The organism is Streptomyces sp. NPDC006296 (genome assembly GCF_040613235.1).
GTDB lineage: Bacteria > Actinomycetota > Actinomycetes > Streptomycetales > Streptomycetaceae > Streptomyces.
Genome location: NZ_JBEXRT010000004.1, coordinates 1 through 57,671, shown reverse-complemented (window position 1 = coordinate 57,671; position 57,671 = coordinate 1). Strand labels below are relative to the sequence as shown.

Annotated in this window: 44 protein-coding genes and 1 pseudogene; 20 read left to right on the top strand and 25 right to left on the bottom strand. The window is 72.0% G+C overall.

All coding sequences use genetic code 11. The annotated features are described in order from the left end of the window. Positions 1-61 precede the first annotated feature (61 nt). Together ABZ172_RS03970 and ABZ172_RS03965 are read left to right on the top strand one after the other, a co-directional pair. The gene (locus tag ABZ172_RS03970; protein WP_356879919.1) at positions 62-907 is read left to right on the top strand and encodes a tryptophan 2,3-dioxygenase family protein; all 846 of its coding nucleotides are present in this window, start codon (positions 62-64) and stop codon (positions 905-907) included. Continuing rightward, positions 897-1,733, top strand: a complete 837-nt coding sequence (locus ABZ172_RS03965) for an alpha/beta fold hydrolase (protein ID WP_356879917.1) — start codon at positions 897-899, stop codon at positions 1,731-1,733. The genes ABZ172_RS03970 and ABZ172_RS03965 overlap by 11 nt, the downstream gene beginning before the upstream one ends. Positions 1,734-2,406: 673 nt before the next feature. Here the strand turns inward: ABZ172_RS03965 and ABZ172_RS03960 are convergent. Continuing rightward, the gene (locus ABZ172_RS03960; protein ID WP_356879915.1) at positions 2,407-4,077 is read right to left on the bottom strand and encodes a DUF262 domain-containing protein; all 1,671 of its coding nucleotides are present in this window, start codon (positions 4,075-4,077) and stop codon (positions 2,407-2,409) included. Positions 4,078-4,364: 287 nt separating this feature from the next. Here ABZ172_RS03960 and ABZ172_RS03955 point away from each other — a divergent pair, with 287 nt between their 5' ends. Beyond that, complete coding sequence (locus ABZ172_RS03955) at positions 4,365-4,577, top strand: hypothetical protein (RefSeq protein ID WP_356879913.1); 213 nt, start codon at positions 4,365-4,367, stop codon at positions 4,575-4,577. A 251-nt stretch (positions 4,578-4,828) separates the two neighbouring features. On the opposite strand, the gene ABZ172_RS03950 is transcribed toward ABZ172_RS03955, so the two are convergent. Further along, positions 4,829-5,098 (bottom strand): hypothetical protein, encoded by a 270-nt coding sequence (locus tag ABZ172_RS03950; protein WP_319173773.1) that lies wholly within the window; start codon positions 5,096-5,098, stop codon positions 4,829-4,831. 820 nt (positions 5,099-5,918) lie between these two features. On the opposite strand from ABZ172_RS03950, the gene ABZ172_RS03945 reads away from it, so the two are divergent. Further along, positions 5,919-6,098, top strand: coding sequence for a hypothetical protein (locus ABZ172_RS03945; protein WP_356879911.1), 180 nt, complete (start codon positions 5,919-5,921; stop codon positions 6,096-6,098). An 80-nt stretch (positions 6,099-6,178) separates the two neighbouring features. Here the strand turns inward: ABZ172_RS03945 and ABZ172_RS03940 are convergent, their stop codons facing one another. Continuing rightward, positions 6,179-6,988 (bottom strand): SAM-dependent methyltransferase, encoded by an 810-nt coding sequence (locus ABZ172_RS03940; RefSeq protein ID WP_356879909.1) that lies wholly within the window; start codon positions 6,986-6,988, stop codon positions 6,179-6,181. Between the two features lie 89 nt (positions 6,989-7,077). Beyond that, the gene (locus tag ABZ172_RS03935) at positions 7,078-8,727 is read right to left on the bottom strand and encodes a SpoIIE family protein phosphatase (protein WP_356879907.1); all 1,650 of its coding nucleotides are present in this window, start codon (positions 8,725-8,727) and stop codon (positions 7,078-7,080) included. A gap of 627 nt (positions 8,728-9,354) precedes the next feature. Here ABZ172_RS03935 and ABZ172_RS03930 point away from each other — a divergent pair. Continuing rightward, a pseudogene (locus ABZ172_RS03930) lies at positions 9,355-9,787 on the top strand (PIN domain-containing protein); the annotation flags it as partial. 243 nt (positions 9,788-10,030) lie between these two features. Here ABZ172_RS03930 and ABZ172_RS03925 read toward each other — a convergent pair. The 3 genes from ABZ172_RS03925 to ABZ172_RS03915 form a co-directional block, all read right to left on the bottom strand. Beyond that, the gene (locus ABZ172_RS03925) at positions 10,031-10,825 is read right to left on the bottom strand and encodes an alpha/beta hydrolase (RefSeq protein ID WP_356879905.1); all 795 of its coding nucleotides are present in this window, start codon (positions 10,823-10,825) and stop codon (positions 10,031-10,033) included. A gap of 269 nt (positions 10,826-11,094) precedes the next feature. After that, positions 11,095-11,844 carry a glucose 1-dehydrogenase gene (locus ABZ172_RS03920; RefSeq protein ID WP_356879903.1) on the bottom strand — a complete coding sequence of 250 codons (750 nt, stop codon included), beginning with the start codon at positions 11,842-11,844 and terminating at the stop codon, positions 11,095-11,097. Between the two features lie 410 nt (positions 11,845-12,254). Beyond that, positions 12,255-13,163, bottom strand: coding sequence for a LysR family transcriptional regulator (locus tag ABZ172_RS03915; protein ID WP_356879901.1), 909 nt, complete (start codon positions 13,161-13,163; stop codon positions 12,255-12,257). A 434-nt stretch (positions 13,164-13,597) separates the two neighbouring features. On the opposite strand from ABZ172_RS03915, the gene ABZ172_RS03910 reads away from it, so the two are divergent. Together ABZ172_RS03910 and ABZ172_RS03905 are read left to right on the top strand one after the other, a co-directional pair. Continuing rightward, positions 13,598-15,076 carry an ATP-binding protein gene (locus ABZ172_RS03910; RefSeq protein ID WP_356879899.1) on the top strand — a complete coding sequence of 493 codons (1,479 nt, stop codon included), beginning with the start codon at positions 13,598-13,600 and terminating at the stop codon, positions 15,074-15,076. A 260-nt stretch (positions 15,077-15,336) separates the two neighbouring features. Continuing rightward, positions 15,337-15,798: an Hsp20/alpha crystallin family protein gene (locus ABZ172_RS03905; RefSeq protein ID WP_356879897.1), complete on the top strand. Its 462-nt coding sequence runs from the start codon at positions 15,337-15,339 to the stop codon at positions 15,796-15,798. Positions 15,799-16,040: 242 nt separating this feature from the next. Here ABZ172_RS03905 and ABZ172_RS03900 read toward each other — a convergent pair whose 3' ends face one another. Continuing rightward, a complete protein-coding gene (locus ABZ172_RS03900) occupies positions 16,041-18,365 on the bottom strand; it encodes a heavy metal translocating P-type ATPase (protein WP_356879895.1) in 2,325 nt (774 codons plus the stop codon). A gap of 501 nt (positions 18,366-18,866) precedes the next feature. On the opposite strand from ABZ172_RS03900, the gene ABZ172_RS03895 reads away from it, so the two are divergent. Next, the gene (locus ABZ172_RS03895) at positions 18,867-20,444 is read left to right on the top strand and encodes a hypothetical protein (RefSeq protein WP_356879893.1); all 1,578 of its coding nucleotides are present in this window, start codon (positions 18,867-18,869) and stop codon (positions 20,442-20,444) included. A 128-nt stretch (positions 20,445-20,572) separates the two neighbouring features. On the opposite strand, the gene ABZ172_RS03890 is transcribed toward ABZ172_RS03895, so the two are convergent. Then, positions 20,573-21,634 (bottom strand): hypothetical protein, encoded by a 1,062-nt coding sequence (locus ABZ172_RS03890; RefSeq protein ID WP_356879891.1) that lies wholly within the window; start codon positions 21,632-21,634, stop codon positions 20,573-20,575. Between the two features lie 202 nt (positions 21,635-21,836). On the opposite strand from ABZ172_RS03890, the gene ABZ172_RS03885 reads away from it, so the two are divergent. After that, positions 21,837-22,628: an enoyl-CoA hydratase/isomerase family protein gene (locus ABZ172_RS03885; RefSeq protein ID WP_356879889.1), complete on the top strand. Its 792-nt coding sequence runs from the start codon at positions 21,837-21,839 to the stop codon at positions 22,626-22,628. 28 nt (positions 22,629-22,656) lie between these two features. Here ABZ172_RS03885 and ABZ172_RS03880 read toward each other — a convergent pair whose 3' ends face one another. After that, the gene (locus ABZ172_RS03880) at positions 22,657-23,673 is read right to left on the bottom strand and encodes a GNAT family N-acetyltransferase (protein ID WP_356879887.1); all 1,017 of its coding nucleotides are present in this window, start codon (positions 23,671-23,673) and stop codon (positions 22,657-22,659) included. Beyond that, positions 23,670-24,443: a phytanoyl-CoA dioxygenase family protein gene (locus tag ABZ172_RS03875; RefSeq protein ID WP_356879885.1), complete on the bottom strand. Its 774-nt coding sequence runs from the start codon at positions 24,441-24,443 to the stop codon at positions 23,670-23,672. The genes ABZ172_RS03880 and ABZ172_RS03875 overlap by 4 nt, the downstream gene beginning before the upstream one ends. Before the next feature lie 297 nt (positions 24,444-24,740). Between ABZ172_RS03875 and ABZ172_RS03870 the strand changes: the two genes are divergently transcribed. Continuing rightward, the gene (locus ABZ172_RS03870) at positions 24,741-25,430 is read left to right on the top strand and encodes an HAD family phosphatase (RefSeq protein ID WP_356879883.1); all 690 of its coding nucleotides are present in this window, start codon (positions 24,741-24,743) and stop codon (positions 25,428-25,430) included. On the opposite strand, the gene ABZ172_RS03865 is transcribed toward ABZ172_RS03870, so the two are convergent. The 8 genes from ABZ172_RS03865 to ABZ172_RS03830 form a co-directional block, all read right to left on the bottom strand. After that, positions 25,405-26,799 carry a LysR family transcriptional regulator gene (locus ABZ172_RS03865; RefSeq protein ID WP_356879881.1) on the bottom strand — a complete coding sequence of 465 codons (1,395 nt, stop codon included), beginning with the start codon at positions 26,797-26,799 and terminating at the stop codon, positions 25,405-25,407. The two genes, ABZ172_RS03870 and ABZ172_RS03865, sit on opposite strands and share 26 nt — an antisense overlap. Before the next feature lie 119 nt (positions 26,800-26,918). Beyond that, entirely contained in the window at positions 26,919-28,382 is a 1,464-nt protein-coding gene (locus tag ABZ172_RS03860) for an MFS transporter (RefSeq protein ID WP_356879879.1), read from the bottom strand. After that, on the bottom strand, positions 28,379-30,421 hold the full coding sequence (locus ABZ172_RS03855; RefSeq protein ID WP_356879877.1) for a cobalamin-dependent protein: 2,043 nt from the start codon (positions 30,419-30,421) through the stop codon (positions 28,379-28,381). The genes ABZ172_RS03860 and ABZ172_RS03855 overlap by 4 nt, the downstream gene beginning before the upstream one ends. Before the next feature lie 86 nt (positions 30,422-30,507). Continuing rightward, a complete protein-coding gene (locus ABZ172_RS03850; RefSeq protein ID WP_356879875.1) occupies positions 30,508-31,911 on the bottom strand; it encodes a radical SAM protein in 1,404 nt (467 codons plus the stop codon). Next, on the bottom strand, positions 31,908-33,287 hold the full coding sequence (locus tag ABZ172_RS03845; RefSeq protein WP_356879873.1) for an asparagine synthase C-terminal domain-containing protein: 1,380 nt from the start codon (positions 33,285-33,287) through the stop codon (positions 31,908-31,910). The genes ABZ172_RS03850 and ABZ172_RS03845 overlap by 4 nt, the downstream gene beginning before the upstream one ends. Before the next feature lies 1 nt (position 33,288). Next, positions 33,289-34,398, bottom strand: a complete 1,110-nt coding sequence (locus ABZ172_RS03840; RefSeq protein WP_356880217.1) for an AMP-binding protein — start codon at positions 34,396-34,398, stop codon at positions 33,289-33,291. Positions 34,399-34,433: 35 nt separating this feature from the next. Beyond that, the gene (locus tag ABZ172_RS03835; RefSeq protein WP_356879871.1) at positions 34,434-35,837 is read right to left on the bottom strand and encodes an oxidoreductase; all 1,404 of its coding nucleotides are present in this window, start codon (positions 35,835-35,837) and stop codon (positions 34,434-34,436) included. Next, complete coding sequence (locus ABZ172_RS03830) at positions 35,834-37,282, bottom strand: radical SAM protein (RefSeq protein ID WP_356879869.1); 1,449 nt, start codon at positions 37,280-37,282, stop codon at positions 35,834-35,836. Before ABZ172_RS03830 ends, ABZ172_RS03835 begins: the two co-directional genes overlap by 4 nt. 428 nt (positions 37,283-37,710) lie before the next feature. Here ABZ172_RS03830 and ABZ172_RS03825 point away from each other — a divergent pair, with 428 nt between their 5' ends. Together ABZ172_RS03825 and ABZ172_RS03820 are read left to right on the top strand one after the other, a co-directional pair. Continuing rightward, entirely contained in the window at positions 37,711-38,493 is a 783-nt protein-coding gene (locus tag ABZ172_RS03825; protein ID WP_356879867.1) for a phytanoyl-CoA dioxygenase family protein, read from the top strand. Then, positions 38,490-39,374, top strand: coding sequence for an enoyl-CoA hydratase/isomerase family protein (locus ABZ172_RS03820; protein ID WP_356879865.1), 885 nt, complete (start codon positions 38,490-38,492; stop codon positions 39,372-39,374). The genes ABZ172_RS03825 and ABZ172_RS03820 overlap by 4 nt, the downstream gene beginning before the upstream one ends. Before the next feature lie 72 nt (positions 39,375-39,446). Here the strand turns inward: ABZ172_RS03820 and ABZ172_RS03815 are convergent, their stop codons facing one another. Beyond that, positions 39,447-40,127 carry a CoA pyrophosphatase gene (locus ABZ172_RS03815; protein ID WP_356879863.1) on the bottom strand — a complete coding sequence of 227 codons (681 nt, stop codon included), beginning with the start codon at positions 40,125-40,127 and terminating at the stop codon, positions 39,447-39,449. Between the two features lie 144 nt (positions 40,128-40,271). Between ABZ172_RS03815 and ABZ172_RS03810 the strand changes: the two genes are divergently transcribed. Next, positions 40,272-41,456 (top strand): P1 family peptidase, encoded by a 1,185-nt coding sequence (locus tag ABZ172_RS03810; protein WP_356879861.1) that lies wholly within the window; start codon positions 40,272-40,274, stop codon positions 41,454-41,456. On the opposite strand, the gene ABZ172_RS03805 is transcribed toward ABZ172_RS03810, so the two are convergent. Further along, on the bottom strand, positions 41,449-42,450 hold the full coding sequence (locus ABZ172_RS03805) for an MBL fold metallo-hydrolase (RefSeq protein WP_356879859.1): 1,002 nt from the start codon (positions 42,448-42,450) through the stop codon (positions 41,449-41,451). The genes ABZ172_RS03810 and ABZ172_RS03805 overlap by 8 nt on opposite strands. A gap of 283 nt (positions 42,451-42,733) precedes the next feature. Between ABZ172_RS03805 and ABZ172_RS03800 the strand changes: the two genes are divergently transcribed. From ABZ172_RS03800 to ABZ172_RS03785, 4 genes are all read left to right on the top strand, one after another. Continuing rightward, on the top strand, positions 42,734-43,654 hold the full coding sequence (locus ABZ172_RS03800; RefSeq protein WP_356879857.1) for an arginase family protein: 921 nt from the start codon (positions 42,734-42,736) through the stop codon (positions 43,652-43,654). Positions 43,655-43,878: 224 nt separating this feature from the next. Beyond that, the gene (locus ABZ172_RS03795) at positions 43,879-46,134 is read left to right on the top strand and encodes a serine/threonine-protein kinase (RefSeq protein ID WP_356879855.1); all 2,256 of its coding nucleotides are present in this window, start codon (positions 43,879-43,881) and stop codon (positions 46,132-46,134) included. Positions 46,135-46,279: 145 nt separating this feature from the next. Further along, positions 46,280-47,443 carry a TetR/AcrR family transcriptional regulator gene (locus ABZ172_RS03790; RefSeq protein WP_356879853.1) on the top strand — a complete coding sequence of 388 codons (1,164 nt, stop codon included), beginning with the start codon at positions 46,280-46,282 and terminating at the stop codon, positions 47,441-47,443. Positions 47,444-47,895: 452 nt separating this feature from the next. Next, positions 47,896-49,857 (top strand): acyl-CoA dehydrogenase family protein, encoded by a 1,962-nt coding sequence (locus ABZ172_RS03785; protein WP_356879851.1) that lies wholly within the window; start codon positions 47,896-47,898, stop codon positions 49,855-49,857. Positions 49,858-49,958: 101 nt separating this feature from the next. Here the strand turns inward: ABZ172_RS03785 and ABZ172_RS03780 are convergent, their stop codons facing one another. From ABZ172_RS03780 to ABZ172_RS03765, 4 genes are all read right to left on the bottom strand, one after another. Then, positions 49,959-50,840, bottom strand: coding sequence for a geranyl diphosphate 2-C-methyltransferase (locus ABZ172_RS03780; RefSeq protein WP_356879849.1), 882 nt, complete (start codon positions 50,838-50,840; stop codon positions 49,959-49,961). A 15-nt stretch (positions 50,841-50,855) separates the two neighbouring features. Further along, entirely contained in the window at positions 50,856-52,157 is a 1,302-nt protein-coding gene (locus tag ABZ172_RS03775) for a family 2 encapsulin nanocompartment cargo protein terpene cyclase (RefSeq protein WP_356879847.1), read from the bottom strand. Positions 52,158-52,261: 104 nt separating this feature from the next. Then, the gene (locus tag ABZ172_RS03770; protein WP_356879845.1) at positions 52,262-53,674 is read right to left on the bottom strand and encodes a family 2B encapsulin nanocompartment shell protein; all 1,413 of its coding nucleotides are present in this window, start codon (positions 53,672-53,674) and stop codon (positions 52,262-52,264) included. A 631-nt stretch (positions 53,675-54,305) separates the two neighbouring features. Continuing rightward, positions 54,306-55,130, bottom strand: coding sequence for a helix-turn-helix transcriptional regulator (locus ABZ172_RS03765; protein ID WP_356879843.1), 825 nt, complete (start codon positions 55,128-55,130; stop codon positions 54,306-54,308). A 219-nt stretch (positions 55,131-55,349) separates the two neighbouring features. On the opposite strand from ABZ172_RS03765, the gene ABZ172_RS03760 reads away from it, so the two are divergent. The 3 genes from ABZ172_RS03760 to ABZ172_RS03750 all read left to right on the top strand — a co-directional run. Further along, a complete protein-coding gene (locus ABZ172_RS03760) occupies positions 55,350-56,087 on the top strand; it encodes an SDR family oxidoreductase (protein ID WP_356879841.1) in 738 nt (245 codons plus the stop codon). Positions 56,088-56,868: 781 nt separating this feature from the next. Beyond that, positions 56,869-57,414, top strand: coding sequence for a diaminobutyrate acetyltransferase (gene ectA / locus ABZ172_RS03755; protein WP_356879839.1), 546 nt, complete (start codon positions 56,869-56,871; stop codon positions 57,412-57,414). Continuing rightward, the coding region (locus ABZ172_RS03750; protein WP_356879837.1) for an aminotransferase class III-fold pyridoxal phosphate-dependent enzyme at positions 57,411-57,671 on the top strand (261 nt) is incomplete at its 3' end. The genes ectA and ABZ172_RS03750, both read left to right, overlap by 4 nt.

The window sequence follows — 57,671 nt, the reverse complement described above, 5'->3', positions numbered from 1 at the left end:
CACCCACGCACCGCTGCTCAGCCGCACCGCCGCACCGCCGCACCGCCGTATAAGGAGTGCCATGACCGACAGCACGTCCGCCGTCGCCGAGCCGGCCGCGGACTCGACCTTGACCCGGCCCTTTCAGGGTCCGAGCCCCTACGACGAATACGTGCACGCGTCCGTGCTGAACGCGCTCCAACAGCCGCTGACGGAGGCGGCGGATGAGATGGGATTCCTGGTCACCACGCAGGTGATGGAACTGTGGTTCACGCTCGTGGTGCACGAGTGGCAGGCGGCCCGGGAAGCGTTCGCCAAGGACAACCTCGACGCCGCGACGGACGCAATCATCCGCAGCGGCCGCGCCCTGACCGCACTCAACGCCTCCTGGAAGCCCATCGCCGCGCTGACCCCCACGCAGTTCAACTCATTCCGTGAGGCGTTCGGCAGGGCATCGGGTTTCCAGTCGGCCATGTACCGGCACATGGAGTTTCTCCTCGGTCAGAAGAACGCAGGCCTCCTGAACAACCACCGTGGCGACTCCTCCGTCCACGAGGCGCTGACTGAGACGTATCGCGCGACGTCCCTCTACGACGAGGTACTGCGCTTTCTGCGCCGGCGAGGACTGCCCGTCCCGGAAAAGGCCGTGGAGCGGGACCTGACCGCCCCGTATGCTGCGGATCCGGGGGTGGTCGAGGCGTGGCGCGAGATCTACGCCACACCCCGCCACGAGCTGCAGGCCTTGGGTGAGCAACTCACCGACATAGCCGAACTGGTGGAGCGCTGGCGCTTCGACCACGTCATGGTCGTACGCCGTGCCATGGGAGCCAAACCCGGCAGCGCCGGCTCAGCCGGCCTGGCCTGGCTGGAGCGGCGCGCGTCTCGCCCGGTCTTCCCTGAACTATGGACGGTGCGCAGTGAACTCTGAGACGGCGAGGACCGAGAGGACGATCTCCGCATTCGCGGCCGAGGAGGAGCGACGGGTCCTGAGCCTGAAACCGGTTCTGGCACCGTCGCACGGCCGATACGGGGATCACCCCCATCAGGTCTACGACGCGTGGCCGTCCGACGATCCCGACGCCCCGCTGGTGATCCTCCTGCACGGCGGGTACTGGCGCTACGACCGGATGCACCTCACCCCGTTCGCGGCCTACCTCTCCCAGCAGGGCTTCGACGTCTTGCTCCCCGGATTCCGCAGGTCAGGTGGCGCGGGTGGCTACCCGGAGACGTTCGACGACGTCGCGCGGATCGTGGACACCCTGCCTCAAGGACGCCCATACGTCCTCGCCGGCCACTGCTCCGGCGGCCACCTCGCCCTGTGGTGCGCGGCTCGGGGGCTGCTACCCGCCGACTCGCGTTGGCACACCACCCTCGACCTGCCGACGAGCGTCCTGGCGCTCGCCCCGCTGACCGACTTGGCCGCGACCCGGCACGACGACCTGAGCAACGGCGCCGCCGTGCAGCTCCTCGGCGGGGAAGCCTTGTTCACGGAGCGAATGAACGCGGTCGACCCACTCACGCTGCTGCGCGAGGCGGGCACGACCGGAGTGCCCACCGTGCTCCTGCACGGCGCCGCTGACGAGGAAGTGCCGCTCACCCAGTTCAGCGACTACGCGGCCGTGCACCACGACCTGCGAACGATCGCACTAGCGGGCACCGGTCACTACACGCTCATCGAGCCGGGAGCGCCCGGCGCCCGCACGGTCGCCGACATCCTCCGGGAGATGCCGGCGGCCCACAGGAAGGAGGTGTGACCGAGACGACCCTTGCCGCAACGATCGGCGACGAGGCTGCGAGGGGAGTGGAGGACACCGACCTGCCTCTGCCAAGGACCTGATGAAGACAATCGATCAATGCGACACTCCGCAGTTTCACATGCGGCTTCCAGCACCATCGTTCCGAGCCGTAGCAGGGGCATCGGTGCCGCGGTCCGCGCGCGTCTCGCGGTCGACGGCCGTGACATCGGCACGGGATTTCGCTCGCATGAGGCGGCCGCCGAAGAGGTCGCCACTGCTGTCATCGTCGCCGGGCACAGATGTCTGACCGTTCGTGTTGACACCGTCGGCGAGAACGATGTCGACAGACGTTCGACGTGGCAGGGCAGAACAGCCTGGGGTTGTCTTAACGGAGTTTGGTGGAGTCGAGTCAGCGACTTAGGCAACTGCGGCGCATGCGCCGAGCGCCTAATGGCACGCCGGTTCGGTGTCGTGTCGTACGCGCGAGGCTCCCCACAGGCGGTCGCTTCTCAGAAGGCGGTTCACGAGCCTTTGAGTGGATCTGCTACCGCCTGATGAACGTCCAGCCCCTGCTGGACGCCCTGGACCTGCAGGGAAACGCCGCCCGGGCCCTGGCGGACGGCCTCCGTGCACAGAGATCGGCCGTTGTGCCGGCCGGTCGAGCCCCCGCCCCAACGACGCGCTTCGTGACTTACAGGCGCCACTCCTCCGCCAGCAGCCCGAGGAGTTCCGACTGGCGCTTCTCCAGGTGCTCCGGTGTCCATGTCTCCTGCCCCAGAACCTGCGTGGTGAGGGGGAAGGTGACGACGCCCCGCTTGAGGTAGCGCTCCTTCTTGGCGGTGAAGTCGAGGTTCTGCACCTGTGAGTTCTTCGCACGGCTGAGCAGCACCAGGTTGGCCAGCCGGTGTGTCCACAGGGTGCGTTGGTCTGCGGTGAAGTCCGCGCGCCACTGCGATTCCGGACCGGGGTTCTGGGGAAGCACGTGCTCGACCGTGATACGCGGGGCGTCGTAGGTGGCCACGATGTCGTCCTCGGCGACTAGCTCGTCGAGCCGAAGCAGGATGAACCGGCGTGTTCGCAACTCGTGGTAGACCTCGCCGTCGAGCCGGCGCAGTGTCTCGGCCCGCTCGGTCTCCGTCAGCTGGAGGGCCGGCGCTTCGAGGCCTTTGCCGGTGTTCAGTTCCGTGAGGAGATCGGCAAATCGGAATACGCGTGGAGTGGTGTAGACGCGTCGGACGAACATGCTCGCAGCGAGACGCTCCAGCAGCCGGAGGAAGGCCCCCAGCCACAACGGATCGTCTCCGTGGGACCGGAGCGCCCAGAGCGCGGCGGGCCACCAGTCGTTGTTGTCGAGCTGCAGCAGTCTGCGGAACCACAGGTTGACCTGGTCCGAACCGCTTCCGGCCGCGTACGCTCTGTCCCGGATCACCGCGGACGCCTCGGCGTAGGGAACGAGTACCTGGTTCACGAACTCCTCTGCCCGTCCGCCCTTGTAGTGGACCAGCACCTGGCTCTGGAACTCCTTGAGGAGTTCCTGCCGCGCCCGTTCGCCGGAGAAGATCATGCGGATGTGGAGGAAGAGGTCGGAGAAGTCCTCGCGGCCAAGGCTCTCCTCCGCGTCCTCCCACCGCCTGGCGTAGATCTCCGATACCTCCTCGTCGATCTCTCCGATGATCTGAGCCTTGAAGATGTCGGCAGGTGACAGGTCCAGCCCCCGGGAGTTCATGACGCTGAAGATCCGGTGAGCACTGTCCAGATCGGGAGTGCTCACCGCGACGAGGAAGGTCTGGACTCCCATCAGCTTGCACAACGAGAGGCGCTGCTCGTCGCTCCAGGAGGCCAGAGTGGTATGCAGCGCCCGCGCGTTCGCCTGAACAGCCCTCTGCGCGTCCGTCTTGAGGTTGTGCGGGTTCAGGTCCAGAAGCGTCTCGATGGAACCGGCGGTCTGGATGTGCTGGTGGAAGAAGTCGGCGTCTCTGGGGCGCAGAGTGAGCCGGGGTTTGGCCTTCAACCCAAGAACCGTGTTGCCCGGCTCGGAGATCATGGCGATCAGATTGGTCACCACGTCGGCCTGCTGAGCCAGATCACGCAGAACAGCCAGCAGGGTGGTCAAGGTGGTCAGACGCTGCTGACCGTCGATGACGTCTGCCCCGGCGGTGCGACTGTCCTTGACGAGCACCAGTGAGCCGAGAAAATAGGGTTCTCCGTCGCCCCTCAGGAGGGCTTCCTCAAGGTCCGCGAGGAGTTGCTGAGCCTGCTCGGGCTGCCATGCGTACGGACGTTGGTAGTCCGGGATCCTGAAGTCGTAGTCACTGCAGAAGACTTTGTGCAGCGGTACTTCGCGCGCTTCGAGCTGAGCCATGATCACCATCATTCCGCACCGTGGGCATGCTCCGCAGCGAAGTGCAAGAAGACGGGGGCCCGGCGCTGCGCCCGCCCGTGTGCCTCGTCATGTGGGCGCGGCGATCGGGGGCGTGGCCGAGTCCGGGCAGAAGTGCGGCCGGACGATGCATGTCATCGGCACAGGCGGCATCGGCGGAATGGGCCGCACTGGCCGTCGGCGCAGGTGAGAACCGCGCCACCGGCGGGGAAGGACCCGGCGCTGGGCCCCAGCTCCACGGTCACGTCTCCCGCGCCCACCGAATCGGCTTGAAGGAGTTCCGCGAGGACGTCGTGCGGGTCGCGCGCAACCGTGAGCGCGGCGTCACGCTGGAACAGATCGCCGCCGGCTTCGGCGTCCACCCGATCATGCTGTCGACGTGGCTGCGCCGACACCGACGAGGGCGCCAGAGACGCCTGGACCGTCTGAGCCCCGTTGAGTTCGAGATCATCGTGACCCCACCACCAGCTTCGGCTGCGTGAACTCCGCTGTCACCATCCTGCGGCAGCCCCGAGCTTGGACAACATCCTTTTGCCGGAAGTCGCCCCTCGGGTACCTGATGCACCGCAACAGGCCTGTCCTTTCCGGGGGGACTTCGTGCGTCTCCGGAAGGGGTTGTGGGACCGAGCCACACCCGGGGCGCTCACGAGGTCCCGTATTGCCCTTTTACGGAGCTCGCGAAGGCGACAGTCGTGGAGCCTGCTACGTCGGTCCTCCAGTTGCACGTCCAGAATCAGCCGAGACCAGACGAGACCAGCAGCACGAACAGGGCAATGGGTGAGAGCAACATCGTCGACACGTGCGCGAGCAGAGCTTTTGGCATGCGCAGCACGGCGAAAGACGTCGCGCCTACCACCAGCCAGCCGAAGTACAGCTTCCCGGCGGACTGCCAAGCAGCTGTCTCCTCCGCTCGGGTGGTTGGCTCCGTACCGACGACCCCTATGGACGCAAGGAGCAGCACGGCACACACAAGCAGGTCACCGAGAACGACGAACGCAGCCACCGGCCCGCCCGTGAGCTTGGCTTGGCCCCAGGGTCGTATAGCACTCATAAGATCCGGAGCCTACCCGTGCCGGCCTGACCGGTGGAACCGCGGCTTCGGTCGTCCAGACCGGTGTGATCACGTACACATCCCCACCGGCAAACAACTCATCGAGGATGGTGTTGTACCGCCCCAGGACAATGGCGTACTCGGTTTCGTCCTCTGCGTATCGCTTTGACTCCGGCAGGCTGTGGAAGCGCACGCAGACACCCCGGTAGGGGCCGCGGAGCTTGTACGCAACCGGCGGGCAGTCGGGCCAACGCCGCTGCCACCGGTCCGTCAAGACCGTCCCTACGCCTCCAAACACCTGCCTCACGCGTCCTCTCGGGCATGAGCTCCTGTCGACGACCATGATGCCCGGCGCCTCCACACCAAGAGAAACGACCTTTAAGTGACGCATGATCAGAACGAGCGTCATTTCAGCGTCAGGATATCGCCCGTAACACCCACACCACACATCAAGCGCACACGCGAAACTGCAGATCAGGATCCCTTCGCGGCCGGTTCGAGGATGGCGACACACTCCACATAGTGCGTCATCGGAACGACGTGACCGATAGTCGATGTGAGAGAAAATGCAAGTCAGACAGGATTTGCCTGCTCTGCAGGCGGGCTTTCAGGGCGCGGGCGTCAAACGAGCGTCACAACGGCGTGTCGTGGAGCCCCGTCCGCGGCGGTGCTCGCACACCAGCGACCGGACCGGGTCCCCCGCACGCACCACGGCATGCGGTCGGGACGCTGGCGTGACCGGAAGAACAGGTCGCTTGAGCAGGCTCTGGGTGTGATCCTCGCGGAGATCGAAGAGCGTGCGGTGGAAGACGTGAAGCACAACAAACGACGGGAGTGTGAGTCCCGCTGGCGGGCAGCCGTGGAGGAGGCGAAGAAACTCGCGCTTCGAGAACAACTCGCCATGGGGCTCCGCGATGAGGCCGCAAGGCGCTCTCCTCGTCGGCGGCGGTGATGCCGAGTGCGACGTGCCCGGGCTCGCTGACGTGGCGGGCTGCGATGACGGAATGCATACCCGGTCGACGTCGCGGCTGCTCAGGGTTTTTTGGCGATTGCCCCGTACATGGCGATGTCGCTGCCGTTGATGCCGTTCTGTTCAGGGCCGGGGCGCCAGGAGTGCACCTGGGTGACCCCCGGCTCCTGCAGTTCCAGGCCGTCGAAGAGCGAGGTGGCGGTGGCGAGTTCGCGCAGTACGAAGGGCATGCCTTGCTGGCGGTACTCCTGGGCGACTTGGTTGACCTCCTCGGGTGCGAAGTCTGCGGTGCCGATGGTCATGGCCAGGTAGCTGCCGGACGGCAGTGGATCCAGCAGCTTGGCGATCAGACGCCGGTCGTCGGGCGGCAGGATGAAGTGCATGATGCCGATCACCATGAGGCCGACGGGCCGGCTCAGGTCGATCAGCTCCCGGAACTCGGGGCTGTCCAGGATGGCGTCGGGGTCGTGCATGTTCGCGTCCACGTAGGCGGTTGCGCCCTCGGGTGAACTCTGCAGGAGGGCGCGGGCGTGAGCGAGGACGATGGGGTCGTTGTCGACGTAGACCACGTGGGATTCCGGAGCCACTTCCTGCACGATCTCGTGCAGGTTCGGCGACGTCGGCAGGCCGGTTCCGATGTCGAGGAACTGGCGGATGCCCCGTTCCTCTGCCAGGAAGCGGGCGGCTCGGTGCATGAACCGGCGGTTTTCCAGCATGTGCACGGGCAGGGCGGGCCAATGCCGGGCCATGGCGTCGCCCGCTTCCGCATCCACGGGGTAGTGGTCTTTGCCGCCCAGGATGTAGTCGTACACCCGGGCGGAGTGGGCACGTGTGGTTGCCAGTCCGTCCTGACGGTCGTTCGGCGTGTTCATACAGAGCCTCTTTCGTCTGGGGACGGGCCTTCTCGACGGTATAGAGGCACTGTTCCGGGTGCAAACGATGAGGTGCTCGGTCAGGGTCGTCACGAGTCCGGGCGGGCTTGCAGGGCGATGATGGCGATGTCGTCTCGGCGGTGGTGAAGAGGTGGGAGAAGGCCGCGGATCAGGGAGCGCAGCGGAGGGCTTCGGCGGGCCAGCGCGTCGGTGCGTTCACGCAGCCTTCGGAGGTTGTCGCCGATGTCCGTGTCCGGCGTCTCCACCAGCCCGTCGGTGTAGAACACCAGGGTGTCGCCCTCGAGCAGGTCTGCGTAGAGGGTGGCGCGGGTGAGGCTGTCGGTGACGCACAGGGGCGGGTCCGGGGCTGTGAGGTCGTGCAGATACCGCGACGGCGCGTCCGCCGGGATCAGCAGGGGCGGCGGGTGCCCGGCGTTGGACAGGGCGATGTACCAGCCGCCGTGTGTCCGGCGGCGCAGGACCGCGTGTACCGCCGTGACCATCGCCGGGCTGTCGAGCGCCTGCACGATGCGGTCGAGACGGCTCAGGGTGACCGCAGGGCTGGCGGCCGGGCCGCTGTCGTACGCGAGTCCCCGCAGGATGCTGTTGACCCGTGCCATCGCCATGGCCGCGTCGAGGTCGTGCCCCGCGATATCGCCGATGGACAGGGCGAGGGCGTCGGCGGAGAGCCGGACGGCGTCGTACCAGTCCCCGCCGACCTCCGCCGCCGAGTCCGCCGGATGGTAGAGCGCGGTGATCGTGAGACCGTCGATGGAGGGCGGGGCCGCCAGGAACGACTGCTGCAGCGCAAGCGCCCTGCCACGGATGCTCTGCAACTCCATCGTCCGGCGCAGCGGCCCGCTCATCTGCTGAAAGAGGTCCCGCAGCAGCGAGAGGTCGGCCTCGTCCGGAGGCGGGTTGCCCCGACAGGTCGCGATCGTCGCCAGCGCGACGGTCCGGCCGTCCACCACCACGGGCACCAACGCCACGCCGGTCGCCCCGGCCTCCCGCAGCCACCGCACGGAAACGTCCGAGAGCCCGTCCCCGGAAGGCCCGTCAGGGGGGAAGGCCAGCAGGCTGGCCTCCTGGCTCTCGATCGCCCGCTGGGCGACCGGACCTAGCACAAAGTCGGCGTCGAGCGGGGGCAGGGAAGGCAGCCCGGGGGCGATCCCCACACGCTCCGGCGACGTTGCGGCCGGTGCGTCGGCGGGCCGCACACCGGCCTCGACGCCGTCCACGAGACGGAAGATGGCCACCGCGTCAGCGAGCTCGGGCACAACGGCTGCGGCCGTCGTCAGAAACGCCTCCGAAAGATCGCGGGCCGCGGGCACCGCCGCCATACGAGCCAGCAACTTCTCCCGCATACGGCCGCGCCAGTGGTCCTCCGCGTCGGTGGCCGTTCCAACAAACTCCACCTCACCGTCCTCGTCGACGACGGGCGCAGCGATGATTTTGACGTGGCGGAAGCGGTCGACGGCACCGTCGAGCCGCACCCTGACGATCGTATCGAGAGGGGACCGCTGCTGCGTGGCCCTGCGCCACGCCCGCTGGAACCAGTCCCGGTCCTTGGGATGCACGGCATCCATCCACGAGGTATCAGTGCCGGGAGCCCACAGCTTCTCGGCGATCCCGCCTCCGGACAACACGGTGACGACACCGCCGGGCGACATCACCCACACCGACTGCGGCACGGCTCCCATGAGCGCCTGGTACCGCCTGAGGAGACGCTCCTCGTTCACGGCCGTCCCCTCCGCCGCCGGGCCGACGAGCCCGAGGACCGGGCCGGCGGCACGGCACCGCCTGCGGCCTGCCCTGAGCGCCTCCGCCCGTCCCGCTCTCCGGACGGCGCCAGTGGATCATCACCACGCATGCTCCGATAGTCCCTCGCATCCCCCACATCAGCACACCCAGGCGCTCCGCGCGACCACCGAGCCTTGCGGCGGCCGACGGCGCCGCGGTACGTACCGTCGGCCGCAGAGTGCACTCGCACGAGGAGCCAGCCGGCCTCTGGAGTGGGCGGAATGGAGCCTGCGGAGGAAACTGGGGTCGTGCCAGCTTCGTCTGGCCCGCGTGGGCGGGATGAGCTGTCGACCGTGACGCTCGTCTGATGCTCCGGACGCACTCACGCTGTGCGGGGGAGCTGGAGAGGTGGCTCTGACCTGGCCTTTTCCATGACGTGCTCAGGTTGACATCTTTTCGATGACACATCACGTGGAGCCAGCGATCGGGTAGCGTGGAGGTTGCCTCGACGGAGGTTGATGGATACGAACATCGACAACGCGGACCGGCAGGTGCGACTGAGCTTCCTGGGGTGAGGTGCGTGACGCTGTGGCGGATGCCGTGCGCCGTGAGACCGGTGCCGGCGCGTGATCATCGTCATCGCGGACACGTCCGGACTGCTTGCGGCCCTCGACTCCACCCACCACGAGCATCAGGTATTCAGCGGAGCGATCGTGATGGCCGGCCTGCTCGTGATGTCGCCGCTGCTGCTCGCGGAGATCGATCACGTGGCCGCTCGGGGACTCGGTCGTGAAGCCGCGCTCAGCGTGGTCCACGAGATCCGGAGCCGGGTGCGGCCGAGTCGCCGTCCCCGAGATCACGAAGATCACGAAGGACCGTCTGGGGGGCGCCCAGTCCGTGCGTGCCCGCTACCGGGACTTGGCGGACGCTGCGAACGTGACCCTCACCGCCGACTACGACACCGACGCCGTCCTCACACTCGACCGCCGCGGCGTTCGAGCGGTGCGCCCGCTGGGCCGTCACAAGGCGTTTCGGGTTCTCCCGGACAGCCTTCCCCTCCGAACCCGGCGGCTCGGCACGTCGGTACCGCAGTGGCAGGAGGTACCGCGTCGGTGCCCGGGCTGACCCGAGACCGGAGTTCGCCTCGGAAACACTTGACATGCGAACCGGTTCCCGGGGGACTTCTCCTCTCTCTGCTTCCTCTGTCCGCAGGGCGATCCTCATGCGGCGCACCGAGGCTGAGGTGCACGCTGTGACGATGTGGGCCCGTACCGCGTGCGCCGGGCAGGGCTTCCGTCGTCCTCAGCCGGCCTGTTCAGGCGCGGCGTGCAGAGATGTCGAGACGAGTGGCCCAACCGGATCGGTTTGTGTGGCCGTGACCAGGAGGCTCGCGAATTCTGCTGGTCGGCTCAGCCAGGGGGAGTGACCTGTGTCGATCTCCAGGGGAACCACCCCCAGGCGCTTCGCCTGCAGGCGCGCCAGGGCGGGAAAACAAGTCGTGTCCTGCAAGCCCATGATGAAGCTGCGTGAGAGGGTGTGCTGCTTCCAGAAATTCGGGACCGATATGGGTATCCCCAGAGGTGCCAACGGCTCCGGAACGAGTTTCGGGAAGACCCATTCGATGAGCTCTTCGGGGCAGTCGTTGTAGAATGCGGCAACCGCGCCGGGGCGTTCGAAGTAGAACGCCTGGTTGTCTTCGGTCATCCGCATGTAGGTTTCCAGCGTCGTACCGCTTCCGGCGGGCACGGACTCGCTGGTTCCGGGGTTCGCCGTCTCTCTCTCGAAAGCAAGCGGCATCCCCTCGACGGGCAGAATTCCCGCCACCAGACAGAGATGCGAAACCAGATCCGGCCGCTCGTTCGCAGCGAGGGCGGCGATCACACATCCCGATGAATGTCCGACGAGCACGTCGCCAGGTTCCATGAGTTCGACGACGGCCTCGCGATAGGATTCGAGTGTGGCTGTTTCGTGGAGTCTGCTTCCGTGGCCGGGGAGCTCCACCGGCACCATTTCGTGGCCTAGCTTGACCATTTCGGGTTTCACGAAATCCCAGGCCCATGCTCCATGGCAGCCGCCGTGAACGGCCAGAAAACGCATCAGATACCTTCATATGGAATTGAGTCACCAGGTGAGGTCGATTCCCGGGAGTGGCCACCAGGTTTCGCGCACGAGTGACAACGTAGGTGAAATGGCCATGCAATGCTCGGATTTGGCTGCTGCGAGGCGGCCGGGGGCGGGGCGGTGACGGCATCGGTTGCGGTGGGTCGGTCGACGGGGCAACTCGAGCCGTGTCTGTTTCTTCTCCGTGACCGGCACGCGTTCGGGGAGCGCGGCCCGGCCTGTGCACCGGCTCCGTGGGGGGTGGCCTACACCTGAGCCATACCGCCGTCGATACAGAGCTCTGCGCCCGTCATGAAGCTGCTCTCGTCCGAGGCGAGAAACAGTGCACCATGTGCGATCTCCTCAGGGAGCCCGAGGCGGCCCATCGGGACGAGGGTGCTCATCCGGGCTCGGAGGGTCGCTGGATCCTGCCCGAAGTACTCGGCCTGTCCATCGATGATGAGTGTGTCGATCGGCCCCGGACTCAGCACGTTGACCCGAAGCCCACGGTCGGCGAATTCTGCCGCCCACGTGCGCGCGTAGGAGCGCACGGCGGCCTTCGCCGCACTGTAAGCGCCCGCGCCCGGATCCCCCTTGAACGCCGTGATCGAACCCAGCAGAATGATCGACGATCCCGTCTGCAGGAGCGGCAGTGCCTTCTGTACCGTGAACAACGTGCCGCGGGCATTGAGATCAAATGTGCGGTCGAAGTGTTCCTCGGTCACGTCCCCGAAGTTCGCCCGCTCGATGCTGCCCGCATTCGCGACAAGCACATCGAGTCGCCCGCTCTCCCGGCGGATGACCTCGACCAGTTCCTCGATATCGGCCGATGCAGTGGCATCCGCGACAACTGCGGTGACACGTCCCTCGATGGAAGCCGTCGCTGCGTCGAGCGCCTCCTTCCGCCGTCCCGTGATGTAGACGTGGGCGCCCTCTGCGGCGAATCTCTGAGCGATCGCCAGCCCGAGTCCCGCGCTCCCGCCCGTGACGAGGGCTACCTTGTTCGTGAGGCGCACGGCCTTCTCCTTCGGTCGGTACAGGTGGCGTTCGGAGGCGTTCGGAGCAGAGCTGTGCCGAACCCGCTTTCGCCATGGGCGCCCCAGGAATGGCCGACCGTCGGGAAGGAACAGCTGTCCTGCGGTCCTCCGATTCCGGCGGCTTCCCCTGAGGTGTGTGCCACGATAGGACGGATCGCCTATAGAGAAAAATAGTCTCACTGCATGAACTGTATTGATGACCTCTATGCCTCGGCTGTGAACGATCTGCGACCGTACGACGCGGTGGCGCGTGCGCTCGGCCTCCGAGTCGGAGCTCCGGGTGCGCGTCGAGACAGCGGCGGCGGCGAGCCGGCCGAGGCCTCTGGCCGGGCCGTGCGCGGACGGGGCGCGAACCGCGAGGGAGACGAGGTGACGGAGCGAGGGAACGCTCAGTCGGAAGCGCGCCGGGTGAGGAGGTCCATGCCGGACCAGTTCTGCTGGTTGAGGTGGTCGAGCACGGCCGTCTCCGCCGGACTCGGATGGCGCCGTACGCCGACGAGGACGGGCTCGGTCAAGGACGGCAGGAGTGGCCGGGCCAGTTCCTCGAAGCCCTCGGGAACGGCCGAAGCCGGGGCCACGGTGACACCGAGACCCTGGGCCACCAGCCGCACCGCCGTGGAGATCTGGGACGCTCGGGCCACCGTGTGCGGGCTGATGCCGGCGTCGGTGAGCAAGCGGGTGAGATAGTCGTCGAGCAGACTGGCGCGCCGGAACCGGATCCACCCCTCCGACGCCAGATCCTCCAGGCGCAGGGCAGCGCCGTCCGCGAGAAGCGGGTGCCCTTCCGGCAGCACGGCGACGTAGGACTCCTCGCCGAGCGTGTGCACGTCGAATGCGCAACCGGCAGGGACGCGGTGCACGAGGACCATGTCGAGGCTGCCCTGGCGGGCGAGTCGCTCCATGTCCGCCGGGTCGGGCTCCTCGTGGAGCGTCACCTGCAGCTTCTGATGGCGATGGCGGAGCTGCCCCAGCGCCTCGGGAAGCTGCCGCGCCCCCAGGCCCATGTGAACAGCGATGATCACTTCACCCGCCAGTTCCCCGCTGGTGGCGCGGGCCGCCGTGACGGCCCGTCGGGACGCGGTCGTCGCGATCTCCGCCTCCGCGAGAAAAGCCCGCCCGGCCACCGTCACCGTGACCCCGGAGGGCGTGCGAGTGAACAGCTTCACCCCGAGAAGTTTTTCCAGGGTGCCGATCTGCTGCGACAGGGACGGCTGAGTGACCCGCAGGCGTTCGGCCGCCGCCGTCATGGAGCCCTCCTCGGCCACGGCGAGAGCGTATTCGTACTGCCGCAGATTCATTCGTTCCGCCTTCGCGGCATATAGGGGATGTCAATGCACCGGGGATCACCATACTTCTCCTCTCTATGCGGGATCAGTCGCTCCACTGCGGTGATACCAACCCCTGGCGTCACTCAGGACCGGGGCCGCTCCGCTCCCGGTGTCCGCCCGCCTGGTCGGCGGCCTCAGTGGTTCTGCACATGACGATGCCCCCCTGCGGGGTCGGGGCGTGCGCCGTTCCGATCCCGTGCCGCGTCCCGGAGCGACTGCCGGCCAGGGACGGTGGTGTCCGGGGAGGGGCCGAACGGGGAGGGTGAGGGCCCGACCGGGCCCTCACCCTCCCCGTTCCCGGCTCGTAGTGTGGGACATACGGGGCGAAGACCCCTCGTTCGCCCTTGTCCTCGGTCCTCCCGGCACCTCAGGTGCCTTGGAAGGGGGAGAGCACGGTGGGAGTCATGCCACCGGTGAGCCGGCCGGAGCGGCTGTACGACCGTGAGGCCGCGTGGGACCGGCTCGTGGCGTTCGTGGGCGACCCCCGCCCGGGCCCCGCGATCGGTGTCGTCACCGGCCCGCGCGGCCACGGCAAGTCGTTCCTGCTGCGCGCGCTGGCCCGGGCCACCGGCGGGTTCTACTTCGGCGGGCAGCAGGCCGCGCGGGCGGAAACCCTGCGGTCCCTCGCCGAGCAGTACGCGCACCACGCGCAGCTGGCACGGCCGCCTCACTGGGCGGGATGGAGCGAGGCGCTCCTCGCGCTCGCGACGGCGGGCAGCGGTCCGGCGACGGTGGTCGTCCTCGACGGGCTGCCCGAGCTCGTACGCCAGAGCCCCGGCCTCCCCGCGGCCGTCAGCGAGGTGTGCCGGTCGCTGCGACAGGGCCGCTCGAGCCCGCGCCCGCTCCGGCTCGTGCTCTGCGGCAGCACGACCCCCGTGATGAAGAGGCTGCTCAGCGCCTCCACCACCTGGATCGACGAGGTGCTGGAGGTGGCGCCGCTGGACTTCCGGCGGGCCAGGGAGCTGTGGGGGACCGCGGACCGGTCGCTCGCCCTCAGGATGCACGCCGTCGTCGGAAGCAGCCCGGCCTTCCGCTTCGACCCGGCGGGCGACCACCCTCCCGGCACTCCCGACGCCTTCGGCCCGTGGATCTGCCGGAGCGTGATCAACCCGCGCCTGCCGCTGTTCTGGAAGGCGGAACACCTGCTGGACGGTGCCACGGACACCTGGGACATCGCCGCCTGCCACTCCACCGTGGCCGCCGTCGCCACCGGACGCACCCTGCCCGGCGAGATCGCCGAGCGGCTGGACCGCCCGGCGACCGACGTCCCGCACATCCTGTCCCACCTCACCGAACGAGGCCTGATCAGCGGTGAGCCCGACGCCTTCCGACCCGGGCTGATCCACTACCGCATCACCGAACCGCTGCTCGCCTTCGACCACGCCGTGATCCGCCCGCACCGATTCCGTCTCGTGGACGCGGACCTCGGGGAGATCGAGGAGGTCTGGCAGGATGCCCGCCCCGTCTTCGAACGTGACGTGGCGGCACCGCACTTCGCGCAGATCTGCCGGGAATGGGTGAGCCTCTTGGCCGCTCCGGAGCTCTTCGGCGCCGCACCTGCGTCCGCCCTATCGGGGTCACCGCTTCCTTCCGCCGGGCGCTCCGCGGACATCGACGTGGTCGTACGCGGCCGGGGCGACGGCGGCCGTCCGGGACCGCTGCTGTCGATCGGACTGGCCAGATGGGCGGAGCCGGTGTCCACCACCGACCTCGAACGACTGCGTGCGTCGCTGGTGCAGCTCGCCGATCTCGGCGAGGACATCGGACGGACCCGCCTCGCCTGCTACGGGGCAGCCGGGTTCAGCCCCGGACTGCGGCGCGCCGAGGAGGACGGGGAGGTGCTCCTGGTGTCGCCCGAGCAGCTGTACGGCGACGCCCCGTGACCGCGTACCGCGACGCAGCGGGGCCGACCGCGGTCATGGCGAACCGGTGGTCGGGCACGGTGTGCACGGGTCCCCGCGCCGTCGGGTGGGGGGACACGGTGCGCGCACGGGTCCCCGCGCCGTCGGTGCGGGGCTGAGCGGCCGGGTCGGGTGGTGCCCGTTCGGCCCCCGGTGGTGTCCGTCCGGCACTCGGAGAGCCGACCGCGCGGGCGCCACAGTGGGGTGAGCAGATCTGTTGGCACGCACAAGGAGGTACGGTCATGGCGAGCGACATGGAACGGCGGAGCGGCATCTTCCCGGATTCCCCCGACGCCAGGGACTGGTTCGGCGACTTCCCCCGTTTCCCGGCCTGGCGCACCGCGTTCGGCCGGCGGGCCATCCCGATCGAGGTGACGAGCGGGGACGGGCAGTACGTGCTGAAGGCGGAACTGCCCGGCGTGGACCCCGACGAGGACATCACGATCACCGTGGACGGAGACATCCTCAAGATCGGCGCCGAGCACGAGGAGAGCACCGAGGCGAAGGACCACTCGGAGTTCCGCTACGGCTCGTTCGAGCGGGCGGTGCGTCTGCCCGAGGCGATCGATCCCGAGGACGTGACGGCCGAGTACACCGACGGCGTTCTCACCGTCCGCGTCGCCGTCCGGCAGCACGAGGAACCCCGCGTCCGGACCATCCCCGTCACCCGCACCGGCAACGGCGGTACGCAGTCGGCGGCTTGAGCCGCAGTCGGCCCCGGACACGTCCGCCGGGGCCGGACACGTCCGCCGGGGCCGTGCCGCGTCCGCCCCGGTGCCGGGCGCAACACCCCCGGGGCGGACGCGTCGTGACCCATCCGCCGGACGCCGTGGCGGTGTCACATCCCCACCGCTCCACGCGGCCCTGACACATCCCCCGGTCCCCGCGCGAGCCGGATGCGGGGCCGGGCGTGTCACGGTGCGAGGGGCGGTGCGAGGGACGTGTGTCACGGTGCGAGGGAGAAGTAGCTCTCCTCCTCCTGGGCGAAATGCAGTCGCAGGACGGTGTTCAGGCCGTAGAGGCAGGAGCGCAGGTCGTCCAGCTGGTCCGGGGCGAATACCTCGCCGGTGCGGGCCAGTTGCAGGTGTGTGGCGATGCGGCGGGAGAGGCGTTCGATCTCGGCGTGGGTACGGCTCATGGTGGTGGTGGCCTCGGGACCCCCGAGCGTGGGTGCCAGCGCCGGGTAGAGCTGGTGCTCCTCGGCGTACTCGTGGGGCAGCAGCCGTTCGGTGAGGAGGCGGTGCACCTCCTCCACCGCTGTCCGGGCCGCCTGACCCGGGGTGTCGGAGAGCCGGTCGGCGGCTTCGCGTACGGAGTCCAGGACGTCCCGCAGGTCGTCGTGCTCGCTCGCGAACCGGTGGATGAGCGCTTCGGTGGCGGGGCTCAGAGCCGGGCGCGCGGCCCGGTCGACGCGCAGGGCGCGCAGGGCGTTCAGGATCACGACGACGTCGATGCCCTCCTGGAGCAGCGCCCCGAAGGCGGGCGGGAGCAGTCCGGCGGCTGCTGCGGCCATCGCCACCAGCGACATGACCATCCCGCCGAGGGCGCTCTGCACGGCGATGCGGCGGGCGCGCTGGGCCAGGACGACGGCGTCGGCGAGGCGGTCCACGCGGTCGGTGGTCAGCACGATGCCGGCGGCCTCCGAGGACGCCGTGGAACCGCGGGCGCCCATCGCGATGCCCACGTCGGCGGCGGCCAGCGCGGGGGCGTCGTTGACCCCGTCGCCGACCATCACGGTGACCGCCCGCCCGCGCTCGTCGCGGACGGCGGCGACCTTGTCGGCCGGGCTCAGTTCGGCGAGCACACCGTCGAGGCCGAGCACGGTGGAGATCTCCCGCGCGGGCGCCGCACGGTCGCCGGTGAGCATCACCAGCCGTCGGATGCCCGCCGCACGCAGGTGGCGCAGGGTGCGCGGGGCGTCGTGGCGCAGCGGGTCGCGGAGCAGGACCGCGCCGGTGAGCCGCGCGTCGACGGTGAGCCAGGCCACGGCCGCGCCGTCGAGGAGCGCCCGGTTGTCGGCCGCCCTGGCCCATGGAGGGTGTGCGGCACCGGGGCCGAGGCGCCCGATGGAGACCCGGCGGCCGTCCACCTCGCCGGTGACGCCCCGTCCGGGCTCCTCGGTCACCGCCGTCGGGAGCGAGAGACCGAGACCACGCTCCCGTGCCGTGTCGACGACGGCGCGGGCCAGGACGTGCGGCGAGTACTGGTCGAGCGAGGCCGCCAGGCGCAGGACGTCCGAGGACCGCACGCCGGGGGCGGCGACGAGGTCCAGGACGCGGGGCCGGCCGCGGGTGAGGGTGCCGGTCTTGTCGAGCAGGAGGGTACGGGCGCGGCCCAGGCTCTCCAGGGCCCCGCCGTCGCGGACGACCACGCCGATCCGTGAGGCGCGGGACAGGCCCGACACGATGGCGACCGGGGCGGCCAGCAGCAGCGGACAGGGCGTCGCGACGACCAGGACGGCGACCGCGCGTACCGCGGAGCCGCTGACCAGCCAGGCCAGGCCGGCGACCGCGAGGGTCAGCGGCAGGAACCAGGCCGCGTACCGGTCGGCCAGCCGCACGACGGGCGCGGACTCGGCACCCGCCTGCCGGGCCAGGCGCACGATCCCCGCGTAGGTGCTGTCCTGTTCGGTCGCGTCGGCCCGCAGGGTGAAGGCGCCGCCGGCGTTGACCACGCCGCTGCGGACCGTGTCGCCCGCGGGCCGTTCGACCTGCAGGGACTCCCCGGTGAGCACCGACTCGTCCAGGACGGCCGCGGCACTCTCCACCCTGCCGTCCACGGGCACGACCTCGCCCGGCCCGACGACGAGCAGGTCACCGACGGCCACCTCGGCCAGCGGCACCGTGGTCACACCCGTGTCCGTGCGGCGGCGCGCCGAGCGGGGTGCGTGCTCCAGCAGGGCGCGCAGGTCGTGCGAGGCGCGCCGCTGGGCCGCGGCTTCGAGCGTACGGCCGGTCGCGAGCATGAGCGCGATCAGGGCCCCCGCCAGGTACTCACCCACGACGAGGGTGCCGGCGAGGGCGAGCACGGCGATCAGGTCCACACCGGCCTGCCCGTGCCGCAGCGCCTTCAGCACCCAGACCATGGCGGGCACGACGGCGGCCACGGTCCCCACGGCCCAGAACAGGTCCGCCGGGCCGTGCGCGCCGACGAGCCAGGCGATGCCGCCGGCGGCCAGCGCCGCCCCGGTGACGGCCAGCAGCACGGGTTCGAGCCGTACCGAGCCGAGCGCGGCGACGACGGGGCGCAGCCGTCCTGCGGTGCTGTTCACGGCTCACCTCGTTCCGTGCGGCGCGGCGCGCCGGGGCTCACCTCGTTCCGTGACGCGCGGCGAGCATGGCCTCGGTCCTCCTCCATCCCATCGCGGCTGCGACCCCCGCGGCAGGGGCCGTCCGGCCCTGCCGCGGGGCCGGACGGCCGGTGGCGGCCGGCGCCGGACCGGGTGCCGTCGGCGTCGGCGTCGGACCCGGGACGAGACGGCGCTCCGGCGCCCCGCCGTGAACGACGCACAGCGTCCGCACCGCCTCCACTCAGGCCCCGCCTCCGCCCGGCCCACCGAAGCCCCACCCCCGCTCCGGGACCCTGGGCCGCCCGTGGCGCGGCCTCGGCCGTCGGCCCGCACCGGAGGCCCGCCGTCCGGGGCGATCGTGGCGCTGCCGGGGCCGACGAGGTGTCGTGCGGGGATCGTGCGGAGTTCGTCCGCCGCACTCCTGGCGTTCGCCGGCCGCGGCTACCTTCGCCTCGCCCGGTCCGGCCCAGGAGAGGTACACCGATGAGCACCCCGATGCGCCGTACCGCGCCGCCACGGTCCGCAGCCGCCCTTGCGCGGGTCCGGCAGCCCGGCGAAGGGGGCGGGAACCTGCGCGCGCCGGCACGCCGTCCGGCCGAGCGCGCCTTCCTGGATCTGCAGTCCCGCGTCGGCAACCGGGCCGCCGCGGCGGCGGTCCAGCGCGCCCGGGACACCGGCGGGGAGCGAGCTGCGGAGCACGGCGCGGCGTCCGCCGGGGCGAAGAAGAGGAAGAACTACCGCGACCGGATCGCCGGGCTGCTCGACAGGTTCAAGAAGAACCTCGAACCCATCGACACCTTCGTCAAGGGCTTCCAGAACCCCACCAACGCGGCTTTCACCCAGCAGGCCACGGCCGCCGCCGACGCGGGCCTCAAGCACTCCGCCGCCGCGTCGGGGGCCTCCGCGGCGTCCGGGAACCTCCTCACGGAGGCCGCGGGCACCGTGGCCGGCGGACTGGACGCCTACAAGAACATGAAGGACGCCAGGACGCACCCGACCGGGGCCGGCCATCACACGGCGAAGAAGAAGGCCAGGACCAAGGGCGTCGACACGGTGGTCGGTGCCGCCGGGTCCGGAAGCTACAGCGCCGCCGTTGCCAAGGAGGCGACCAAGATCCAGAAAGCGGCGGACGCCGCGATGGCGTCCGAGGCGAGCGGCATCGCCGGTGCGACCGTCGGCGCCGTCAAGGGGGTGCGGTCGGCCGTCCGCGTCGGGGGAGCGGCCCGCAAGTACAAAGAGGTCAAGAAGCTGGGAGACCCCCACCTCGTCCACGCGGGCTCACTGGCCCGGCTGAACGAGTCGCGGGAGCAGGCCGACTGGGCGGCGGCGCGGGCCTACGTCGCCCTCGACGCCTACTGGAAGGAGGAGGGCCGGCTGGAGTTCGTCTCCGAGGCCGTCGACACCGCCTGGGAGGCGATGGGCGAGGCCCGGGACGCCGCCGAGAGCCTCCGGCGCGCCGAGCGGGACATCGAGAAGCTGAGCACGGCGCAGGGCTACGCGAAGAAGAAGCAGCTCGTCAAGATCGGGAAGGAGACGGTCGCGGGCGGGGGCGAGTCCACCAAGGCGGTGGCCGGCGTCGTGACCGCGGTCGCGGCGGGAACGGCCGGACTGGCGACCAACCCGGTCGGCTGGGGCCTCGCCGGGGCCGGGGCCGGACTCGTCCTCGGCGTCACCCTCTACAAGGCGCTCCGTGCCGCCACCAAGCGCTACGAGGAGGTCCACCACCCCGAGCGCTGGGTGCCGGAGGGCGAGACCCCGGCGGAGGCCGCGTCCCGCAAGGAGTCGCTGAAGCACGCCCTGAAGTTCTGGAAGAAGGTCTCGAAGGGCGAACGCCAGGCCATGGCGCGCGAGATCTACGCCCTGGCGGCGGGGCCCCGGATCCCCGGCAGCGGCGGCACCACGGCCGAGATGCGGGAGTCCGCCAGGGCCCTGCTCACCGCCCTCAAGTCCGGCCCCGCCCAGCACAAGCTGGACCCGGAAGCCTGGGCGCAGACCCTCGACGACCCCGCGAAAACGGCCGGCTGGATCAAGGAGATAGCGGAACAACTGGCCTCGGGATGACCGGAGGCACGGGCGGGACGGCGCACGCACGCTGCTCCCCGCCGGCCCGTGCCCGCCCCGTCCGCCCGGTGCCCGCCTCCGGTGTACGCACCGGAGGCGGGCAGGCACCGGCGTGGACCGCCGTCACCTCAGGGAGCGGCCCCCGCCGGCTCGCCCAGCAGTGCGCCGAGGCGGCGGTTGCCCGGTACGCAGGCCAGGCGGAGCTCCTCCGCCCGGTCCGGGGAGAGCCGGTTCCCGGCCCCGGCCCGTTTCCGGTCGACCCGCCCGGCGGCGAGCGCGGCCCACTCCTCCGGATCGGCCAGTCCCGCGAACCGGCCGAACGCGGTCAGCCGAGGCACCGGATCGGCCACCACGGCGTCGTAGGAGAGGTGCAGCAGCCGCTCCGGCGGCAGCCCGTCGAGATGCCGGAGCGCGCCCGTGGCCCGTGACCACATGTCACCGAAGCGGGCCAGGGGGATGTCCGCGTCCGCGAGTGCCGCCGCGTCCAGACCGTCGGGAGCGAACGGGCGCAGCCGCTCCGGGAGCCGGTCGCTGTGACCGGGGTCCGGACTCCGGTAGGGGTCCACGCCCAGCTCCGCACGCATGTCCCCGATCAGCACGCCCAGCCGGAACAGCGGGTGGCGGCTCATCGACACGGCGGAGTCCGGGCCGTCCCGGTACATGTGCACGAACCGCGCCGCGGGGAATTGTGTGAGCAGCTCGGGAAGGAATCGCAAGGACGCTCCTGAACGCTCCACGACGACATCACGGCCGCACGAGGAAGCCCACCACGAGAAGAGCCGCAGGTACTGGCGGGAGACCGGTGCGGCGGACCACCCGGTGACCTCGTCACGTATACGGTCGAACAGCTCGTCCGGGTCCTCGGTGAGGGGCGGCAGGGTCATCAGACTGAGGGCCGGGACTTCACCGGCCGCATAACGGCCCGAGCCGACCGGATACCGGTATTCCGGCACCGTGACCCCGCGGCTCATGAGCACGTTCGGTTTCAGTCGCGGGGTGCCCAGCACTTTCCAGAAGGCCGGCCCGTCCAGCGTGCCGCCGGGGAAGACGCCCGGATCCAGACAGGCGAAGAACTCACTCAGGCTGAGCGCTCCGGGATGCAGGTTCACCAGGTCGGACAGCATCGTCGACCCGCAGCGTCCGGTCCCGAGGACGATGGTCAGCGGAACCTGCACATCATTTTCCAGCATTCCTTCGAATCCTCTTCCGTGGCTCTTCTTCGGCTCTCGTGCGGGGTGGGAAAGGGGTCACCCGAGGCGATTCCGTCGGGAATGTCCGAGTGAGATATCCGGTGGCTGGAACGGCCATTGACCCGGCTTGCGCGACGCGCCTAGTGTGCTTCGGCGATCGGGTTCCGAAGGTAATCCGAAAGAACGAGAAAAGAGGCCGCCGATGTCGGTGCCGTCCCAGTCCTCCCAGGGCGTCTGTAAATCCCTCGGTTACTCCCACATCGGTGACGGCGTCGTTCTGGTGGAGTTTTCCGGGGCGCACGAACAGAATCCGTTCAGCCGGGCCCGTATGCAGGAACTGACCGCGCTGATGCACGACATCGACCAGGACGACGCCGTCCGTTCCGTCGTGCTCCACGGCGGCTCCGGGCGCTCCTTCGGGGTGGGCGGCGACTTCAACGAGGTCTCCGCCTTCACCGGCGGGGACGAGGTGAGCGCCTGGATCGACGACATCACCGACCTGTACACGGCGATCGCCGGCATCTCCAAGCCGGTGGTGGCGGCCATCGACGGCTACGCCATCGGCATCGGCCTGCAGATCGCCCTGTGCTGCGACTACCGCGTGGCCTCGGACGCCGCCCGGCTGGTGATGCCCGAACTCCGGGTCGGCATCGCCTGCAACTTCGGCGGGTTCATGCTGCGCTACACCGTCGGCACCGCCGTCATGCAGCGGATGCTCTACACCTGCGAGGAGTGGCCCGCCGAGCGGGCGCTCCAGGACGGCCTGCTCCACGAGGTGCGCCCCTCCGCGGAGGTGCTGGACCGCGCCGTGGAACTGGCCCGCACCATCGCCGGCTACACGCCCGCCGCGGTGCAGGGGACCCGCCCCCGGGTCAACGCGCCGTTCGTGGAGGGTCTGGAGCGCGTCCGGGCCGAGGCCAAGGAGTCGCACCGCCGGGCGTTCGGGGCGGGCGAGGCCCAGGCCCGGATGCGGCGGATCATCGGGAAGGACTGAACGGGGCGGGGCCGCCCCGGCGGCCTCCTCAGTCATGACCGCCGCGCGGCAGGGTGACGGTGCGCCGTACGTCGTCCCAGCGGGACTCCACCCGCCAGCCGAGCCGCCGGTACAGGGCGCGCGCCCGGAGGTTCTCCCGGTCCACCGTGAGGACCATCCCGGACCTGCCGCGGCGCCGCGCCTCGCCCATCGCCCACCCCAGCAGCACCGTCCCCAGCGCTCTGCCGCGCACCGACGGGTCGATGCCCAGCTGCCGTACGTAGGCCACGCCGCGGCTGTCCAGCATCCGGTCGGTGATGTTCACGAACCCCACGACGGCACCGTCGAGTTCGAGCAGCGCACACTGCTCCGGGTCGACCCCCGGGTCGGACCGGTACCACCGGGACCAGGCGTCGAAGGAGTCCTCCTCCTTGCCGGCCTCCTCGGCGGCGTACGCCCGGTTCTTCGCCCGGTGGAAGGCCCGCAGGTCCGCCTCCCCGCTCAGGGGGCGAACCACCGCGCCGGGGACGTCGGGGAGGTGCGGGACGGCGTCGTCCGCCGCGACCGACATGCGGTGATAGCCGCGGGGCGCCCCGAAACCCCGGTCCCGCAACGCCGCACGGAGGGTCCGCTCGCCCTCCGACGTGAAGCAGGACAGCGTCGCCCGCTCCGCGCCGTCCGGACCGCCGAGCGTCTCGCGGACGCGTGTCACCGCGAAGTCCAGCAGCCCGGTCCCGTCGGCCGCGGAGGCACCCGGGCCCAGGACGACCTCGACGACCCAGCCGGCCACCCCCGAGGTGCGCCCGGCCCAGGCCGCCCCGACCACGTCGCCGGCGGGTCCCAGGCACAGCCGGGCGTCACGCGCGGGATCCGCTCCCGGCGCCGTGAGCCTCCCCGCGATCCAGGCCCGGGTGGTCTCCTCCCGGCCCAGCGCCGCCAGGTCCCGGGCGCGCGCGAGCTCCCGGACCGTGTCGGTGTGGACCGCGGGGTCCAGCGGGCGCAGGACGGGCGCCCGGCCCCCGGGCGAGGCGGTGCCGAGGGAGCCCCCGGGGACCGCAGCCGTCACCGGCCGGCTCCCGCGGTGCCGGTGCGGCGCGGCAGCGAGTAGACGTAACTGACGGCACGCCGCTGGTCGACGGTGATGTTGGGGGCGGAGGTGTGTGCGGTGAAGGCCCTGAAGATGACCGCCGAACCGGGGCGCCTGGGTAGGGTGACCGGCGTCAGGTCGGGCCACAGCTGCTCGATGTCCAGCGAGGGTTCGCGCGGTGAGGCGAAGAGGTCCGCGCGGTCGATGCCGCTCGGCTCCTGCAGGACGTTGCCGCGGTGCGAGCCCGGCAGGAAACGGAGGCAGCCGTTGTCCTCGCGGGCGTCGTCCACCGCGATCCAGATGGTGAAGACGTCCTCGTAGGTCTCGTAGAACTCCTCCTTGAGGAAGAGCGCGTCCTGGTGCCAGGGCTTCTCCGAGCCGACCTCCGAGGGCTTGGCCCACAGATACGTGTTGTAGAAGTCGCCGGGCAGTCCGTGCAGCGGCTCCACCAGGTTCTCGTTCAGGCCGAGCAGTTCGGGCACCTTGGCGAGCTCGGGGGAGTGCTCGTGGGCGAAGCCCACCACCCGCACCTTGCCCGGTATCCCCTCACGGCCCGAGGCACGGGCCGCCCAGCCGCCGCCCTCCCCCTCGGCCTCCAACTGCCAGCCCTGACTGCTGTGCCGCATCTCCCGGGTCCGGCCGATCAGGTCGTCGCAACCGCGGCGCATGACCTCCAGGACCGACTCGGGAACCAGATCGTCGAGTGGGGCGAACCCGTTCTCGTCCAGTTCGCGGACGATTTCTTCCACTGGCCGACCGAGCTGCATCCGTGTCACCCTCCGGTACGTGTGGGCCTGCTGTCACGACGGCGTACCGCTCGACTATGTGCCGCCCCTCCGGACGGCGGCAACGCCTCCACGGAGACGGATCGACGCACCCCTCAAATGGCATAGGGCGGATCGGCGGGGGCGGGCTGCGGACACCGGACGGGACGTGCACCCTGGAACAGGACCGGCGGGGCCCGCCGGAGCCACCGCCTGCGCACGGGCCCGGGCTTGAGCACGAGCACACACACGAGGACCGGCACGAGGACGAGGGGGAAGACCGTGGCCGAGGTGTCGGGGATCGTCGTCGACTGGGGCGGCGTCCTCACCCGGTCCTTCGCCGACGGGATCGCCGCGTGGGCCGACGCCGACGGGGTGGACGCCGAGGAGTTCCACGCGGCTCTGGGCCGGGTCCTGGGGCCGGACGCGGTGCCCGGTCCGGCGGCGCGTCAGTTCCACCTCGTGGAGCGGGGCGAGCTGCCGGTGGCCGACTTCGAGGCGACGCTGGCCACGCTGGTCCGGCGCCGCGACGGTACGCCGCCGGCCGCCGAGGGCCTGGTGGACCGGATGTTCGCACCGTTCACCGACGAGCCGGCCATGGCGGACCTGCTGCGGGTCCTGCGCGGGGCCGGCCTGAAGGTCGCCCTGCTCTCCAACTCCTGGGGGCACACGTACGACCGGCGGGGCTGGGACGCCCTGTTCGACGCCGTGGTGATCTCCTGCGAGGTCGGCCTGCGCAAGCCGGAGCCGGAGATCTTCCGGCACACCGCGCGGCTGCTGGACCGTCCGCTCGACGCGTGCGTCCTCATCGACGACCTCGGACGCAACGTCCGGGCGGCCCGGGCCCTGGGGATGGCCGGGGTCCACCACCGGACACCGCGGGAGACGGCCCTCGCCCTGGCACCGCTGCTGCCGCCCGCCGGGCGCCGGGCCGTCGAGGAGCACCTCAGCGGGGTGCCGTCCGGACCCTGACCGGAGGACCGGACGCCGTGGGTTCCGCCGCGGATTCCGCGGCGTCCGGCACGGAAGCCGGATCGCCCTCGCGCAGCCGGCCGGTCAGGGCGTCGAGCCGGTGCTCGGCCGGCCCCGTACAGGCCAGCAGCCGCCGCGCGGTGGGCGACAGGGAGGTGCCGCGGGCCGTGCTCCGCACGAGCGGCAGACCGCAGCTCGCCTCCAGCCGGTGGATACGACGGGTCAGCGCGGGCTGGGTCACCAGCAGGGCCGCGGCCGCCTGGTTGAGACTGCCGGTCCGCGCGATCACCCGGAGCAGGTGCAGGTGTTCGGGCTCGAAACCGGCACAGCGGTCCGCCGCCGACCAGTGCAGCTCCGACAGCAGGACCGCCGGGGGAGCCGCACCCGGCACCGCGGCCGGAGCCGGCCGGCCCGCGGCGCCCGGAGCCCCGTCCCCTCCGGCGCCCTCCACGCCTGTGCCCTCCGCCGCCGTCCGCAGCGCGTAGCGGCGGCGCAGCCAGCCGCACAGCTCCTCGGCGAGCGGATCCGGTATCGCCAGCGGGTCGACGGCCAGCCGCAGCCTGCGGACGAACTTCTGCCGCAGCGGGCGCAGCACGACCCCGGGGCCGGCGCTCCCGCCCAGCGACGAGGGGGAGACGAGCGCGATGCCGTACCCGCGGCGCACCAGGTCCAGGGCCGCCCCCTGCGAGCGCACCGTGAAGCTGACCTGCGGAACCGGTGTGAGCCGGGACAGGGCCCAGCCCTGGTCGTCGCCGGAGTCCCCGCCGACCACGGCCACCCAGTCCGTGCCGGTCAGATCGCGCAGGTCCAGGATCTCCCGTGCCGCGAGGGGGTGCCCGAGGGGCAGGGCGATCTGCTGGGGCTCCTCGGCGACGGTCCGCATCAGCACGCCGCCGCGCCGCGCGACCGGCCGCCGCGCCGTCTCCCAGCCCAGAGCGGCGTCGGCGGCGTACCGCTCGAAGCGCTGCCAGACCCGGTGGCTGTCGTCCGGCACGATGTCGAACACCACGTCCGGGAAGCGCCCGGCCAGGTGCTGGTCCAGGCCGTGCGCCCACTCCGTCCCCACCGCGAACTCCACCACGGGCAGCCGGCTCGCCGCGTCGGCGCCGTGATGGGTGGTGGCGATCGCGAAGTCGATCGCCGCCAGCAGACGCCGCCCGACGTGCAGGAGCGCGTACCCCGCCTCGGTCGGCTCGGTACCGGTGGCGCCGCGGACCACCAGCGGGGTACGCAGCCTGCGTTCGAGTTTGACGAGCCGGCGGCTGGCGGACGACTGCGTCATCCAGCCGTCCCGCTCGACCGCGTGAAGACTTCCGTGGTCCGCCACCGCCTGCAGCAGCACCACGTCCGAACGGCGCAGATCGAACACTCCGCTCACCTCTCTCCCCCGTCCCGCCCCGGCGCTCGCACGCCGTGACGGGGTCGTGCCCGGCGGTTCCCCGGTCCCGGCCCACGGTAGGCCGGAGCCCGCCCCGCGGAACCCGGCCCTCAGGTCGTTGGCCGGATCGGACGCGAGGTGTGGCCGGGCGGCACCGGAACATCCTGCCCGGACACCTGCCTGCGGGGGAAGAGGAAGGCCGCGCCCACCGCCACGACGGCCAGCACCGCCGAGCCCACGAACACGATGCGGTACGCGGCGGCCGAGGGATCGCCCGACGCCCCGCCGGACACCGCCAGCACCATGGAGCCCACCTGCACACCGAAGGCCCCGCCGAGGTTGCGCAGCACGCTGTTCAGACCGACCGTCACCGCGGTCGACCCGCTCGGCGAGGCCTGCACCAGCAGCTCCGCCATCGCCCCGCCCAGCAGCCCGGTGGCCAGACCGTTCAGGGCCGTGCCGAGGGCCAGGCCCGCGGCGGCGGACGGCAGCAGGGCGAACACGACGGGCCCGGCCGCGAACAGGACCGTGCTGGTGGCCATCAGGGAGCGGGCCGTCACCCGGCCCGACTCCCGCAGCCAGCCGGACAGCAGCCCGCCGGACAGCGCGCCGACCTGCATCGGCAGCATGACCAGCGTCAGCACGGCGCCCCCGGCGCCGAGGCCGTACCCCGTGTCCCGGGGGGCCGCCACCAGGGCCGGCGCGAGCACGCCGATCTGGAACATCACCAGCCCGGTCATCAGGCTGACCACGTTCAGGCAGAGGAGCGGCCGGCGCGACATCAGCCGCATGTCCAGCACCGGTTCCGGCGACCGGCGTTCCACCCGGAGCAGCAGGGCGCCGCCCGCCGCCGCGAGCACGAGCAGCGTGGCACCGGTGACCGAACCGACGCCCTCCTGGCCGTACCGTGTCAGCGCCAGCAGCAGACAGGTGCTGACGGTCCCCAGGAGCAGCAGCCCCGGTACGTCGATGCGGGTGGCGGGCCGGCGCGGGGTCTCGGGCAGCACCAGGGCGCCCACCACCAGCAGCACCACCGCCAGCAGCGCCGCCGTCGCGAACAGCCCGCGCACGGCCGGGAGCCCGCCGCCGAACAGCCCCGCCAGGACGATGCCGGCCCCGCCGCCGGTGCCGAAGGCGGCGGACAGCAGTCCCGACGGACCGGACAGCGACCGCTCGGGGAAGCCCTCCCGCAGCAGCCCGACGCACAGCGGGAACAGACCGGCGGCCACCCCCTGCACCAGGCGGGCGACGAGCAGCACGGTGAACGACCCGGTGAGCGCCGACACGACGGAGGCCGCCGCCACCACGGCCAGCACGCCCAGCAGCACCGCGCGCCGGCCGTACAGATCGCCCAGCCGGCTCACCACCGGGGTCGCGACACAGCCGACCAGCAGGTGCCCGGAGACCACCCACGCGGCGTCCGAGCCGGACACACCGAACGCGTCCCGGATCTGCGGCAGCAGGGTCGCCACACCGAGCTGGAGCAGCGCGAACAGGCCGCAGGCCCCGGCGAGCACGGCCAGTGCCGCACGGTGCGGCAGGACGGCGGCCGGGGCGTCGGGGCCCGCGGTCACCGCTGCTCGCTGAGCGCGGGCTCCGCCCGGGGCGTCACCTCGGCGGACTCCATGCGGTGCCGGTAGTGCCCGATCCGGGAGACCGGGTAGCTCGGGCCGATGGCCGCCAGGGCGAACGCCTTCAGGTCGTCCGGGGCCGGGCGGAAGCGGCCGTTCGCGCCGAACCGCTGGTCGGTGTAGTCCACCCGGACGCGGTGCGCGCGCAGCTCCCCGCCGCCGAAGTAGTGCGGCCAGTCGTGGTCGTACGCACCGGACTTGCCCTGCTGCGGGTCGTAGTCCGGTCGCAGCATCACGTCCTGCTGGAAGCGCAGCACGTCGCGCAGCCGCGCGTCCCGGGCGGGGTCGAGCCCCAGCGTGACGAGGTAGTCGGCCAGTTCGGCGTGGAACCGGTCGAACTCGGTGGCCACCCGCAGCCAGCCCCAGTTGTCGATCGTCCAGCCCCGCCGCCTGCCGTACGGGGCGAGGTGGGCGGCCAGGTCGGGCTGGCTGGCGACCAGGTTGGCCAGCGGCAGCGTCGGGATGTCGATGTAGTCCTGGTACAGGCTGCGCATCCGCAGGTAGAGGGAGCCGATGAAGCTGGAGGGCCGGGCGGTGAAGTGGTTCTGCAGCCCCTCGTAGAAGGCGGTGTAGCCGATCCCGTGCTCCTGCCGCAGGTAGATCGACAGGTACCGGGTGTAGCAGCCGTTGTGCAGGAACTGCACCGCCTGCACGAAGGCGAAGGACTCGACCCACTCGTCCCGGGGCATGGCACCGGTCTCCATGACCATGTCCATGGTCTCCGCCTCGTCGTCCGGGGTGTCCGGCCGCTCGACGTAGAGGCGCTTGGGCACGGTGCGCAGGCCGTACCCGGCTATCTTCTCCGGGGTGTTGATCGGCGCGTTGGGCAGGATGCCGAACTCGTAGACCCGCAGGTCCTCGTGGTTGCCGGCCTCCAGCAGCGAGCCGATGCCGTCGCGGAAGGTGCGCGCGGTCTCCAGCGGCAGCCCCAGGATCAGCTCGGTGTAGGTGTGGATGTCCTCGACGGTGTACCGCTGCTGGAGCTTGCGGTAGTTCTCCAGGCCGATGTTCTTGCGGTCGATGGCCTCCAGGACGTCCATGTCCGTGCTCTGCATGGACAGCGTGGTACCCATCAGCAGGTCCGCGTCGTGCCAGGCCTTGCTGATCTCGAAGACCCGGTCGTTGGAGTTCTTGGCGAAGTTCACCCGGATCTGCTTCGGGGACCCGGCCTCCGTGCGCGCCTCCGCCAGCGCGTGCGCGATCTCCAGGTCACGGGGCATGATCCCGAAGTTGGCGTCGCAGATGAACAGGTCCTCCACGTCGTTGCGCGCGAACCAGTCGATCTCGTGCTGGAGGCGGTCCTCCTCGAACTGCCGCAGGGCGCTCATCGTCGCCGAGCCCCAGTCGCAGAAGGCGCAGGAGTACGGGCAGCCGCGGTTGGTCTCCCACAGGGCGTAGAAGCGCAGGCCGCGCTCGCGGCAGGTCTCCACCGCCCCGTCCATCACCCCGTTCAGATAGGGGCTCGGGGTCTCGATCCGCCGGGGCAGCCGCCGGGCGGGCGGCCCGGCGACCGGCGCGGCGCCCGCGTTCACCGTCACCCCGGGCACGCCGGTGTAGTCCGGACGGTCCGAGAGCCGGGTGGACAGCAGCTCCCTGAAGGCCACCTCGCCCTCCCCGTGCGCCAGGACGTCGACGTAGGGGTGCTCCGTGAAGAAGTCGCCCACCCGGTCCGGCACGTGCGGCCCGCCGGCCACCACGAGCATCTCCGGATGGCGCTCCTTGAGGATCTTCGCCACCTTCATCTGCCGGCGGAAGTTCCACACGTAGCAGGACAGCGCGAGGACGTCCGGCTCGGTGATGCCGTCCGCCATCTCCTGCACGGGGGCGACGAGGAACAGCGGCTCCTGGAAGTCGTAGGAGGCCGCGATCTGCTCGTCCTGTTCCGCGTAGGTGCGCAGGAGTCCGGCGACCAGGGGGAGGAAGGGCACCGCGTTGAGGCCGATGAAGTACACCTTGCGGCGGCGGGAGGATTCGGCGGACATGCTCGGGTCACGGCTCCTCGGGGTCGGAACTGCTCAGCGGCGGGACGGCACCGGCGGGCCGGTGCGGGCGGGGGAGGAGGACGGCGTCAGCCGGTGCTCGGGACACGCTCCGGCTCCCGGGTCCGGCCCGGCACGCCGGACAGGCGGATCCCGCTCAGCATCTCGTCGAAGGCGCTGTTGTCGGAGTAGTAGAAGACCGAGGGGTCCTCACCCGAGGCGACACCCGGAGCGGGGCGGGCACTCGCTCCCGCCAGCAGGTCGGCGAGCCGATGGTAGAACTTCTCCAGCGGCAGCCGCGTCGGGAAGAGCGAGTGGTAGCAGTCGAACAGCTCGGGGTCGTCGCTGATGTGCTGGTCCCGGCTCTCGTCGTACAGGTCGGTGCCGGGCAGCGGGGTCAGCACCGAGAAGCTCGGCATGTCCACCTGCAGCTCCTCCACGGTCCGGCCGAGCCGGGCGAAGTCCTCGTCGAGCCACTCGGGCTGGACGATGAAGTTGGCCCGCACCTTCACCTGGTTGCTGTGGAAGAGGTCCAGGGCCCGCCGGGTCTGGTCGGAGTCGGTGCCCTTGCGGTAGCCGGACAGCTCGTCGTCGGTCATCGACTCCGCCCCCACCAGCACCGAGTCCAGACCGATCTCCGCCCAGCGGGCGATCACATCGGGGCGGCGCAGCGCGGTGTCGGTGCGGATGTACATGTGGAACCGCTTGCGGAAGCCGGCCTTGTCGATGGCGTCCGCGAGCTCCAGCATGCGCGCGGGCTGGATGAACGCCTCGTCGTCCACGACGTAGAGGTTGTCGCCGTCGATGTCGGCGATCTCGGCGAGGACCCGGTCGATGTCCTTGACCAGGTAGCGCCGGTCCGTCATCCGCCACAGCGAACAGAACTTGCAGGTGTACGGACAGCCCGCGGTGAACCTGATCAGGTTCACCGGGCGGTAGATCGAGTGGAAGTAGTCCTGCCGGTGGTGGGACAGCAGCGAACGGTCCGGCATCGGAAGGTCGTTGAGCGCCGCGGGGCGGGGCCGACGGTCGCGCTCCAGGCCGGTGCGGGAGTCGTACGGCGCCAGCCCCGGCCCCGTCTGCGGGGCACGGCCGGCCTCCAGGTCGGCGGCCAGCCGGTTCAGCGGGGCGCCGCCCTCGCCGGCCACCACCCAGTCCGCGGCGAAGCCGTCGAGCCACTCCGCCGAGACCGTCGGATGGTGGCCGCCCAGCACGATCGGCACGTCCGGCCACAGGCGGCGGACCTCACGGCTCACCTCACGCGACACCCGGACACTGGTGGTGTAGGGGATCGCCACACCCACCAGGTCCGGCGGTTCGTGGGTCGCCGCGTACCGCTCCAGCGGCTCGTCGAGCCGCAGGTCGTGGATCGCCACGTCGTGGTGACCGCGCAGCGCACCCCCGAGATACTCCAGCGGCAGCGGTTCGCAGCAGCTCAGCCGATCGCTGAGGAGAGCCCGTTCGTTGCGAGGCCACACCAGCAGAACCCTCATTCCATGCCTCCCACACGTCGTTCACGGTCCGCGTCGCGCCGGCCGGCCTCCGGCCCGCCGTCCCCGAAGATCTCGGTGGCCATCGCGTACAGCCGCCCGGCCTGGGCGGCGGGGTCGTCCGTGCCCAGGGCGACGGCGAACATCCTGCTCATCGCGGTGCCCTCGTGGATACCGCGCTTGGGCCGCCAGGCCACCTCCGCCGGCAGGACCTCGGCGGCGGCGCTGCGCAGCACCCACTTCGCCTCACCGGCGCGGACCTTGAGCCGTCCGCGGATGTCCAGCGCCGCGGCCATCACCTCCCGCGACCAGTACGGGTGGCGCACGGCGGCGTGCCGGGCGTCGGCGAACGCCGGGTGGAACTCGTTGCTCCGCGCGGTCGCGGCGGTCTGCGCCACGACGGCGCGCTCGACCGTCTCCTCGCCCCCGGTGCCGCCGAGCCCCGCGAACAGCAGGTCCGCCCCGTACCCGGACAGCAGCACCTGCCGGCTGCCGGTGGCGATGTGGTCCTGGAGGAAGCAGGCGGGCGCCGCGATCTGCAGGGTGAGCACGTCCCAGGTCTCCAGCGCGCGGATCATGCCGGGCAGCATCGCCGCCAGCTGGTCCGGGCCGAAGAGCACCTCCTCGTGCTTGGTGCCCAGCCGGTCCGCCAGCCACGCCGCCTGCGCGAACTCGTCGCCGTACGGCGTGCCCACGGTGTACGTGCGCACCGCCGAAGCACCCGCCTCCAGCACCGAGAGGGCCGCGACCGTGGAGGAGTCCACACCGCCGCTCAGCGACACGGCGATCTCGTCCGCCCCCGCGGCCAGCCGCGACACGGACCCGCCGAGCACCGACCGCACGGTCCGCACGGCCTCGTCAGGGTCGGTGACCGAGGGCCGGTCCGCCAGCGGCGTGAGCCGGTGCACCGACACGGGAACGTCGTCGTAGGCGTCCACCACGACGGTCACCGCACTGTTCGCGGGGACCGCCGTGACCCCGGCGAACCGGCCGCCGGGCAGCAGGGCGCGCTCGGCGTCGCCCAGCACCGCCGGGCGGCCCAGCCGCGGCAGCATGGCACCGGCCGACGTGCCCACCAGCAGCGCCCCGGCGCCGCGCGCCCAGTGCAGCGGGCAGGTCGCGCCGATGTCGCTCCACAGGGTCGCCCGGCCCGCACGGACCAGGACGGCGCAGTAGCGGCTCCGGGTGCGCTCGGCCCAGGCCACCAGCTCGGCGAGCTCCGCCTGCCGCGGTGGCTCCTCGTCGCCCAGGCGGTCGCCCTGCACCACGAGCACGTCGGCGCCGTCGCGCCGCACCGTGACGTCCATGCCCAGGCCCTCACCGAGGAGTTCGACCTCGGTGTCACCGCCCGGCAGACTGGACAGCAGAAATCCGGCCATGTCAGTAGACCCCCTCGACGCGTCGTCCTTCGGTGAACTCGGGGCTGTACGGATCGCCCACCCACGGCCACGGATAGCGGTCGGCCGCGACCCCGTAGGGACGGACCCGCCGGGCCCGGTCCCGCTCCCAGAAACCGGGCAGCAGGGCGTCGTCCGTCAGCCGCCAGACCCGCACCCGGCCCTCCTCGCCGTAGGGCACGTCCTCCCCGTGCGCGTCGACGACGTCGAGGGCGATGTGCGGCTGGCACGGCACGTACACCACCCGGTGCTCGTCCTCGGCCTCGAAGGGCTTCTGCCAGCTGATGCCGGTGGTCGAGGTGCCGTACATCCCGACCACCGGCCTGCCGGGGAAGAAGTCCTCGCGCAGCTGGCGGTGCGTCTCGGGATCCAGGGTGGTGCCGGCGTGCACGATGGCCTCCACCCCCGCCAGCGCCTCCGTGCCCAGCCGCTCGGGCAGCATCTCCAGCAGCCGGGAGGTGCAGAACAGGACACCGATCTCCTGGGACCCGGCCACCTCGGCGATCTGCGCCCAGATGTGGTCGACATAGCGGTCGTAGGCGGCGGTCATGCCCTCCTCGCCGAAGATCTTCACGATCCTCGGGTCGAGGTCGATGGAGAAGCACATCCCGCCGCGGCGCTCCGCGAAGGCGACCACCAGCCGGCCCGTCGTGTGCGGACCCATCGGACCGACGAACAGCCAGTTCTTCCCGCGGGGCACGCCGTGCAGGTCCAGGAACTCGTCGGAGTAGGCGAGGATGTCCTCCCAGTAGCGGCGGCCCCAGGTGCCGTGCTTCGCCGGTCCCGTCGTGCCGCCGGTCTGGGCCGCCCACAGCGGCCCGCCCCCGGCGAGCACCGAGGCCGGGACGAAGTTCTCCAGCGGGGTCCTGCGCGCGGCCTCCTCGAAGTGCATCTGGTCCGGCCCGTCGCGCAGCCCGAGCAGGGCGACCGCGTCCGCGAGGCCGTGCACCTTCGCCAGGGCGTCGGTCCCCTGCCGCCGGTCGCGCTCCAGCCAGTACGGCGTGCCCTCCCGCGGGTCGAAGTGCAGGCGGACGAAGCGGCGTACGTCCTCGTCGGTGAGCGGACGGAGCCTCGACTCGCTCGGACTTCGCATCACGGGTCCCTCTCCTCGGTTGCCGTCCGGGCCGGTCACGCGGAGGTGTCCGGCAGTACGGCCTTCTTCTTGAACAGGAAGTCGGCGAGATGGCCCTCGTGCGGGTCGCACGGGTGGTAACCGCGGTCGAACAGCTCGCCGGCGAAGACCTTGTCGACGGCCGGCTCCTCGGCGAGCGCCCGGACCAGCCCCTCGGCCTCACCGACCACGGACACGATCAGGGAACCGGCACAGGCGGCCACCGCCTTCGACCGGGGCACGTGCGCCACGGCCGTGAAGGGGAAGGGGAGTTCCGTGCCGAACAGCGGCGATCCGGGGTCCACCAGCAGGACCGTGGGCCGCAGGAACGCCTGGCCGTCCAGGTCCACCCGCAGGGGCACCCCGGTCGTGGCCGCCGTGACGTCCACCGCGCCCGCCGCCACCTCCCGCTCGATCCGCAGCGCGATCGAGTCCCGCACCGCCCGGTCCGGGAACGCCGGCACCGCCGCCCGGTGATCGTCCAGCGGCAGCACCGGACGGGTCGCGAACTCCCGGGCCAGCGCCTCGGCCGCCTCCTTCGGGTCACCCAGCACGACGAGGGAGCTGATGTTCACGCAGAGCCTGCCGCAGCCGGCGAACGCCTCCCGGGCCAGCCGCTGCCAGGTGTCCTCCGGCACCCGGTCGCCGATCACCGCACGGCTCCGGCCGAAGTGGTACGTCTTCACCTTCCCGGCCGGCAGGTCGGCGGGCACCTCCTCGCCCGGCCACAGCACCTGGTCGGCCAGCCGGCGCAGCGCGGGTGCGTCACCGTGCACCACGGACACGCCGTGCTCCGGCAGCCCGGCGGCGTACAGCGCCTCGGTGAGGAGCACCGGCGTGAAGGGGTCGGCGGCCGCGGTGCTCAGCAGCACCGGACGACGCGTGGCCAGCGCCTGGAGCCACTCGATGTTGATGGTCGGGAAGTTCCCCGGCTGGCGCACCAGCACCGAGCGGCCCGCCGGACGCCAGCTCCACCCCAGACCGCTGCCGCCGGTCCGGTAGGCCGCGACCGTCCCGTCGGGCGACTGCGCGGCCAGGATCTCCTCCATGTGCGCGAGGTCCTGGGCCGCGGTGCGCAGCCCGCGGGCGGCACGCCGCCGCGGCAGGCCGCTCACCGCGGACAGCGCCCGCAGCCACCCGTCCAGATCACCGTCGTCCAGCCGGGTGGTGACCCGGTCCGCGGCCCGGCCCAGCAGGCCGAACCAGGCCGCGTCGTCCATCCCGCGCATCAGACGGGCCGCCCGCCCGGCCTCCTCCGCCATGCGGAACTGCGTGAGGCGTCCGGCGGAGCCCAGCCGGGCCACCGGCCGGCCCGCACCGTCGTGGACGAGGTCCGGGCGGTGCGACATGACCGCCCGCGAGCCGTCGTACGCCGGGACGTCCAGGAGCTCCGTGCCCAGGGCCGCCGTCGGCGCAGTCACTGGACCTCCGGAACCAGCGCGGCCGGTTCCTTCGTCTGCGGTGCGCCGCCGTCGAGCAGACCGAGCCGGGTCTGGACGGTGCTCAGGTCGGCCAGGTACGCGATGCGCTTGTACTTGCCGTCGCGACGCGTCGGCGTCATGTCGTCGTACAGCTTCCACAGTTCGTCGATGGACGCGGCCTTGCTGGAGGTCACCGGGATGTGGCCGGTGAAGCAGTCGCTGTCGTCGGTCTCCAGGGTGAAGTCGACCCGCTTGGCCATGTCCTTCTCCACCTCGTGGTGGAAGGGCACGAAGAAGCAGGGCGAGACGATGTCGTGCCGGTTGTCGCCGAGCCGCGACTGCAGCCAGGTGATGGTCGAGCGCATCGCCTCGTCGGTCTCGCCCGGGATGCCCAGGATCAGGGTGGCCTGTACACCGATCCCGACCTTGCTCAGCGAGGCGATCGCGCGCTCGGTCACGTCGACCTTGACCGGCCGGCCGAGCCGCTTGAGCAGCGACCAGTCCAGGGTCTCGACGCCGACCAGCAGCCGGAAGCAGCCGGAGTCGCGCAGCATGCGTGCCATGTCGTCGTCGATGAGGTCCGGGCGGGCCTTGGCCTCCCACTCGAACTTGCCCTGCAGACCGGACTTCTCGATGCTCCGGCACAGCTCCTGCATGCGCGGGACGTCCTCGACGAAGTCGTCGTCCTCGATGCGGATCCGGTCGAACCCGTGGACCTCGACCAGCTCGCGGATCTCCTCGATCACCCGTTCCGCGCTGTGCCGCCGCTGACCGACCCCCCACTGGTGCTTGGAGTAGCAGTAGGCGCAGGCGTACGAGCAGCCGCGGCTGGTGACGAGGTTGCCGGAACGGCCCCGGGAGATCTGGTTGTACAGCTGCATGTCCGCCAGGTCGCGGGCCGGCTTGGGCAGCTTGTCCAGACGCATCACCTGCGGCGCGGCCGGCGTCTCGACCACGGTGCCGTCGTCGTCGCGGAAGACGATGCCGCGGACCTTGCGCAGGTTCTTGCGGCCGTTGTTCCCGAACTCGTGGACCAGGTGGGAGAAGGTGACCTCGCCCTCGCCCTTGACCACGACGTCCGCGGAGCCGTCCTCGACGAGCTGGCGGGCCAGCGGAGTGGCACCCACGCCGCCGTAGACGACCAGCGCGTTCGGGTGGTGGCGGCGGCTCTCGGCACCCAGCTTGATGCCGTTCTTCAGGCTGGAGGTGAGGACCTGGATGCCGACGATGTCCGGGCTGTGGCCGCGCAGGAACTCGTTCGGCGTGGCCAGCGGCCTCTGCAGGACGAACAACTGGTCGTCGATGAAGCGGACGTCGGTGCCCTTGGTGTCGTGGAAGGTGCCTTCCCGCAGGGTCGCCGCCAGCGAGAGCAGCCCCAGTTGCGGTGCGGAGATCGACTCCCCGGAGTACGACGACCGGCGAGCGTTCACGAGTAGAACCTGCATGCGTGTCTGGCCTCCTGCGCGTGGACAGTCCCCGGGCACCGACCGACTGCCCGCCCAGCCTGTGCACCCGGCTCCGTGGGTGGCGAACGTGGTGGTGCCGTGCCTGCCCGCCCTGGAAGAGGCGGGAGCGGTTCCAACGGCCTGCGTCGACGGGGTCCTGTGGGGCGTGCAAGCCGCATTACAGGGGACAACGCACGTCACAGCGGCGTCCAATGCCATTCGCGGGTCACCGGCGCCCGCCCGCGGCATGAGTGGCCCCGGCCCGCGCCGGTGATGCCCCGGGCGCATCACCGCGATGCCGTCTCGGCCTATGGGCCGGGGGACGGCCCTGTGGCAGCATCGCTGCGGAGCCCGGCCGCGACGGTCCCCGGGCCGGCCCGACCCCGCCGCACGACGACTGCCCGGCGCCTCCCTTCCCGAGGAGTGTCATGACCGCTTCCCCCTGGCCCGCCGGCGCGGTGGAGCCCACGACCACGACGGACCCGGCGGCAGCCGCCGAACGCGAGGTCTTCCGACGCGACGGAGTGGTCCGCTGGGACCACGTGCTGACACCCGGCCAGGTGACCGACCTCCGGGGGAGCGTGGAGCGGGCCTTCTTCGACGGAGACCGGCCGGCCGAGGGCGTCCGCGACCTGTCGGAGCGGAGGGGCAGGCCCCTGGACCTGGCCCTGCTGCAGAAGGTGAACCTGTGGCAGTCGGAGCCGGCCTGCGAGATCCAGGTCCGCCGCTCCGACCTCTACCGGCGGGTCGAGAACCTGCTCGGCGGACCGGTGCGGCTGTTCCGCGACCACTCCTTCTACAAGCAGGCCGGCAAGGGCGACCGCAGCCGTCTCGTCCTGCACCAGGACAACCGCTACTGGCACCTCACCCCGCCCGAGGCGGTGACCGTCTGGATGGCCCTGGACGACGCCACGACGGAGAACGGCTGCGTCCACTACGTCCTCGGCAGCCACCGCCTCGGCCGGGTGGAGCACACCCGCCCCGAGGAGGGCGCCGTCCTCGTCGAGGCGCGCAGCGAGCAGGAACCCGTCGCCTACCCGGTGCCCGCGGGCGGCGCGCTGGTCCACCACGCCAACACCCTCCACGGCTCCGGGCCCAACCTCACCGACGGCCCCCGCCGCGCCTACGCCCTGGTCTTCGTCCGGGCGGACGTGACGGTGCGCGGCGAGGCCATGACCGGCTTCCCCCTCGCGGCGGACCTCGCGGAATGACGGCAACGGAACCGGCGTACGAGACGATCCTGCTGGACCGGGCCGACGGGATCGCCTGGGTCACCCTCAACCGGCCCGAGCGGCTCAACGCGACCACCGAGCAGATGCACCACGAGCTGCTGGACGCCTTCGCCCGGGTCGCCGAGGACGGCTCCAGCCGGGTGCTCGTCCTCACGGGCGCCGGCGACCGGGCCTTCTGCATCGGCAGTGAACTCGGCTTCCTCACCGAGGTCCTGGACGGCGAGGAGGCCGACTCCGACCTGTTCGCCGCCTACCTGGAGCGTCTGAACCGGGTCGTCTTCGCGCTGGAGCGCCTGCCCGTGCCGACGATCGCCATGGTGCAGGCCAGGGCTCGGGCCAGCGGCTTCGAGATGGTGGTGGCCTGCGACTTCGTGCTGGTCGCAGAGGAGGCCGCGATCGGCGACGTGCACACGCCGTACGGTCACATGCCGGGCGCCGGCGCCACCCACCGCACCGTCCGGAAGATGGGCCTGCAGCCCGCGATGGAACTGCTGATGACCGGCCGGTGGCTGTCGGCCGCCGAGGCCGTCGACAAGGGGCTGGCACTGCGCGCGGTGCCGCGCGACCGGCTCCGCGAGGAGACCACCGGATTCGCCCGCACCCTGGCCGACGTCCCGGGCGACTGCCTGCGGCATCTGAAGGCGGCGGTGATGGGCGGTCTCGGCCGCACCGTCGAGGAGGCCGTCGAACGCGAGACGGCCGAGTACCTGGCGCTGCTGCGCTCGTCCACGGGCCCGGTCGACGGCTTCCGGGCCGGCCAGCGCGAACGGGCACGGCGCCGGTCGGAAGCCGTGCCCGACGCGGAGGCCGCACCGGGCACGGGGGACGCACCCGACGCGGAGGCCGTACCCGGCAGTTGAGGCCGCACCCGGTGGGGGAGCGGAACTCGGCGCGGGGCCGGCACCCGGCGCGCAGGCCGCGGCCCCCGCGGTTCAGCGGGGTCGGCCCCCTCCGTAGCGGCGCCGGGCGTCGGCCAGGTCCTCGATCCGGCCGGTGTCCCAGGGCCGTTCCCGGCCGCCGAGCCGCAGCAGCCAGGCGGTGAGGGAGCCGGTGAACCCCCAGACGAACAGGTCCCCGGCCAGGAACCCGGGGCTCAGATGCCCGTCGGGCAGCCGGACGAACAGCCGCGCCCCGGGAGCGGCGAGCTCCGCCAGGGGCACCCGGTGCACGGACACGATCTCGTCGCCGTCCCCGGCGATCCGGCTGCCCGCCCCCCACCAGCCGAGCACCGGGACGACCGAGAAACCGCTGCTGGCGAGGTACAGCGGGGCCAGCGCACCCATGATGCGGACACCCGACGGGTCCAGCCCGGACTCCTCGCAGGTCTCCCGCAGCGCGGTGCGCTCGGGTCCGCCGTCACCGGGCACGGCGGACCCGCCGGGGAAGCACACCTGGTCCGGGTGGTCCCGCAGGCCCCCCGAACGCCGCAGCAGGAGCAGGTCCGTGCCCCGGTCCCCGGTCCCCAGGAGCACCAGCACGGCGGAGACCCGGGCCCCGGCGGGTGCCGGACCCGCGTACCGCGCCAGTTCCGGCGGGAGGGTCCGGCCCGCCCCCGCACCGGTCAGCCAGGGCGGCACACCGGTGCCCGGTCGGTCCGTCCTGTCGTCAGCCACGGACATCGAGCCTAGGCAACAACCGGCCCGGACGGAGAGATTCCGTGACAGAACGCGCCCGGGCACGGCGAACCCGGGGGATCATGGGGCAGGACGGCGGCGCGATGCGGCACCGCCGGTGGAGGCGAGAGCGGGGAGCTTGGGATGAGTGGGACGCGGACATCCGGACCGGCACCGCGCACCGGACCGCGGAACGCGCTGACGGACGTGCCCGGACTCCGGGTCGGGCACGCCGCGCGCACCGGTGACGGCTGGCTGACCGGGGTCACCGCGGTCCTCGCCCCGGACGGAGGGATGGCCGCGGCGGTCGACGTCCGCGGCGGCGGTCCGGGGACCCGGGAGACCGACGCCCTGGATCCGCGCAACCTGGTGGCGCGCATCGACGCGGTGGTGCTGACCGGCGGCAGCGCCTTCGGCCTCGACGCCGCGTCCGGAGCGGCGGCCTGGCTGGAGGAGCGCGGCCGGGGCTTCCGGGTGGGAGCCGGCCCCGCCCAGGTGGTGCCGGTCGTCCCCGCCGCCGCACTGTTCGACCTGGGACGGGGCGGTCTCTGGACGGCCAGGCCGGGGGCGGAGCTCGGCCGGGAGGCCCTGGAGGCGGCCGCCGCCGCGGAGGAGGGCGGACCGGTCCGACAGGGCATCGCGGGGGCCGGCACCGGCGCGGTGGCCGGTGGCATGAAGGGCGGCGTCGGCACGGCGAGCATCGTCCTGCCGTCCGGCGCTACCGTCGCGGCCCTGGTCGCGGTCAACGCCTCCGGCTCGCTCCTGGACCCGTCCACCGGTGCGCTGTACGGCGCCTGGACGGGCGTGGGCGACGAGTTCAGGGCCCACGGGCTGCGCCACCCGCTGCCGGATGCGGCGCTGCACGCGCGGGCACAGGAACGGCTGGCCGCCGCACGCGAGGAGAGCAGGCGGCGGCAGACCGACGAGGTGCGGCAGCTGAACACCACCCTGGCCGTGGTGGCGACGGACGCCGCCCTCACCCGCGCGCAGGCACAGAAACTGGCGGGCACCGGGCACGACGGCCTGGCCCGCGCGATCCGCCCGGTCCACCTGCTGACCGACGGCGACACCGTCTTCGCGCTGTCGACCGGCCGGCTGCCCCTGACCGGCGCCGGCGAGGGCGAGGCCGAGGCCGAGGACCGCACCGGCTGGCGTGCCCACACCGAGGTGGCCGCGGTCAACGAGATCCTCGCGGCCGGAGCCGACGTGCTCTCCCGGGCCGTGGTGCACGCGGCGCTGGCCGCCCGGACCACCGACACCCCCGGCGGACTCTTCCCCTCCTACCTGGACCTGTACGGCTCCCCGGCGGACGGCGGCCCCCTCAGCTGAGGGCGGCGTTCAGGTCCACGCTCTCCAGATGACGCGGGGCCAGGACACGTGAGCCGGGAGCGGCCGCCGCCAGCTCGCGCACCGGAGCCGTGGAGACGGCGTCCGCCAGGGGGCCCGGCGGACCCGTCAGCGGCGTGACCATGTCGTCGTGGTGACAGGGGATCAGCAGCGGCGGGTGCCCGGCGGCCGCGAGCAGCCGCTCCGGGTAGCGGTGCACCGCGGCCGTCGTGGTCATCGGCACCGCCGCCACGTCCGGCCGGATCCCGGCGATCTCCCGCTCGGCGACGTCGGACGCCCCCATGAGCAGGACCGACGGCCCGCCGTCGACGGACACCAGATAGGCGAGCGTGGTCCCCTCGACGAAGTCGCCCAGCACCGAGGGCCGGGGCGGCGGGACCGGCCGATGACCGGGGGCGAAGTAGCCGTAGTCGGGGCGCCGGCTGTGCAGGCTGCGGAAGACCTCGACCGTGTACCCGTCGAAGCCGAGCTTGTCCCCGCCCGCGACCGGGACGGTGTCCGCGAGCCGCCACGGCGGCGTGCCCATGGCCGCCAGCAGGCTGGACACCGTCACGTCGCACAGCACCCGGATGCGCGACCCCCGCCAGGCCGGCCGCGCCAGGAGCTGCGGGACGTCCGCCATGTGGTCGAAGTGGCCGTGGCTCACCAGGACCAGCTCGGGGGCGCCGGTGAGGTGCCGCGCCGCGATCTCCTCGACCGCGGCGCGGTCCGGACGGAACGGAACGCCGTGCTCCGCGACACCTTGCGCGTTCGTGAAGGGCATCCGGCTCAGATACGGGTCGAACAGGATGCTGCGCCTGCCGTCCCCCTGCCCGATGACGATCTCCCACCCGCTGACGCCCAGCCAGCGCAGCCGGACGCCGACGGAGAACGGGCCCCGCCGGAGGCCGGCGGGCGGGTGCGCGGTCGGACCCGCCCCGGTGACGGTGCCCGGCGCCGTCCACGCGTCCCCGAGAGCGGTACGCCTCTCCGTCATCGTCGTCCCCACACCGTCGGCCACCAGGAGTAGCCGGAACACTACCTTCCGCTACCGGGTGGACCGGTCCCCGGACGGCACCGGCGTGCGTGTCGCCGGGGCGGACGGGCGCGCTCCCGGGGAGGGCGCGGGCCGGTCCCACCCGTATGACCTGCGGCCGGTGCCGGCACCGGCCCGTGGGAGGGAGAGAGCGGGGAGAGACGGGCCGGGCACAGTGACCGGAGGTCGGCCGTCCGCAGCGGCCCCGCCCCCGTTCACCGATCCCTGGAGGGACCTTCCGACCGTGGAGCGCATCGCCTCGCCCGTGCGTTCCCGCGCCCGGCCCCCCACCTTCATGCGACTGCCGCTCGACCGGGACCCGACGGCCCGCGACCTCGTGGTCCTCGGCGTGCCGTACGACGAGTCGGGCCGATGTCCGGGCACCCGCCTCGGACCGGACGCCGTACGCTCCGTGTCCGCCCTCGCGCACGTCCCCGGAGCCGACCGCGGCCCGGGCACCTTCGACCTCGTGGACTGCGTGGACGGCGGCGACGTCGACCTGACGCCCCCGGACCCGGACACGGACACGGGCCGCGGCCCCGGCGGCGTACCCGAGACGCTGTACAGACGCCTGTCCCACCTGCTCACCGGCAACGCCACCGTGCTGCTGCTCGGCGGTGGCAGATCGCTGACCGTGGCCGCGCTGCGCGCGGTGGCCGAGCGGCACGGACCGGTCGCCCTCCTCCACCTGGCCGCCGACCCGGCGGAGGACCACCCCGAGGACGAGGTCCGCTGCCGTGCGGTCCAGGAGCACCTGGTCGACCCGTCCGCGGTGGTCCGGATCGGACTGCGCGGCGGGGGTGCCCCGGACCGCGCCGGGGGAGCGGCGACGCTGGACGTCGGACGGTTCGGCCGGCTCGGCGTCCGGGGCGCCGCCGGGGTCGTCCGGCACCGTATAGGCCGTCGCCCCGTCTACGTGTCGGTGGCCGTCGACGTCGCCGACCCGGCCTTCGCCCCCGGCACCGGCACCCGGGTGCCCGGCGGGCTCACCTCGCGCGAGATCCTCGGCGTGCTGCGCTGCGTCGGTGACCTGTGCCCGGTCGGGTTCGAGGTGACGGGGGTGTCGCCGCCCCAGGACCGGTCCGGGATCACCGCCGCGCTCGCCGCCGAGATCGCGGGCGAACTGATCCACGAGTACGCACGGGCGCAGCGCATCCCGATGTGAACCGGAGGCGGGCCGCAGCCCCTCGCCGGACGCGTCCCGCCACCCCGCCCGGCCCGCCGGAGCCCGTTCCCCCCCCGGCGGCACCCCCTGCGGCGGGGTCCCCGGAACCGGAGGTTTTCGTCCCCCGCTTTACTCCGGCGCACCGTGCTGCGGTTAGTTTGTGTGCAGGACAGGTACGCAGGCCCGTGCCGGCAGGGCGCACGGGGGACGGGAGGGCGGGACGCGTGTCGCTGCGCGGGAGCGATCCAGCCGAGATCGGCGGTTATCCGCTCGAGGCCCGGCTCGGCTCGGGTGGCATGGGCACGGTCTTCCTGGCCCGCACGAGTTCGGGGCGGCCCGTCGCGATCAAGCTCATCCACCAGCAGTTCGCGGCGGACGAGGAGTTCCGCATCCGCTTCCGGCAGGAGGTCGCGGCGGCGAGACGGGTGAGCGGCGCGTTCACCGCCGCCGTGGTCGACGCCGCGCCGGAGGCCGAGCAGCCGTGGATGGCGACGACCTACATCGAGGGGCGGACGCTCGCCCAGCGCATCGCCGAACAGGGCCCGCTGGACGGGGCGGAGCTGAGAAGGCTCGCCATCGGCCTGGCGGAGGCACTGCGCGACATCCACCGGGTGGGCGTCGTCCACCGTGACCTGAAGCCCTCGAACGTCGTGCTCTCGCCCGAGGGCCCCCGCGTCATCGACTTCGGCATCTCCCGCGCCGCGGACCAGCAGACGCTGACGATGACCGGCCGGGTCATCGGCACACCGCCCTTCATGTCCCCCGAGCAGCTGCAGGCGCCGCGCGGCGTGGGGCCGCGGTCCGACGTGTTCTCGCTGGGGACGCTGCTGGTCTACGCGGCGACGGGTCACGGGCCGTTCGACGCGGACAGCCCCTACCTGACCGCCTACCAGGTGGTCCACGAGGAGCCGTCGCTCGGTGTCGTGCCGGCGGCGCTCCGCGCGGTCGTCGAGCCCTGCCTGGAGAAGGAGCCCGAGGGCCGGCCCTCGGCGGACGAGCTCCTCGTGGTGCTGCGGGACCTGCCGGAGGACCTCGGCGGTGCCGAACCGCACCGCACCGGCACCGGCCGCACCCGCGACATGCTCACCCAGCACCACCTGGACACCCCGCCGCCGGCGGCCCCGCCCGTCCCCGAGGACGGTCCCGCGACGGGGAGCACCGGGAGCATCGGGAGCACCGGCACCTCCGTCGGCCGTCGGCTGCGCGGCCGGTGGCGGCCCGTGCTGGCCGCCGCGGTCACCGTCGCGGTGATCGGCGGGGGAGCCGCGGTGCTCCGGGCGGGCGACTCCGGGAGCGGCGACGACGCGGCCGACCGGGGCGGCGCCGTCGTGGCGCCGGGTGCCGCGCTGCCGGCCGGCTTCGCGCCGTGGCTGAAGACCGTCCCGGGCGGCCGTCCGGACATCCCCGACGAGCTGCGCTGCGCCGCCCGTGGTGACGCCCTGTTCTGCGGGGGCGGCAGCGTCGTCGCGGCCCGCATCGACGCCCGGGACGGCTCGCGGGTGTGGACGGCGAAGAGCCCGGGCGTCCCCGTCCAGGGCATGCACCTGGTGGGCGTCACCGAGGACACGGTGATCGGCTACCGCTTCGCCGCCGAGGACGCCCCGCAGGATCCGTCCCGGGAGGTGGTGGCCCTCGACGCGAAGAGCGGCGAGGAGCTGTGGTCCGTGCCGTCCGGTGCCCAGTCGACGGCCGTCACCGGCCGCAGCCAGGACGCCCTCGTGGCCGGCTCCGCCGTCGTCACCGTCGACGCGTCCAACTCCCGCTTCGAGGCCCGGGACGCGCACAGCGGTGAGGTCTCCTGGCGGAGGCCGTTCCCCGCGGGGACACAGTGCGCCCCGGTCCCGGCCGGCCGGGACCTCCTGGCGATGTGCGCGACAAACGTCGAGGTGGACTCCCTGAAGGCGGGCCGCCCCACCCTGCGCACGGTCGACCGGGCCACGGGAGCCCTGGGCAGGCCCTTCACGGTCGAGGGCCCCGCCGTGGTGGTGGGCGCCGACGACGCCGGGCCCGTCCTCCTCCAGGAGCACTGGGAGGGGGCGGCGCTGACCGGCTACGACGGGATCGCCCGGGTCGACACCGCCGCGCGCGAGGTCACGTACTCCCGGCTGGCCAGAACGTACGCGGGGACGCCCGGCATGGCGGACGGCACCGTCTACCTGAGCGGGCAGACCGGTCGCGTCGCGGCGCTCGACCCCGCGACCGGCCGCGAGAAGTGGAGCCGGCAGACCGGGGTGGAGGGTGCCTCCGGCCCCGCGACGGGAGCCGGCGCGCTGTACTTCAGCTCCGCCACCGGCCGGGTCGTGGCGCTGTCGCCGCGCGACGGCACGCGTCTGTGGACGACGGACCCGCGGGCCGAGGGCCTGACGGGGGAGAACGGCGCGAGCCCGCGCGTGACCCTCGCCGGGCGGGTGGTGGTCGTCACCGCCGCGGACAACACCGTCTTCACCTTCGACGTCCGCGAACCGCCGGAGCCGGACTGATCCGGGCGGTCACGGGCACCGGTGACACGGCCCCCGGCAGGGGGGAGCCGGGGCCCCGCCGAGGGGTCCACGGGGCCAGGAGCCCCCGGTCCGCGTGTGGTTGACTGATCCGCATGGCCCCGTCCCCGCACCCGCCCGTTCGGCTGTGACCGCCGATCCGACCGCGGCCACCCGGCCCCGCAACCGCAAGCAGCTCATCGTCGAGGCGGCCGGTCGGGTCTTCAGCGAGCGCGGCTACCACCAGGCCTCCATGGAGAGGATCGCCGCCGCCGTGGGGATCACCGCGGCGGCCCTCTACCGGCACTTCCCCAACAAGTACGCCCTGTTCGCCGCGTGCGCGGACCTCATGGCGGACCGGCTCGTCGCCGCGGTCGACGAGGTCCCGGCCGGGGCGGGGCCCGCACAGCTGCTCACCGCCGTCACCCGGGTCACCGTCGCGCACCGCGCGTCGGGCGGCGTGTACCGCTGGGAGGCCCGGTACCTCCACCACGACGACCGCCGGCAGCTGAAGGCCAAGTTCGGACACGTCGTCCGGCGGGTGGACGAGGCGGTGCAGCACGCGCACCCGCTGTCCGACGGGCGCCTGCGGGCCGTGGCGGCCCTCGGGGCCGTCGGCTCGATCACCATGCACCACACCTCGATCGCCCAGCGCCGGGCCGAGGAACTGCTGCTGGCCTCCGCGCTGCGGGTGGCCGGGACGGACCCCGCCGCGGGCCGGGGCGGGGCCCGCGCCGTCGAGGCCGCCACCCGGCCGGTACCGCGCACACGGCGCGCTGAGATCCTCGCGGCGGCCGTCCCGCTCTTCGCCCGGGACGGCTTCGCCAGCGTCACGAACGGTCAGATCGCGGAGGCGGTGGGACTCACCCCTTCGGCGCTCTACCGCCACTACGCCGGCAAGGTCGACATCCTGGCGGCGGCATGCCTCCACGCGGCGGAGCTGCTGGCCCGGGAGGTCGACCGGAGCCTCCACGAGGTCTCCGGCCCGCACGACGCCGTCGCCGCCCTGGCGGCGGCCCACGTGGCGTACTGCTTCGAGTACACCGCCCTGAACAGCGTCGCCGAGGCCGAGCTCCTCGGACTGCCGGCCGACCTGCGGCGGCCCCTGGTCCTCGCCCAGCGCGAGCACATCGCCGTGTGGGAACAGCAGGTGCGGCTGGCCCGTCCGGAGCTGGACCCCCGTCAGGCCCGGGTGCTCGTGCACGCGGGATTCGGGGTGGCGGTCGAGGCCGGCCGCCGGCTGCGCTGGCGGGACGGGCCCGGCCGGCGCGACGCCGTGACCGCGCTGGTCCTGGGGGCCCTGGGCCTCTGAACGGCTCCGCCCCCGGCCGCCCGCCGGCCGGGCGGACGGCGGTACCGGGCCCGGGGGCGGCTCCTGCGCGGGACCGGGCCGGTGGCTCAGGCGGCCGGCCGGTTCCCGGTCGAATGTTCGCCTGTCGAGATTGTGCATTAACTTACCTGCTTCCCTGCTCGACCTGACGGCGTCATGCGCCTTCACCTGTCTGCTGACTGTTCTCTCGTCCTGCGTCGCGCCCTGCTGAGTCATGTGATTCGTGATTAACATAGCGACGTGGGTCGGCCTCGGCAATGGTCATGTCAAGCGTGAGGGCGTCCGATCGTCCGGCCCCGTCCCCCTGACCCTCCCCGGCCCCTGTCCCTCCCCGGCCCTGCCCCCGTCCCGGCGGGCCGTGCCGCGCGCGCCCGCACGGTCCCGGCAGTCCGGGCCGACCGCTTGACCGCCCCCGGGCGGGGTAGCGAAGTCGTATGGCCACTGACAAGACACCCGCAGCCGTGAGCGGGTACGTACAGCCCGAGGTCGACGTCCCGGCGCTGACCGAGGTGCTCGACGGCGACCACGCCGCGATCCGCGACCTCGTCCGGACCAACCTGGTGACGCACGCCTCTGTGCTGGAGGAGGCGGACGAACTCGGCGTCGACGCGTTCCGCGAGCGGGTCCGGGAACTCGTGGTCGAGATGGCCGCGACCGGGCAGACCGGCATGGGCTTCCCGGTCGAGTACGGCGGTGGCGGCGACATCGGAGCCTCGATCGCCGCGTTCGAGACCCTGGCCTTCGGCGACCTGTCCGTCCTGGTGAAGGTCGGCGTGCAGTTCGGGCTCTTCGGCGGTGCGATCCTGCATCTGGGAACCGCACGCCACCACGACGCCTATCTGCCCGACCTCGTCACCGGGAAGCTGATGGGCTGCTTCGCGATGACCGAGACCGGGCACGGCTCGAACGTCCAGGCGCTCGGCACCCGCGCGACGTACGACGCCGACGCCCGGGAGTTCGTCATCACCACCGACGGCGACCAGGCGCGCAAGGACTACATCGGCAACGCGGCCCGCCACGGCGATTTGGCGGTCGTCTTCGCCCAGCTGGAGGTGGCCGGCCGGTCCGAGGGCGTGCACGCGTTCGTCGTGCCGATCCGGACCGGCGGCGCGGTCGCCCCCTCCGTCCATATCGAGGACGACGGCCGCAAGATGGGCCTCAACGGCGTCGACAACGGCCGGATCCGGTTCGACGGGGTCCGGGTGCCGCGCGAGGCCCTGCTCAACCGGTTCGCCGACGTCACCCCCGAAGGCGTCTACGAGAGCCCGATCGAGAACCCCGACCGGCGCTTCTTCACCATGCTGGGCACCCTGGTCCAGGGCCGGGTCAGCGTCGGCGGAGCCGGGGTCAACGCGGCCAAGGTCGCCCTGGCGATCGCCGTGAAGTACGCCGCACGGCGACGGCAGTTCGAGGCGTCCCCGGAAGCGCCGGAACAGCTGCTCCTCGACTACGGCCTGCACCAGCGCCGCCTGCTGCCGCTCCTCGCGCGGACGTACGCCCTGCACTTCGCCCAGGACGTGGTGCGCACCCACCTGCACGAGGTCTTCTCCGGCATCGAGGACGACCCGTACGCGCGGCGCCGGCTGGAGTCACGGGCCGCCGGGACCAAGGCGCTCGCCACCTGGCACGCCACCCGCGTCGTCCAGGAGTGCCGCGAGGCGTGCGGCGGTGCCGGCTACCTCGCCGTCAACCGGTTCGCCGCCCTCAAGAGCGACAGCGACATCTTCACCACCTTCGAGGGGGACAACCACGTCCTGCTGCAGCTCGTCGCCAAGGGGCTGCTCACCCACTACGCGAGCGAGTTCGAGGACCTGGACCAGCTCGGCATGGTCCGCCACGTCACCGGCCTCGCCGTGGAGACGGTCATCGAGAAGACCTCGGCGCACAAACTCCTCGAACGGGTACGCGACCTGCTGCCCGGTGACGACGCGTGGGACCAGGAGGCCGGCCTGCTCGACTCCGCCTACCAGCTCGCCATGCTCCGCCACCGCGAGGAGCACATGCTCGCCGGGGTCGCCCGGCGGCTCAAGCGCGGGATCGACCAGAAGCGCGATCCGGGGGCCGTCTTCTCCCAGGTGCAGGACCACGTCATCGCGGTGGCCCACGCGCATGTCGAACGACTGGTGCTGGAGGCGTTCGTCGACCGGGTGCGCGCACTGCCCGAGGGTGGCAACCGTGTCGCACTGGGCCTGCTGTGCGACCTGTTCGCGCTGTCGACGATCGAGGCGGACCGGGCCTGGTTCATGGAACACGGCCGGCTGACCGTCCAGCGCTCCAAGGCGATCAGCCGTGAGGTGAACGACCTCTGCCGCAAGGTCCGCCCGCTGGCCGTCGACCTCGTCGACGCCTGGGGCGTCCCGCCCGAGATGCTGCGCGCACCCGACCTGGTCGGCTGACCTCCGGGCGCGGGCACCCCCGCGAGGGGCGGTGCCCGCACCCCGGAGCCCGGCCGGCGGGGAGGGCCCCCGCCAGGCGGGCCCTCCCCGTCCGTGGTGGGTCAGACGCGGTCCGCCGCGATCAGGAGGTACTGGAAGGACCCGTCCTTGTACGAGTTGATGAACGCCTCCTCGATCCCCGTCACCAGCGAGGACGTGGCCCGCAGCTCCCAGTAGGGGAGCGTGTCGGGAGTCAGGTCGACGACCGCCTGCGGCACGAGACGGTTGTCGGCCATGGCGCGCAGGTACTCCCGGCGCGAGTGGATGTTGCACTCGAAGTGGGCGTTGATCTGCGACACCCACTTCGAGGGCTGGCCGTAACGCGGGTTCCAGCAGCCGGTGATGGTCACGTAGCGGCCACCGACCTCCAGGACCCGGGAGTGCTCGGCGAAGAGGTCGTCCAGGTCGACGTACATGCTCGACTCGTTGTTCCACGAGGCCGCGGCCGAGCCCGTCTCGAAGGGCGTCGAGAGCATGTTGCAGACACGGGCGCGGACATGGTCCTGGAAGCCCAGCTCACGGGCGCGTCCGTTGGCGAAGTCGGCCTGCTTGGCCGACAGCGTGACCCCCTCGACCGTGCAGCCGAAACGCTGGTGGGCCATCACCATCGAACCGCCGCGCCCGCAGCCGGCGTCGACCAGGGTGTCGTCGCCCTTGATGTCGCCGAGGTGGCTCAGGAGGTAGTCGGCCTGCGCCGACTCCAGCCGGTGCAGCTCGGAGATCAGCTTCTTCTCGGCCGTGCCGTCCTCGGGACCGCCCAGAGCGGCGTGGTCGACCTCACCGATGCCGTAGTGGTGGTGGTAGAGGCCGTCGACATCGCCGAGACGCAGGTTCACGGGCCTGGCCTCACCGTCCCAGTAGCGGGCGATGTCCCCCTGGTAGGGGGTCGCCGGGCGGGGGATCCGCACGGTGGCGGCGGTGGGGGCGAGCTCGGTGTTGGTCACAGATGAATCCGTTCTTTACCAGAAATCGGGCAGGCTGTAGCGGTAGGTGTTGGACTGGTGCCAGTGGTGGTTGCCGTCGACCCATGCGGCGACGCCGCGCAGGAAGCGGTGCACCACGGGTGCCGGGCAGGCCTCGGCCAGGGCCGCGGCCTCGCGCTCGAAGGCGTGCATGAGGTCGTTGTGGACCTCGACCGACTTCAGATAGGCGTCCCGGTCGGAGAGGCCCTCACGTTTGGCGATCACCACGGGCAGGTTCAGGTGGTGGCCGGGAGCGTCGAGCTCCTTGGTGTAGGAGTACAGGTCGTTGACGATGGTCGTCGCGTTCCCCGCGAGTGCGATGACCTTCTGCATGGCCGGCCGGGCGTGCAGGTCCGCGGGCAGTTCGTACCCGCCGACGGTGTCGGTGATGGTCGGGCAGGGGCGGAAGTTGTTGAACTGGCGCATCGCCAGGTACTCCCACACCTCCGGTACCCGGTCCAGCTGGGCCCAGGCCGCCTCGGCGAGGTACCCCATGTGCAGCCGGGCCATGTCGTGCCGCAGCCGGTCCGCCTGGGAGTCGCCGGCGGCTCGGACGAAGTACTCCATGGCGGAGCGGTAGGCCCGCCGGGGCGCGTCCGCGTGGAGGGACTTCGCCCACCCCGGGGCGTACTCCTCGGTCGTGTACAGCGGGTCGAGGGCCGTGTGCGCCAGCAGAAGCCTTTCGCCCAGGCCGACGGGCGAGCCGCCGTGGTCCTCGCAGTAGCAGTCGTCCACCGCGTTCTCGGCCACCATCAGGCGGGTGGCGAGCATGAGGTGGTCGACGGTCGGCGCGTCCGGATGGCAGCCGACCATGTAGCGGCCCACCGAGAAGCCGTCGAACTCCTCCTCCCAGTCGTCGGGATACAGCGAGACCTCGTCCAGGGCCCAGGCCTTGATCCTCCGGCTGACCTCCTCGACCCGCACCGGGTCGGGCTCGGGCACCGGATGGTGGTAGAGGCCCGGCACCGGCGTGCCCTCCGCCACCGCGGCCGGAGGGGGCGACGGCGGCTCCGGCTCGGAGCGCGGCGACAGGCGCAGGCCCGTCGTCCCCAGGCCGCTCGGACCGCGCAGGATCCGCTCCAGCCCGGCGCTCCGGGCCTGCGTCTCGGCCTGCGGGGAGGCGGGGCGGGCCGGTCCGGACACGGAGGGCACCGGCGGGGCGGCCGGGACCGGCGCGGCGACGCTCCCGGCCCCGGCGGTGGACGCGTGCGCCGCGGCGGAGGCGAGCAGGTGCGCCCCGAGGCGGGACGCGGCCTCCGGCAGGCCCGACCGGGGCAACGGCAGCTCAGGTACGGACATCCAAGGCTCCTTGGTGAGGGTGAGCGGTGTCCCGGACCCCTCCGGGCGGGAGGGGACGCGCCGGGGCTCGGGGCCGCGACCGGACCTTCCGGGGAGGGGACCCGTCACCTGGGCCAGCGGGCGATCTGCACGTTCTCCATCACACCGACCGCGTCCGGCACGAGGATCGCGGCCGAGTAGTAGGTGGTGACGAGGTAGGAGGTGATGGCCTTCTCGTCGAGGCCCATGAAGCGGACCGACAGGCCCGGTTCGTACTCGTCGGGCAGCCCCGTCTGGTGCAGGCCGATGACACCCTGGTTCTCCTCGCCGGTACGCATGGCGAGGATGGAGCTGGTCTTCTCCTTGGTGACCGGGATCTTGTTGCAGGGAAGGATCGGGACCCCGCGCCAGGCCGGGACCTGCTGACCGCCGAGGTCGGCGTGGTCCGGATAGATGCCGCGCGCGTTGAACTCGCGGCCGATCGCCGCGATCGTCCGGGGGTGCGCCAGGAAGAACTTGGTACCGCGGCGCCGGCACAGCAGCTCGTCCATGTCGTCCGGCGTCGGCGGACCGGAGTGGGTCTGGATCCGCTGCTTGAAGTCGGCGTTGTGGAGCAGGCCGAACTCCCGGTTGTTGATCAGCTCGTGCTCCTGGCGCTCACGCAGCGCCTCGATGGTGAGCCTGAGCTGCTCCTCGGTCTGGTTCATCGGCCCGTTGTAGAGGTCCGCGACCCGGGTGTGGATCCGCAGAATGGTCTGGGCGACCGAGAGTTCGTACTCCCGCGGCTTCAGCTCGTAGTCGACGAACGCGCCGGGCAGCTCCTGCTCACCGACGTGGCCGGCGGACATGGCGATCTCCGCCTCACCGCGGTGGTTCTGCCGCCGCTGGGAGAGCGAGGAGAACGCGTCGAGGTGGGCGCGCAGGCCAGCCGCCGTGGACGCCACGGCGGCGAAGTCCGCCCGCGACAGGGTGAGCAGGGTGCCCGGCGTCTCGGCGGTGGCGGTCGTCTCCCAGCGGGCGTCCTCGTCGAGGAGCGCGTGCTCCCCGAACCGGTCCCCGTCGGCCAGTACGTCCAGGACGACTTCGTCGCCGTAGCCACCGACGGAGGTCTGGCCGACACGGCCGTGGGCGATCAGATGGAGCTTGTCCGCGGGTGCCCCGCGCTCGACCAGCGTCTCGCCGGCGCGGAAGTCGCGTTGCACGCACCGGTCGGCGACGGCGGTCAGGACCTCCAGGTCGTCGAAGCCCCGCAGCAGGGCCAGTTCACCCAGCTCACGCGGGATCACACGGACATCGGCACCGTCCTGGACGAACTCCACGGTGCCGTCGCCGACGGTGTAGCTCAGACGACGGTTCACCCGGTAGGCCCCGCCCTTGGTCTCCACCCAGGGGAGCATCTTCAGCAGCCAGCGGGAGGAGATCTCCTGCATCTGCGGGGCGGACTTGGCCGTGTGGGCGAGGTTGCGGGCGGCAGCGGTGCCCAGGCTGGACTGCCGCGGCAGCTCCAGTCGTACGTCCGGGTTCGAGTCGACAGTCATCGACAGGCTCTCCTTGGTCAGGTCGGTGGCGCCCGTATGAGGACGCCATCGGGCAGAAGGAGGGAAAAGTGGTAAGCGGACGGGAATCCGTCCAGATCGAGGGGAACACTAATCGCCGCTCCGCCCACCGGACCAAGGGAAGCCGCCGACGTTAACTCGATACGATGATCGTGTCCGCGCGATGTTTGTCCGGGCGCCGAACAGATCAAGCCGTGACCGGCGGTCGTATGACCCGAGGCTGCGGCTCCGGGTGCGCGACACCTGCGGGCGACGGGTCGCGTCGCGGAGCTCCGGAAGCCGCCGGTACCAAGGGCGGGGCGAGCCGGCCGGGCCCCGGCGGCGACCGCCGGCCGGCCTCTTCCCCCGGACGGGCGAGGACCGGTCGCCCGCACGACGGCGGATTCGGGACAGGGCACGAGGGGAGACGTCGGGCGGTCGCGATACTGCGGCACGCTCGGATCGCCCGGAGCCGGCGGAGCGGTGACCGGCTGCAGCTCGGCATGGATGAGCGGCTGGGGCCCACGTGCCCCCGCGTGGAGACGGTCCCTGTGTCAGCAGTTGCCCGGTACGCGCGCCCGCCGGCCCTCCGTCGCCGTGCCGTGAGCGCCGGCACCGCCGCCGGCCCCCACTCTCACGCGCCGGTCACCGCCACGCCCTCGTCGGGGAGTTCGCTGCTGTCGACATACACGACCAGTGTCTGCTCCGGCTGTTCGGCCAGGTGGAAAGCGGTGTACGTGTAATCGGTCGTTCCCCGTCGCGGATGGCGTAGCCGTTTGCGACCGCTGTGCCGGGCCTGCACCTCGTACTGCGGCCACCAGTCCCGCATCTCCGGGCTGTCCTCGTGCAGGTCCTCGATCAGCCGGGTGTACCGCGGGTCGTCGGGATGGCGTGCCGCCAGCGTCCGAAGCCGGCCGAGCAGGCCGCGTGCTTCGGGTTCCCAGTCGACCAGAACGTCCCGGGCCACCGGTTCGAGAAACACCCAGCGGACGAAGTTGGCGGGCCGGCCCGCCTCGGTGACGAGCCTCGGGAACAACTCTTCGGCTGCCTGGTTGTGACTGAGGACGTCGTAGGTGCCGCCGATGATGTACGCCGGGTTCGGCTGGAGCAACAGGGGAACGGCCCCCGCCCCGGCCGTCAGCGGCTCGTCTTCGCCGGCCTCGGCCGCAGGCGCGTGACCCGCGAGCTGGAGAAGATGACGGCGCTCGTGCCGGTCCAGTCGCAGTGCCGCGGCGAGGGCGTTGAGCACCTGCTCGGAGACCCCGATGTCCCGCCCCTGCTCCAGGTACGTGTACCAGGTGGCGCTGATCCCGGCCAGGAGCGCCAGTTCCTCTCGGCGGAGTCCCGGAGTCCGGCGGCGGCCGGTGCGCGGCAGGCCCACGTCGTCCGGGGTCAGGCGCTCTCTCCGGCTGCGCAGGAACGCACTCAGCTGACGGCGTCGGTCCGACTGCGTGGGCATGACGGGTGGTACCTCCGGTTCCAGGACAAACACGCTCTGGATACCAGGCTAAGACCGACGAAGACTGGTGTGCGAGCACGGGCCGCGGCACTGCCGGCGGCCTCACACGGTCTCACCGGCTCCGGTCGTCACGTGCGCAACGGTTTCCCCCTTCGCTCCTCCAGGGCCCGCTGCCGCTCGGCGCTCCGGGCCCGGAGCCGAAGAGGGAGAGGGCTACGCATGTCCGGAATCGATGGCAAAGTGGTGGCGATCACGGGAGCCGGCAGTGGCATCGGCGAGGCGACCGCGCTGCTGCTCGCCGAACGCGGCGCACGGCTCGTCCTCGGCGCACGCCGGTCCGACCGCCTGGCGGAGTTGGTGACCCGTATCGAGGAGGCGGGCGGCACAGCCGTACAGATCCGCACCGACGTGACCCGGCGGGACGACCTTCGGGCACTGGTCGCGACGGCCGGTGACTGCTTCGGCCGACTCGACGTACTCGTCAGCAATGCAGGAGTCGGCACCATCTCGCCTCTCGATGATCTGCGCGTCGAGGAGTGGGACCACATGGTCGACGTCAACGTGAAGGGCGTGCTGCACGGGATCGGCGCCGCGCTGCCGGTCTTCCGGGCGCAGGGAACCGGCCACTTCGTCACCGTCGCTTCCACGGCCGCGCTTCGCATCGTGCCGACCATGGCCGTCTATGCCGGTACCAAGGTCGCGGTCCGGGCCATCTGCGAAGGACTGCGCCAGGAAGCCGGCGGGTCCCTGCGGGTGACCACCGTCTCACCCGGTGCGATCGCGACCGACTTCGCCGAGGCATCGACCAACAGCCAGGTCAGAGCAGAGATCACGAAGATGCGGGACGACATCGCGATCCCGCCCGACGCGATCGCCCGGGCCATCGCTTTCGCGATCGAACAGCCTGACGCGGTCGACGTGAACGACATCGTCGTCCGGCCCACCGCGCAGAGCTGACCTCCCTCGCCCTTCCGGTGCGGCGCCCGTCCCCGCGGGGCTGTCCCACGGCTCTCATGGAGCTGTGCGAGACCTCACCCACGACGAGGACGCCTCCCGGATCCGCAGCGGCACAGCACCTCGCCCCATGGCCACCCTGTGCCACCGTGCCGCCGGCCCGCTGCGCCGGGCCGGCGGGCGCGACATCGCCGCCGCAACCGTTCACTACCGGTCGCGCCCTCGCATTCCTCGACGTCACGTCACTTCCCGAGAGCGTATGGCCCTGGGTGCCTGCCGGACTGTCGCAAGCCGTATGTGGCCATCGGGTGAAAGGGGGCAGGAATTCGGTGTTTCAATTCTTTGCCGAAATCACCCGACCGGAGTCGGTCACCCGCGGAGATGGTTACCGCTCCCGGTGGGAGTTCCGGTCGCCACGACCGGCGGGCGGTCCCGGTCGTACCGGTCACGGAGGGCGAAAGGCGTCGGGCCTTGGGTGGTCGGTCCACCTGCGTGGCGCGAGAAATGCGGCCCCCTCGCGCCGACGGCCGGTATGCGTGGTGCAGTTCTCCTGTGGCCGGGGAAGAGCCGCTCGTCTAGCATGAATCGGGGCAGTTCCCCGATGTCCGGAGGCGAGGGCGCCGACCGGACGGTCACCATCTTTTCGCCCCGCATTCCGAAGCGTCAGGCGCGTCATTCCGATCGGTTCACGACGTGCTGAATGCGTGGGCGACCCGAAGAGCTTCACATGCCGTTCGCGGGACCGTGCGTCCTGGGTGCGGCGGTGAGACGGAGGTGCGGACCGATGGAGCGGATGACGGAGCCCACGATCGAGGACGGGGCCTCGGTCTGGCGCATCGCGCGCGACTCCCGTGTGCTCGACGTGAATTCCTCCTACAGCTATCTGCTGTGGTGCCGCGACTTCGCGGCGACCTCCGTGGTCGCCCGCGACGGCGGAGACGGCGTCGTCGGCTTCGCGACGGGCTACCTCCGTCCCGACCGCCCCGGCACCCTCGTCATCTGGCAGATCGCCGTGGACGGGCGCCGGCGGGGTCGCGGGCTGGCCGGGGCCATGCTGGACCACCTCACCGCCCGGCTGGGCGCGCGCGGTGCGCTCCGGCGACTGGAGACGACGATCAGCGCCGGCAACGACGCGTCGCACCGGCTGTTCCTCTCCTTCGCCGCGCGGAACGCGGCATCGGTGGAGCGTGAGCCGCTGTTCCCCGCAGAGCTCTTCCCGGACGCACACGAGTCCGAACACCTGTACCGGATCGGGCCGCTGGCCCGGCCGGCCGCACCGTCGGCCGAGCTCCGGTCCCCGGAGGCCCGCCGCACGAGGAGCGTGTCATGACGACGAACACCCCGTCCGCCCTGAGTGTCTTCGAGAGTCTTGAGTCGGAAGTGCGCAGCTACTGCCGCGGCTGGCCGACGGTCTTCGACCGTGCGCGGGGTGCCCGCCTCACGGACGAGGACGGACACGAGTACCTGGACTTCTTCGCCGGTGCCGGTTCGCTGAACTACGGGCACAACAACCCGGTGCTGAAACGTGCGTTGATCGACTACATCGAGCGTGACGGGATCACGCACGGTCTGGACATGGCGACGACG

Bases quoted from the DNA above. Each gene is read 5' to 3' on its own strand.
- ABZ172_RS03940 (WP_356879909.1), bottom strand. From the start codon at position 6,988: ATGAACACGCCGAACGACCGTCAGGACGGACTGGCAACCACACGTGCC.
- ABZ172_RS03885 (WP_356879889.1), top strand. From the start codon at position 21,837: ATGTCGGTGCCGTCCCAGTCCTCCCAGGGCGTCTGTAAATCCCTCGGT.
- ABZ172_RS03895 (WP_356879893.1), top strand. From the start codon at position 18,867: ATGAGCACCCCGATGCGCCGTACCGCGCCGCCACGGTCCGCAGCCGCC.
- ABZ172_RS03970 (WP_356879919.1), top strand. From the start codon at position 62: ATGACCGACAGCACGTCCGCCGTCGCCGAGCCGGCCGCGGACTCGACC.
- ABZ172_RS03890 (WP_356879891.1), bottom strand. From the start codon at position 21,634: ATGCTGGAAAATGATGTGCAGGTTCCGCTGACCATCGTCCTCGGGACC.
- ectA (WP_356879839.1), top strand. From the start codon at position 56,869: ATGGAGCGGATGACGGAGCCCACGATCGAGGACGGGGCCTCGGTCTGG.
- ABZ172_RS03825 (WP_356879867.1), top strand. From the start codon at position 37,711: ATGACCGCTTCCCCCTGGCCCGCCGGCGCGGTGGAGCCCACGACCACG.
- ABZ172_RS03805 (WP_356879859.1), bottom strand. From the start codon at position 42,450: ATGACGGAGAGGCGTACCGCTCTCGGGGACGCGTGGACGGCGCCGGGC.
- ABZ172_RS03850 (WP_356879875.1), bottom strand. From the start codon at position 31,911: ATGAGGGTTCTGCTGGTGTGGCCTCGCAACGAACGGGCTCTCCTCAGC.
- ABZ172_RS03960 (WP_356879915.1), bottom strand. From the start codon at position 4,077: ATGGCTCAGCTCGAAGCGCGCGAAGTACCGCTGCACAAAGTCTTCTGC.
- ABZ172_RS03810 (WP_356879861.1), top strand. From the start codon at position 40,272: ATGAGTGGGACGCGGACATCCGGACCGGCACCGCGCACCGGACCGCGG.
- ABZ172_RS03775 (WP_356879847.1), bottom strand. From the start codon at position 52,157: ATGTCCGTACCTGAGCTGCCGTTGCCCCGGTCGGGCCTGCCGGAGGCC.
- ABZ172_RS03915 (WP_356879901.1), bottom strand. From the start codon at position 13,163: ATGAATCTGCGGCAGTACGAATACGCTCTCGCCGTGGCCGAGGAGGGC.
- ABZ172_RS03765 (WP_356879843.1), bottom strand. From the start codon at position 55,130: ATGCCCACGCAGTCGGACCGACGCCGTCAGCTGAGTGCGTTCCTGCGC.
- ABZ172_RS03855 (WP_356879877.1), bottom strand. From the start codon at position 30,421: ATGTCCGCCGAATCCTCCCGCCGCCGCAAGGTGTACTTCATCGGCCTC.
- ABZ172_RS03770 (WP_356879845.1), bottom strand. From the start codon at position 53,674: ATGACTGTCGACTCGAACCCGGACGTACGACTGGAGCTGCCGCGGCAG.
- ABZ172_RS03910 (WP_356879899.1), top strand. From the start codon at position 13,598: ATGCCACCGGTGAGCCGGCCGGAGCGGCTGTACGACCGTGAGGCCGCG.
- ABZ172_RS03840 (WP_356880217.1), bottom strand. From the start codon at position 34,398: ATGCGAAGTCCGAGCGAGTCGAGGCTCCGTCCGCTCACCGACGAGGAC.
- ABZ172_RS03820 (WP_356879865.1), top strand. From the start codon at position 38,490: ATGACGGCAACGGAACCGGCGTACGAGACGATCCTGCTGGACCGGGCC.
- ABZ172_RS03830 (WP_356879869.1), bottom strand. From the start codon at position 37,282: ATGCAGGTTCTACTCGTGAACGCTCGCCGGTCGTCGTACTCCGGGGAG.
- ABZ172_RS03905 (WP_356879897.1), top strand. From the start codon at position 15,337: ATGGCGAGCGACATGGAACGGCGGAGCGGCATCTTCCCGGATTCCCCC.
- ABZ172_RS03785 (WP_356879851.1), top strand. From the start codon at position 47,896: ATGGCCACTGACAAGACACCCGCAGCCGTGAGCGGGTACGTACAGCCC.
- ABZ172_RS03845 (WP_356879873.1), bottom strand. From the start codon at position 33,287: ATGGCCGGATTTCTGCTGTCCAGTCTGCCGGGCGGTGACACCGAGGTC.
- ABZ172_RS03925 (WP_356879905.1), bottom strand. From the start codon at position 10,825: ATGCGTTTTCTGGCCGTTCACGGCGGCTGCCATGGAGCATGGGCCTGG.
- ABZ172_RS03760 (WP_356879841.1), top strand. From the start codon at position 55,350: ATGTCCGGAATCGATGGCAAAGTGGTGGCGATCACGGGAGCCGGCAGT.